Here is a 43,459-nt window from a genome sequence, read left to right as displayed (position 1 = left end):
GGACGCATCGTCTCCCTCGAACACTTCGGAGCCTCCGCCGACGGCAAGACCCTCTTCCACACCTACGGCTTCACCACCGAGAACATCGCCGCCAAGGCCCGGGAATCCATCGCGGAGGTCACGGGAACCGGCTGCTGAACTCGCCTGGTGCGGCGGTCGGCGGCGGGGATGCCGGTTTCACGGGGGCAATTGCCGCGATCCTCATGAGGCCGATTAACTGCGTCTTAAAGGCGGCTTAAGCGCGCCCCGTTCCTGCCGCAGCCCCCAAGTCGCCGCAGGTCAGGGGGGTTTGAGGGCCAATGGCGGCGGTTGGCGGGTGCCGTGGTGCTGCGTAGCATCGGGGTCCGGCCGCACTCAAGAGAGCGCTCTCGCCCGCCCGTCGGCGGCGCTCCGAGCCGCCACGTACCAGGAGGACCCCCCACATGACTGCTCGTCACCAGCGCCGCCTCACCCGCCGTAGGCTCCTGTTCGCCCTCGGCGGCACGGCGGTGGCTGCCCCCGCCGTCGCCGCCCTCGGCCCCCACGCCCTCGCGGGGACGGACGCCACCGCCACAACCGGCACTGCGAAGGCCGCGGGCGCGCTGCCGCTGACCGTCGCCAACGACAGCGGAGACTTCGACAACGCCTCCGTGCACGTCTACGTCGTCGGCAACCAGGACGGGAAGCAGGTGCGGGTCACGCCCGACGGCACCCTCGCCCCCGTCTCCCTGTCGGACAACGGCGCCGACGGCTTCACCGACTACGCGATCCCGCTCGCCGCGAGCGGCGACACCCGGCTCTCCCTGCCGTACATGTCGGGCCGGATCTATGTGTCGCTCGGCGAGAAGCTGAGGTTCAAGGCGGTCACGGACGGCAACGGCGCGCCGGCGCTGCAGTACCCGGCGGGCTGGGTGACATCCGACCCCAACTACCCGGTGCTGCACGATTGCTGCGAGTTCACGTACAACGCGGCCGGAATGTTCTGCAACACGACCATGGTCGACATGTTCAGCGTGCCGATGGCCATCCGGCTGACCGGGGCGCAGGACCGGACGACGGGCACGCTGGCCGACGGCGGCCGGGCCGCGGTGTTCGCCGCGGTCCGCGACACCGAGGGGTTCGCGCGGCTCGCGGTGGACGACACCCGCGTCATCGCGCCCGGTCACGGCCTGGACGCCGGACTGTTCGCCCCGGACTACTTCGACCCGTACATCGACGAGGTGTGGAGCACGTACACCGGCAAGGACCTCACGGTCGGCACGAACGCCGGCACCTTCACCGGCCGGGTGCGCGGCGGGAAACTGACCTTCGACGGGCCCGCACCGGTCGCCTTCGACCGGCCGTCCACCCGGGACGTGCTGTTCTGCGACGGCGCACTCGCCGCGCCCAACGACGGCACGACCGGTCCCGTGGCCGCCGTCCTCGGCGCCGGGTTCAACCGGTCGACGCTCGTCACGGCGGCGGCACAACCGACCACCGACGCGTCGGCGTTCTACCGGGCCGGCGTCACCAACCACTACGCGAAGGCGCTGCACGCGGCGACCCGGGACGGCAGGGCGTACGGCTTCGCCTTCGACGACGTGGCCGGCTTCGCCTCGTACATCGAGGACCCCGCGCCGACGGGAATCCGGGTGACCCTCACCCCGTTCTAGGACGCCCGGCAAAGCCCTGGCCGTGCGCGGCCCCCGCCCCGGCCCCGGCTCCCGGCGGACGCCTGTGACCTGGGCGTCCGCCGGGCGTGCCGACCGTCCACGGCTGCCGGCGTGCTCAGTCACGGCGAGCGCCCGGCCTGGGCGGTATGGCACGGGGCTGTGCCGGCGCCCCAAAGGGCAAGGCCGTGAAGTTATGGGCTGATGGGTCCTGTCAACAGGATGTCGATGCTGATGGTGGCTTTGTAGGTGCGTCGGTCCACGCGCAGGCTCCGGTAGGCGTATCGGGACAGTGGTCGTTTGACGGCGCGGGGGCTGATGCGTAGTCGGCGTGTTGTCATCGGCTGGTTCAGGACGGCTCGTCCGATGGTTCCGACGAGGTCGACGATGGTGTCGGCGATCACGTCTGCGGCTTGGACGACCTGGTCGCGGGCGGTCTGGAGGGCGATGCTGAAGCCGGCTCGGTCGGGGTCTGCGTCGGGAAGGGTCGCGGTGGCGTCGGCGATGGCGATCCTGATCAGCTGGTAGGCGGTCAGCAGCGCGTAGACCTCCTGGGCGATACCGGACATGGTCCGGGCGCGCAGGACCCGGCGGCCGAGCATGGACTTCTTGATCGCGAAGAAGGCGGACTCCACTTCCCACCGCTCGTGATACTGCTTGACCAGCTCGAATGCCGGGTAGCGGCGGTGGTCGAGCAGGGTGGTGGCCAGCCGGTAGACGCCGGTGGTGCGCCCGGCGGTGGTGGTGATGGTGATCTCGCACTCGATGACACGGACCTCCAGCCGGCCGATCCTGGACAGGAACGAGCCGTCCTCGTAGCGGTGCAGGATGGGTGGTCTGCGGGTGGCGGACAGCCGGACGAGGAACGCGGCGCCGGTGTCCGCGACCGTGGCCAGGAAGGCGTTGGAGGACAGGCCGCGGTCCAGCAGGACGATCATGCCCTCGTGCAGGGAGCGGGCCAGGCGCTTGCCGTGGGTGCTCTCGCCGCTGGTGCGCGGGCCGAAGACCGCGTCGATCACGGCCCGGGTACCGCAGGCGACCAGGGTGACCAGGCAGATCTGCGGATAGCCCGAAGTGGCGTACTGGTTGGAGCCTTTGCCCAGGTGAGCCCGGGTGGCGGGAGTGTCGGGGACATCGAGGTAGGTGCCGTCGACGGCGACGACCGGCAGACCCGCCCAGCGGGCCCCGGTGGTGCGGATCGCGCTCGCCGGGCCGCGCAGCAGGTCGAACAGGGCCCGCACGGGGCGCACCCCGAGCCGGGCGCGGGCGTGCCACAGTGCCGTGGCGGTGACCTTCGGGACCGGCAGGCAGTGCAGTGCGGAGGTCAGCCTGGCCCACACGGCCGGATAGCCGCACTCCTCGAACAGAGCGGCAGCCAGGAGGAGGTAGACGACCACCCGGGCCGGGAGTTTCCGCAACCGCTGCTGGACGGCCCCGCACTCGGCCAGGGCGGCGTCGACCATCTCGAACGGGACGATCTGCGTCAGCCCGCCCAGATGCCCCGGAGCGAAAAGACCATCGGCTACCGCGATCTTGCGGCTGATGACACACTGACCCGACAGCGGAGCCTCCGGTGCTGTGAACGGCTTGTCTTGGCGGACCAGCCAGTTCTACCGGGGCTCCGCTCCTCACGTCCGGCATTCCCCAGATCAGACACCACTTGCAGCCACAGACCCGATCCCTAACTTCATGGCCTTGCCCCAAAGGGCGCGGGGAACTGCGCGCTGAGCCACGACGCCGCGGCACCCGGCTGCCTGCGTGCCGTGCCACGGCGAGTCGCCGAGCCCGGCAAGAGCGCAATGCGCAGAGCGGGTCGGGGACCGCCGGTGGCGGACGGGTACCGCGGAGCGCATCATGCCGTTATGACCGGTGGACCCGAGCCGATCGGCGCCGAAGCCCGTCGGGCGCTGGAGCGGGAGCTGGCCGACCTGCGCTCCGAGCGGGCGGCGGTCGCGTCGTCGCTGCACAGCGACGGTGGGACGGGGGACACCGCCGACCAGGCCGACGAGTTGCAGCGGGCCACCGATCTCGCCCGGCTCGACGACCGGATCTCCCGGATCGGCGAGCGGTTGCGCACCGCGGCCGTCGCGGGCCCGCCCCCGCCCGGTGTGGTGGGCGTGGGCAGCACCGTCACGGTGCGGTTCACGGACGGCACGGCGCAGACCCTGCGGATCGGCGAGGTGGCCGCGCCCTCCGACCAGCGGCTGGTCACCGCCGACAGCCCGCTCGGCCGGGCCCTGCTGGGGCACCACGCCGGGGACACCGTCGACTACAGCACTCCGGACGGACGGCACAGCGCCGTCGTGCTGTCCCTGGAGGCGCCCCCGGCCGACGACACGGCCGCAGGAGCGGACGAGCCGCCCGGAGCGTAGGGAGGGCGCACGGCGCCGGCCGGAGCCGGTCCCGACGACCGGGGTTGTGCGCGGCGGCCAGGATGCCCGAGCCGTGCGCGGTGGGCGGCCCTGCGGGAGGGTGTCGCCCGCCGGCCTGGGTCAGGTCGCCGCCGCTGCGGACCCGTCGTCATCGGTCAGCAGGTCCACGAGCGTGGTGCGGGCCCGGGCCACCTGCGAGCGGACCGTGCCCACGGGACAGTCGCTCACCTCGGCCGCCTCCGCGTACGCCAGCCCGTACACCTGGGTGAGGACGAACGCCTCCCGGCGCTCGTCGGGCAGCGCCGCCAGCAGATCCAGCAGGACGACACCGTCGTCGAAACCGGGCAGATGCCGGGGCTGCGCCCGCTCCACGGCCAGCGGCCAGTCCGGTACGTCGGCGAGGCGGGGCCGGGCGGCGGCGTACCGGTGGCTGTCGATCACCGCGCGCCGGGCGATGGCCAGCAGCCAGGTCCGGGCCGACGAGCGCCCCTCGAACCGGTGCAGGCTGCCGAGCGCACGCAGGAACGTGTCCTGCGCCAGGTCGTCGACGGCCTGCGGATCGGCGCACAGGTGGGCGACAAAGCGCCGTACGTCCCGGTGCAGGGCGTGCACGAAGTCCTCGACGGCCCACGGATCGCCGCCGCGGGCGGCCAGCGCCCGGGCGGTGATCGACTCGTCACCGGGCGGTGGGGCGGCGCTCGCGTCGCGCGAGGCGGGCAGGGCAGGAACAATCACCTGGTGTCCTTCTCGGATCGTCCGGATCCGGTCACGGACGCGCGGGAGCACGGGCCGGACCGGCATGTTCCGGTGAGCGGGGAGACGGCCGCGTCCCGGGGCGCCACGGCGCGTGCGGGCGTACGGCCGGGACCCGGGGCGCGCGGGGGCGGCCCCGGGGAACCGGCTGTCGTCAGGCGACAGCGGTTCCCGTGGGCGGCCCCCGTGTGGTGATCGCATGGACGAGAAGCAGGAGCCGCGGCGCCCGGTCGCAGCGGAGGCGGCGCACGCGGACGCGCGGGCCGTCCGGGGTGCCGGGCGGGGCGAGCAGCAGGCGCAGCGGAGCGGCGAGCCTGGCGGCCACCGCCCGCAGGACGCGGAAGGCGGCCCGCTCGCCATGGGCCAGCCACAGGCCGCACAGCACGGCGGCCAGCAGATGCGCGACGAGCATGCCGAACGAGGAGGTGCCGGCCGTTGGATGGCCCAGATGATCCATGGGGCCCAGGCCCATATGGCCGGCGCCCATGTGCCCACCGCCCATGTGTCCGACACTCATGTGGGCCACGCCCGTATCCATGGAGCCCATGTCCACGGACTCCCTGCCCATGGAGCCCGAACCCATGGGGTCGATGGCCATGGGGTCGATGGCCATGGAGTTCACGCCCACGGGGTTCACGCCCATGGCCCCCGTGTCCCCGGATGCCCGCTGGGCGAGGGAGAACGCCGAGTGGAGCGCCGTCTGGGCGGCGACCACCGCCGTCACGATCAGCGGCAGCCCCCGCTCACGGCCCGCCAGGCACCAGCCCGCCGCACCGGCCGCGACGACCCCGGCGGCCACCGCCCACGCGGGCACGTGGCGGCCGGACATCAGAACGTGGCCCAGGGCGGCGAGCAGCACGGAGACGGCCGCGAACAGCGCGGCCCGTACCGTGCGAGAACACCACCCTGCGGTCATGGCGCCTCATCCTCGGGTCAGGGCATCGGTCGTCACTCCTGGGTACGGATCCTGTCCCCGTCACACACTCAATTCACCCCATGTGATCCAGAGCACACCGCCATCGGTGCCGGATCCGGTCAGGCGGGCCCGTCCGCACCGCGGGTCGTCCGGCGCAGGAAGCGGATCACCGGGTGGCCGGGGTGCTGGGTGACCTCGGCCCGGACGCCGTAGACCCGCTCGATGAGGGCGGGCGTGAGGACCGTGGACGGGGTGCCTTCCGCGACCGCCCGGCCGTCTTGCAGGACGAGCAGCCGGTCGCAGTACATCGCGGCCAGGTTCAGGTCGTGCAGCGCGATCACGGTGGTGACCGGCAGGCCGGCGACGAGGTCCAGCAGGTCCAACTGGTGCTGGATGTCGAGGTGGTTGGTGGGTTCGTCCAGCAGCAGTTCGCGGGGTTGCTGGGCGAGGGCACGGGCGATCTGCGCGCGCTGGCGCTCGCCGCCGGACAGGGTGTGCCAGAACTGGCCGGCCCGCTCGGTCAGCCCGGTGCGGGCCAGTGCGTCGGCGACCGCGCGCGCGTCGTCGGCACCGGCCGCTGCCCAGGCCCGCCGGTGCGGGATGCGGCCCAGGGCGACGACGTCCCGGACGGTCAGCTCGGTCTGGGTGTGCGCATGCTGTTCGACGGTGGCGATGCGTCGCGCGGTGGCCCGCCGGCCGACCCGGGCCAGCGGGCGGCCGTCCAGGGTGACGACTCCCGCGGTGGGCGCGAACACTCCGGCGAGCAGTCTCAACAGGGTCGACTTGCCGCTGCCGTTGGGGCCGAGCAGGCCGATCGTCTGCCCAAGGCGGGGGGCGAGGGTGACGCCGTCGACGATGATCCGGCCGTCGATGCGGCGCGCGACGCGCTCCGCGCGCAGACCGGGTGGGGTGTTCCGGTCGGCCGTGGGGTCCGGGCCGGTCATGTCCGCCTCCGTCCGCGGTACAGGACCGCCACGAACGCCGGTACGCCGATCAGCGACGTCACCACGCCCACCGGCACCTCCTGGGGATCGATGACGGTACGGGCGACCGTGTCCGCCCACACCAGGAAGACGGCTCCGGCCAGTGCCGTGACCGGCAGCAGCCGGGCGTGGCCGGAACCGGTGAGCGCGCGGGCCGCGTGCGGCAGCACCAGGCCGACGAAGCCGATCGCCCCGGTGCAACTGACGAGTGTCGCGGTCAGCAGCGCGGTCGCGCACAGCAGGACCAGCCGGGTGCGGGCGACGCGTACACCGAGCGCCGCCGCGGCGTCCTCACCGAACGCGAACGCGTCCAGGGTGCGGGCGTGCCCGAGGCAGACCACGAGAACGGCGGTGAGCACGACCGCGCACAGCAGCACCTCGCCCCAGCCGGCGCCGGTCAGCGAGCCGAGCAGCCAGAACAGCACGCCTCGGGTGGTCTCCGCGTCCGCCGACGTCAGGACGGTGAACGAGGTGAGCGCGGAGAACAGTTGCATGGCCGCCACACCGGAGAGCACCACCCGGTCGGGGGCGCCGCCCAGGGTGTGGCCGAGCACGAGGACGAGCCCGAAGGCCAGCAGGGCGCCGGCGAACGCACCCGCCGACAGGGACACCGCTCCCCCGCCGATCCCGAGCACGACCACGGCGACCGCGCCGGTGGACGCCCCGGAGGACACCCCGAGCACGAACGGGTCGGCGAGCGGATTGCGCAGCAGGGACTGCATGACCGCTCCGCACACCGCGAGGCCCGCGCCGCAGAGGGCGGCCAACAGGGTGCGGGGCATGCGCAGGTTCCATACGATGCCGTCCCGCAGCGGCGCCAATGTGCTGTCGCCGAAGCCGAGATGGGCGGCGACGCAGGCCCAGACGTCGCCCGTGGAGATGTCGGCGGGGCCGATGGTCACGGCGAACGCCACCGAAGCGGTCACCGCGAGCAGCCCGCCGGCGGTCAACAGCGAGGCGCGGAGGTTCACTTGGCGAGCCCGAGGTCGCGCAGTCCGGCGGCGACCCGTTCGATCCCCTCGACCGTGCGGATGGACGGGTTCATGGCCTGCCCGCTGAGCAGGATGTACCGCTTCTTCCTGACGGCGGTGAGATTGCGGGTGGCGGGGTCGGTCTCCAGGAAGCGGATCTTGGCCTTGGCGGTCTCGGCCGTCTGGGACCTGCGGGTCAGGTCGCCGAGGACGATGACGTCCGGATCGCGGTCGGCGACGGTCTCCCAGTTGATCTGGGGCCACTCGTCGTGGGTGTCGGAGAACACGTTGTCGGCGCCGACGGCCCGGGTGATGGCGCCGGGGGCGCCGCAGCAGCCGGCCAGGTAGGGCGACTGGGAGTTGGCGAACCAGTACATGAGCGAGACACCGGAGGCGTCGAGGCCGGCGGTGGCCGCCCGCACCCGTTCCTTCAGGCCTGCGACGAGCCGGTCTCCGCGTTCGTCGACGCCGAACGCGCGGGCCAGGTCGCGTATCTCGCCGTACACGGTGTCGAGGGTGAGCGGGGCGCTGCGGGAGCCGTCGCCGCCGGCGGCGTTGTCCTTGCCGGCGGCGCAGTCGGACGGGGAGACGTACGTGGGCACGCCCAGCTTCTCGAACTGCTCGCGGGTGGCGACGCCGCCCTGGCCGAGGGTCGAGACGAACGACGCGGTGACGAAGTCGGGTTCGGCGTCGAGCACCTTCTCGAAGGAGGGGTTGTTCTCGGCGAGCCGGGGCACGGACGCGTTGGCCTTCTCCAGGCCCTTCATCACCGGGTCGGTCCAGGTGGCGGTGCCGGCGAGACGGTCCCCGAGGCCGAGGGAGAGCAGGATCTCGGTGCTGCCCTGGTTGAGGGAGACGGCTTGTTCGGGGGCCGACGTCAGGGTGACCGGGTGGCCGCAGTTGTCGATCGTGCGGGGGTAACCGGCGGCGGAGCGGCGGGAGTCCGGGGCGGATCCGGCGGAGCCGCCGCACGCGGTCAGCAGCAGCGCCGGAGTGAGCAACAGCAGGGCGGGACGGAACGCGGAACGCAGCATGGGCATGCCTCGGGTGTCGGGGCTCGTACGCGGAGCCTGGCCTACGGACGTCCTCCGCGCACGGGGCGCGGAGGTGCCAGCAGGTCTTCGGACTCGGGTTCGTCCGGACGGGGCGCCTTCCCGGTACGGCCCCGCGCCGGCCTCGCGGCCGGCCCGAACCCCTCCCAGTGGCTTGGTGTGCCCTGCCCGTCCCCCTCACCGCTGCGCGTCAGTTCCGGATTCACACCGGATTCCCTGGCCTCGGATGTGGCACGACTGGCCCGGCCAGGCTACCAAGATCGCCCGCCGGCCCGGACCTGGCCCCCCGTCCCCCGGACCGGGCCCCGTCCCCCGGACCGGGGCCGTCCTCCGGGCCGGGGCCGTCCTCGCCGACCACGCCGACCACGCCGACATCGGGGTGCCGGGCCGCCTCCTGACGCCGGCACTCCGGCCCGAGTGGGACGTCGTGCCTCACCCCGGTCCGTCGACGGGATCCGCGGGCGGGGTCCCGGCGCAGATCCACTCGTGCACGACGGCCGGGGACAGGCCGCCGTCGGCGGCTATGACGTGTTCGGGCACGCCGGTGAGCCAGGCAGCGAGCACGGCCCGGCGCAGGTCGGCGGCGCGGGTGGCGAGGCCGGTCCGGTACGCGTCCGCGGAGCCGACGACGAGTTTGGGTGCGTCCTCCGCCAGGCGTCGGGCGGCGCGGCGGACGGAGCGTCGTGCGCTCTGGGTGTCGAGGTCGTTCATGCCGCCGTCGCCTCCCGTTCCGTGCCGAACGAGCCATGGTCCGGGTGCCGGTACAGGTCGAGCACGCCGGGCTCCGGGAGGAGCCGGGCGACGAGCCGTTCCAGGAGGCGGGCGGGCTCACCGCTGCGGCAGACGCGGGCGCGCACGGCGCCGGTGTCCTCGCCGTCGCGCGGCACCGGCAGCCCGCGGGGGGCCGGTCCCCCGCCGGTGCACGGCCCCGGCCGACCGGCGGCAGCCGAACACCGCCGTGTGGCGCCCGAGTTGAGGCGACGGGCTCCCCCCGCGTCGGGAAAGCCGGTGCCGGACACCGCGCAGGAGGCGACGCCGACGGCGAGGCGGAGGGCGCGGCCGAAGGTGGTCGGGTTCGCCATGGATACCTTCCCTTCCCCGTCGCGGCGGGGCGGGTCGAGGGCATGGCAGCCGCCGTACGAGGCGGGGGGCTACCGGGTGCCCGAGGAGCGGGGGGACATGGGGGTGCGGGGCCTTGCGCGGCCCGGACTACTGCTGCTGCGATCCATGTCGCTCACCTCCTCCTCGGTCGACGGGCACCCGGTCCTCCGGGCTTCCGGCACCCCTCCATACTTGCACAGCGACGCAAATTCTGCCCGCCCGCGGGGAGAAGGCCGCCGTCGATTGCCGGCCCCGCGGCGGCCCCTCACTAAACTGGCACGCACGCGACGGCATCCGGCTCCGTCCAGGCCCGCCGGTGCCGCGTGCCCGTCCTGGAGGACGGCCGCCCCCGCCCGGCCGGTTCCTCGCCCATCGACCCGGCCGGGGTCCTCGTCGACTGATCGGGATGCGGGTGCACGACGTGCCGCCAGAGCCGACCGGTCCCGCCGCACCGTCCGGGACCGTGTCCATGACCGGACAGACCGCGTGCGGCGCGGGTCCGCGCAGCCCCCTGCGCGCCTTCCTGCGGACCGAGACCGGCAGTGCCGCCGTGCTGCTCGGCGCGGTGATCGCGGCCCTCGTCTGGGCCAACGTCTCCCCCGGCGGCTACGCGGCGTGGTGGCGGACGCACATGTCGCTGACGATCGGTTCGGCCGGTGTCTCGCTTGAGCTGCGCGAGTGGGTGAACAGCGGTCTGATGACGCTGTTCTTCTTCGTCGTGGGACTGGAGGCCCGCCGCGAGGTCGACGTCGGGGAACTGCGCGAGCGGCGCCGCCTCGTGCTCTCGGTGGTCGCCGGGGTCAGCGGCATGCTCGTCCCGGTCGTGATCTACCTCGGCTTCAACGCCGGACTGGACTCGGCGCACGGCTGGGGCGCCGCCATGTCCACCGACACGGCCTTCGCCCTCGGCATGCTCGCCGTGCTCGGTCCCCGGCTGCCGGGCGGCCTGCGCGTCTTCCTGCTCACCGTCGCGGTCACCGACGACCTCGTGGCGCTGGTCGTCATCGCCCTCGCCTACAGCGGCACGGTCCGGCTCCCCGCGCTGGGTATCGCGCTCGGCATCCTCGCCCTGCTTCTCGCGCTGCGCCTGGCCGGTGTCCGGATCACCGGGGTGGACGCGGTCCTGGGGGTGGCCCTGTGGGGCGCGCTGCTGCGGTCGGGGGTGGACCCGGTGGTGAGCGGCCTGGTCCTGGGGCTGCTGACGTACGCCCATCCGGCCGAGCGGCACGCCCTGGAGCGGGTCACCCGGCTGTTCCGGGGCTTTCGGGAGCAGCCGACGCCGGAGCTGGAACGCACCCTGCGCCGCGGTCTGGCCTTTGCCCTCTCGCCCAACGAGCGGCTGCAGCGGATGGTCCACCCGTGGACGAGCCATGTCATCGTGCCGCTGTTCGCGCTGGCCAACGCGGGTCTGACGATCAGCGCCGACCGGATCGCGGCGGCGTTCGCCTCGCCCGTCACGCTGGGCATCGTGTGCGGCTACGTCCTGGGCAAGCCGGCGGGCATCCTGGGCGCCACGTGGGTGGCGGCCCGGGTGAGCCGGGGCCGGCTGCGGCCGGCGGTGGGCTGGGGCGCGGTCGCCGTGGGCGGCAGCCTCGCCGGGGTGGGCTTCACGGTGGCGCTGCTGATCGCCACGCTCGCCTTCCACGGTCAGCGGCTGGAACAGGCGAAGGCCGGCATTCTGGCGGCCGTCGTGCTGTCCTGCCTGATCTCCTGGGTCCTGACGCGGAGCATCGCCCTGCTGCCCGCGCGCCGGCGGACCCGGGCCCTGCTGGGCGAGGCGCAGCCGCTCGTCGATCTGAGCGATCCCGTCGACACGGCGCGCGACCATGTGCGCGGTCCGCTCGACGCTCCGGTGACCCTGGTCGAGTACGGCGACTACGAATGCCCGTACTGCGGACGGGCGGAGCCGGTGGTGCGCGCGTTGCTGGCCGAGTTCGGCGACGACCTGCGCTACGTCTGGCGGCATCTGCCCCTGACGGACGTCCACCCCGACGCGCAGCTCGCCGCGGAGGCCGTGGAGGCGGCCGCGTTGCAGGGCCGCTACTGGGAGCTGCACGACGTCCTGATCAGTCACCAGGGGAGCCTGCGGGTGAAGGATCTCCTTGAGCACGCCGAGCGGACCGGGCTCGACATGGCGGCGTTCCGCCGCGACCTGCGGGCGCGGGCCGGCGCGGAACGGGTGGCCGAGGACGTGGAGTCGGCCGATCTGAGCGGGGTCTCCGGCACGCCGACGTTCTTCGTCAACGGCCGGCGGCACCACGGCGCGTACGACGTCGCCTCGCTGTCACGGGCGGTACGCACGGCCCGGGACCGTGCATCCCTGTCAGACCCGCCCCCCTAGCCCCGCCCGCCTAGCCCCGACGCCCGGCACCGGCGCCGTCCGCCCCGGATCACCCACCCAGAAAGCTCAGCCGGACCTGACGGTTCGGGTTGTCGCGGTTGGTGTCCACCAGGCACACGGACTGCCACGTTCCGAGTTCCAGTCGGCCGCGCAGCACCGGCAGGGTCGTGTGCGGGGGGACGATCGCGGGGAGGACGTGGTCGCGGCCGTGGCCGGGGCTGCCGTGCCGGTGCTGCCAGCGGTCGTCCGCGGGCAGCAGGGTGTGCAGGGCGGCCAGCAGGTCGTCGTCGCTGCCTGCGCCGGTCTCGATGACGGCGATCCCCGCGGTGGCATGCGGTACGAAGATGTTGAGGAGGCCGTCGCGGCCGGCCGCCGTCTCCTGCAGGAAGGCCTCGCAGTCGCCGGTGAGGTCGACGATCCGCTCCCGGGAGCCGGTGGCGACGTTCAGCACGCGCGTGGTGAAGGCATCTGACATGCCACCATCCTCGCGCATGCGGCCGGGTTCAGGCCGTCGCCCGACCGCCAAACTGACCTCCGCGCGCCCGCCTGCTGGAGCGGCCCGGCGTCAGTACCGCCACCGAAGCCGACTGACTTCCGCTCGGCAGCCCGGACCCGCCCCGAAGCCGGCTGCACCCCCGCCGCTCCGGCCCGGATCCCCCCTGCGGCCGCCGCGCTCCCCCGGACCCGAACGGGCCCCATGCGACGTCGCCCCGTCCCCGCCGCGCAGCTCCTGCCCATCGCCCCGTCCCTCGCCCTGGTCCGGCCTGTCGTTGCCGAAGGCCGTCAACGCCGAGGTCGTCGACACCGGTGGCGTCGGCAACAGCCCGCCCGTGTTCGCCGCGGGCGCGGGTACCAGCGGGGGCGTCGATCCCGGTGGCGGGCGGCGGCTGACCGGCGCGCGGGAAGATCCCCGGCCACGGTGCCGTTGGCAGGAACGTGAACAACGAGCGCGAGGTCGAGGTTGTCGTCACGGGCGCTGGGCAGGCCGGCCTGTCCAGCGCCTATCACCTGCGGCGCACCGGCTTCGAGCCGGACCGCGACTTCGTGGTCCTCGACCACTCCCCCGCGCCGGGCGGCGCCTGGCAGTTCCGCTGGCCGTCGCTGACGTACGGCAAGGTGCACGGGATGCACTCGCTGCCGGGCATGGAGCTGACCGACGCCGATCCGGCACGGCCGTCGGCCGAGATCATCGGCGGCTACTTCGACGCCTACGAGCGGGCCTTCGACCTGCGGGTGCGGCGGCCGGTGGACGTCCGCGCGGTGCGAGAGGGTCCGGACGGGCGACTGCTCGTGGAGACCTCGGACGGCACCTGGTCCACGCGGGCCCTGATCAACGCCACCGGCACCTGGGACCGGCCGTTCTGGCCGCGCTACCCGGGACAGGACACTTTCCGCGGACGGCAGTTGCACACCGCGCAGTACGCGGGGCCCGAGGAGTTCGCCGGGCAGCGGGTGGTCGTGGTGGGCGGCGGCGCGTCCGGCACTCAGCACCTCCTGGAGATCGCGCCGTACGCGGCGGCCACCACCTGGGTCACCCGGCGTCCGCCGGTCTTCCGGGAAGGTCCGTTCGACGAGGGTGCGGGCCGGGCCGCGGTGGCCCTGGTCGAGGAGCGGGTGCGGCAGGGACTGCCGCCCCGGAGCGTGGTCTCGGTCACCGGCCTGCCCCTCAACGACGCCATCCGGCAGGGGCTGCGGGACGGCGTCCTGGACCGGCAGCCGATGTTCGACCGGATCACCCCGGACGGGGTCCAGTGGCTGGGGTCCCCCGGGCTCGGCGGAGGGCGGCACGTCGAGGCCGACGTGATCCTGTGGGCGACCGGGTTCCGGGCCGCCCTCGACCATCTGACGCCGCTGCGGCTGCGCGCGCCGGGCGGCGGGATCCGGGTCGAGGGGACCCGTGTGGTCGCCGATCCGCGGATCCACCTGGTCGGCTACGGCCCGTCGGCGAGCACCATCGGCGCCAACCGGGCGGGGCGCGCCGCCGTGCGGGACATCAGACGGCTGCTTGACGCGCAGCCCCTCGCCGCGTGACGTCGCGTCGGCTCGCCCCGGGGACTACGTGGCCCCGGACCGCGATGCCGTCGCGCTCGGACTGTGCGGCGTCTCGCTCCTCTTCTGGTGGAGCGCGTTGAACTCCGCAACGTTGCGCTGGTGCTCCGCGTAGTCGTCGGTGAAGCGGGTGTCACCCGGCTTGACCGTGACGAAGTACAGCCAGTCACCCGGTGTCGGGTTGAGCGTGGCGCGCATCGCGTCCTCGCCCGGGTTGTCGATCGGCGTCGGCGGCAGGCCCATGCGCTGGTAGGAGTTGTAGGGGCTGTCGACCCGGGTGTCGTCCAGGCTGGTGCGGACGGAGTGCCGGCGCAGCGCGTAGTTGAGGGTGGAGTCCATCTGCAACGGCATGCCGCGCTGCAGCCGGTTGAGGACGACCCGGGCGACCTTCCCCATGTCGGTCCTGGAGGCGGCCTCGGCCTGCACGATGCTCGCGATGGTGATCGCCTGGTAGACGTTCATCGCGTTGCGCTGGGCGCCGGCCGCCACGGGGGCGACGTCGAACTTGTCGTTCGCGGTGTCGATCATTCGTTGCAGCAGCGTCTGGGGCGTGCTGTCCTTGTCGACGCGGTACGTCGCCGGGAAGAGATAGCCCTCCGGGTTGCCGTCGGCGTCATGGGGCAGTTTGAGACCGGCCTTGTCGATGGACTTCGCGGTGCTGCCCGCGGGCAGGGCGAGCGCCTTGTCGACGGCTTCGTAGACCTGGCTCGCGCGCCAGCCCTCCGGGATGACCAGGCTGCCGGCCCGCGGCTCCTCGCCCAGGGTCAGCAGCGGCACCGCCACGGCGGTGCCGGCCACGACGACGCCGGTCACAAGGAGGACGAGCTTGCCCCGGCGCGTGAGTCGCATCGTGCTCCGTGGCGGAGTGTTCATCTGCATGCGGGCACGTTAACCCGCACACCTCCGCAAACCTGGCATATCTTCAGCTTGTCGGTTCCAGTTGCGCGTCCCGGCGGACCAGGGCCGCGTACCGCCCGCCCAGCCCCAACAGCTGCTCGTGCGTGCCCCGTTCGGCCACCCGTCCGGTATCGAGGACCACGATCTGGTCGGCCCCGCGGACGGTGGAGAGGCGGTGCGCGATGGTGAGCGTCGTCCGGTTGGCGGACAGGGCGTCGATGGCCTCCTGAACGGCGTGCTCGGTGCGGGTGTCCAGGGCGCTGGTCGCCTCGTCGAGGATCAGGACCGGTGGATCGCGCAGGATGGTCCGGGCGATGGCCAGCCGCTGCTTCTCCCCGCCGGAGAAGCGGTGGCCGCGCTCGCCGACGATCGTGTCGTAGCCGTCGGGCAGCGCCGCGATGTGGTCGTGGATCTGGGCCGCCTTCGCCGCGGCGTGCAGTTCCTCGTCGGTGGCGTCCGGCTTGGCGAAGCGGAGGTTGTCGGCGACCGAGGCGTGGAAGAGGTACGTCTCCTGCGAGACGACGCCGACCGTCCGGGCGAGGGTGTCGAAGTCGAGGTCGCGCACGTCGATGCCGTCCAGGGTGACCCGGCCCCCGGTGACGTCGTACAACCGCGGCACCAGGTAGCCGAGCGTGGACTTGCCCGCGCCGGTCGGGCCGACGATCGCCAGGCTGCCGCCCGCGGGGACGGTGATGTCGATGCCGGCCAGCACGGGGGCGCCCTCGGCGTCGTACCGGAACTCGACGTCCTCGAACCGGACCTCGCCCTTGACCCGGTCCAGATGGACGGGCTCGTCGCGCTCGGTGATGTCGATCGGCAGGTCGAGGTACTCGAAGATGCGCTGGAAGAGGGCGAGCGAGGTCTGGATCTGCACACCGGTCGCCAGCAGGCTCACGGCCGGGCGGAACAGGCCCTGCTGGAGCGAGACGAAGGCGACGATGGTGCCGATGGACGCCTGGGGGCCGCCCAGTTGGAGCGTCATCCCCGCGGCCCAGTAGATGACGGCCGGCATCGCGGCCATGACGATGGTGATCACGGCCATGCGCCAGCGGCCGGCCATGTTGGACCGGACCTCCAGGTCGACCAGTTGCTCGGACTCATCGGCGAAGGACCGCGTGAGCGAGTCGGCGCGGCCCATCGTGCGGCCCAGCAGGATGCCACTCACGGACAGGGACTCGGTGACGGTGGCGGCCATGGCGGCCATCTGCTTCTGACGCTGGGTGGTGATCCGCTTGCGTTCGTTGCCGACACGGCGGCCGATCCACACGAACACCGGCAACAGGACCAGGGAGACGACGGTCAGCCGCCAGTCGAGGGCGATCATCGCGACGATCGTGGCGACCACGCCGGTCAGGTTGGAGACCAGGGAGGTCGCGGTCGAGGTGACGGTGGCCTGCATGCCGCCGATGTCGTTGGCGATGCGGGACTGCACCTCGCCGGTGCGGGTGCGGGTGAAGAAGGCGAGCGACATGCGCTGGAGGCGGCCGTAGACGGCGGTGCGCAGGTCGTGCATGACGCGCTGGCCGACGGTCGTCGAGATCAGGGTCTGCAGCACGCCGAAGACGCTGTTGAGGACGGCGCTGAAGATCATGCCGAGCGCAAGCAGGCTCAGCAGACCGGTGCGGCCCTGCGGGATGGCGACGTCCAGGGTCTCCTTGAGCAGGAACGGCGTGGCGACGGACACCAGCGACGAGGCGCCGACCAGCACGCCGACGATCGCGAGCCGCCCGCGGTAGGGGCGGAAGAGGGCCAGGATGCGGCGCACCTGCCGGGGCTGTGCCTGCGCACCGGCGGTCGGCGTCCAGGTGGGGTTGTGTTCGGGATGCATGGGCTCCTACGGAGGTGAAACGGGCGTCGGCACGCAGACCGGCCGACGACGACTGGAGGATCATAGCTCATTGTTACCTTCACTCACAATGAATGCCGTCCTGATATTGTTCCCGCCATGACCACCCCCGACCCCGAGGGCCTGCTCGCCGAGCAGCTGCTGCGCCTCACCCGCCGGGTCCACCGCATCCAGAAGCGTCATCTGGAGCGCCGGGACCTGGGTGTCACCCCCGCTCAGTCCCGGCTGCTGCGCACCCTGGCGCACTACGGCTCGCCGCCACGCATGGCCGACCTCGCCGCCCGCCTGGAGGTGGTGCCGCGCGCGGTGACCACCCTGGTCGACGGGCTGGAGGGGAGCGGAAAGGTGCGCCGGATGCCGGATCCGACGAACCGCCGGGTGACCCGGATCGAGCTGACCGACGACGGGCGCGCGACGCTCGCCGAGCTGCGCGACGCGCGCCGGGCGGCGGCTGCGGAGATCCTCGCCCCGCTCTCCGCCGAGCAGCGCGAACTGCTCGGTGGACTGCTGGACACCCTGATCGACGGGGCGGTCGACGAACGCTGCTGAGCGCCCCGGGACCTGAGCGGACCCCGGACACGGAACACCGGAGCGGGCGCCCCGGCACTGCGGCCGGCGTGAGGTGCCGCAGCACTGCGGCCGGCGTGGGGTGCCGCAGCACGGGGGCGCAGGGCCCGCTCAGCAGCGGTCGACGTCCTCGGCGAGCACTCCCTGGACACTCGCCAGTGAACGGTCGTAGCAGCCGTGCGAGCCGTACAACCGGTAGCGCTCGCCCGTCGCTGAGCAGCCCGGCGAAGGGGGTCAGGTCGTACTCGACCGGCTTCACGTCGAAGGCCCGCGGCCCCGCCGAGTACGCAGCCGGTCAGCCACGGTCAGGTACCAGTACTCCTCGCAGCCGCCGCCGGATCCGGTGGCGTACCTCGCTCCAGCGGTCACCGCATCCGCGGGGCGGCGCGGCGGTCACCGGGTCGTGCCAGTCGGAGCCGAACTCGGCCGGGACGTCGGCCCGGACCGGGGCGTGCGGGCGGACGCGGCCGGAGAGCGTGCGGGCACCGCCCTGGAAAACCCATTGATTTTCACCACCTTCCGACGCGAACCTTGCACGGTTTGCTACCGCCTCCTCGCCGTCACCCCTGTCCGCTTCCTCTCCGTTTCCTCCCTGACACGAGCCACTGGGACGTCATGCAGATTCAAGACCTTCCGTATCCCGACCCGGGCGTGCCGGACGCCCGTTCAGGTCCTCGATTCCTGTGGTGGCTGGGGCGCAACCAACTGGGCGGCCAACTCAAGTCGCTGGGCTGGGGCCTGCTGCATTTCGTGTCCGTCTCCTCGCTGCCGTTCTGTGTCGGGCTCGCCGCCCAGGCCGTCGTGGACCGCTCGGGCAGCCGACTCGCCCTGACCGGCGTACTGATGCTGATCTGCGGCATCGGCATCGCGGTCGGCGACACCTTCCTGCACCGCGCGGCCGTCACCAACTGGATCACCGCCGCCGCCCGCGTCCAGCAACTGCTGGCCCGCAAGGCCGCGCAGCTCGGTTCGGGGCTGACCCGGCGGGTCGCGGCCGGTGAGGTGGTGGCCGTCTCGACCGGCGACGTCGAGAAGATCGGCTGGTTCGTCGAGGCCGTCTCCCGCTTCACCGCCGCCGCCCTGACCGTCGTCGTGGTCTGCGTGGGCCTGCTCGTCTACCAGCCGGCTCTCGGCGTCGTCGTGGCGGTCGGCCTGCCCGTGCTGGCCCTCGCGGTGCTGCCGCTGCTGCCCCGGGCGACCCGGCGCGCCGACGTCCAGCGCACCAAGGCGGGCCGGGCCACGGAGCTGGCCTCCGACACCGTCGCCGGACTGCGCGTGCTGCGCGGCATCGGCGGCGAGGGGCTGTTCCTCGACCGCTACCGCCGCGCCTCCCAGGAGGTGCGGCACGCCGCCGTGCGCAGCGCCCGGATGTGGGCCCTGATCTCGGCGATCCAGGTGCTGCTGCCCGGCCTGCTGCTGATCGCGGTCGTCTGGCACGGCATCCATCTCGCCCGGCAGGGACGGATCGAGGTCGGCGAACTGGTCACCGTCTACAGCGCGGTGATGGTCCTCACCTATCCGCTGCGGCACTTCGAGGAGATCGCCATGGCGTACTCCTTCTCGCGCCCCTCGGCCCAGCGCGCGGCCCGCGTACTGTCCCTGGAGCGGACCACGGACGCCGGCGGCTCACGCGCGGCCGACGTACCGAGCGGTGATCTGTACGACCCGGCCACCGGTCTGCGCGCACCCGCGGGCCGGCTCACCGCCGTGGTGTGCGGGGACCCGGACGCGGCGGGGCGGCTCGCCGAACGGCTGGGCGGCCATCCGGCCGAGCCGGGCCCGTCGGTGCTGCTCGGCGGCGTACCGCTCGACGAACTCCCCCTCGACACCGCCCGCACCGCCGTCCTCGTCCAGGACAAGGACCCGGTCCTGCTGTCCGGCACGCTCCGCGGCCTTCTCGACGTGCCGGCCTCCGCCGGTGTCCGCGCCGAGGCGGCGCTCGCGGCGGCGCAGTGCGGGGACGTGCTGGAAGCCCTCGTCAAGGGGTCCCTGGACGCCGCGGATCCCATGGACGCCCGGATCACGGAACGCGGACGGTCGCTGTCGGGCGGCCAGCGCCAGCGGCTCGCCCTGGCCCGTTCGCTGATCACCGACCCCGAGGTGCTCGTGCTGGACGAGCCGACCTCCGCCGTCGACTCGCACACCGAGGCGCGGATCGCACAGGGCGTGCGTGAGCTGCGGACGGGGCGCACGACGGTGGTGTTCACCTCGTCACCGCTCCTCCTCGACCGAGCGGACCGGGTCGCGCTGGTGCACACCGACGAGGTGGTGGCGGTCGGCGTGCACCGCGAACTGGTGCGCACCGAGCCCCGGTACCGGGCCGTCGTGACCCGCGAGCCCGAGGACGGGACGGCCGTACACGGCCCCCGGCACGAGCGGGCCGCCCTGCGCCGCCCGCTGGACGACGAGGCCGGTCCGCACGACCCGCTGGAACAGATCGAGGAGAGCGCATGATCGGCGTTGCGCCACCGGCGTACGACCCGGCGGCCCCGACGACGGCCACCACCCTGCCCATCGGTGCCACCACGACCGTGCGCGCCTACGTGGCCGAGTTGTTCCGGCGGCACCGCCGTGCCTTCCTCGTCCTCATGGCCGTCAACACGATGGCCGTGGTCTCCTCCATGGCGGGCCCCTACCTCCTCGGCGGACTTGTGGAACGGCTCTCCGACGAGGCCCGGGAGCTGCATCTGGGCCTGACCGCCGGGCTGTTCGTGCTCGCGCTCGCCGTACAGGCCGTGTTCGTGCGCGAGGTGCGGCTGCGCGGCGCGATTCTCGGCGAGCGGATGCTGGCCGACCTGCGCGAGGACTTCCTCGTCCGGTCGGTCGGGCTGCCGCCGGGCGTCCTGGAACGCGCCGGCACGGGCGACCTGCTGTCCCGAATCACCACGGACATCGACCGGCTGTCCAACGCCATGCGCGAGGCCGTGCCACAGCTGACGATCGGTGTCGTGTGGGTGGTGCTGCTGCTCGGCGGCCTGATCGTCACGGCGCCGCCGCTGGCCGCGGCCGTGCTGCTCGCCGTGCCGCTGCTGGTGATCGGCTGCCGCTGGTACTTCAAGCGTGCCCCGTCCGGCTACCGTTCGGAGGCCGCCGGTTATGCCGCCGTGGCCGCCGCGCTCGCCGAGACCGTGGACGCCGGCCGCACCGTCGAGGCCCATCGCCTCGGCGACCGGCGCATCGCCCTGTCGGAACGCCGGATCAAGGAGTGGACGGCCTGGGAGCGCTACACCCTGTGGCTGCGCTCGGTGCTCTTCCCGGTCGTCAGCCTCACCCATGTGGTGGTCCTCGGCTCGGTCCTGATGGCGGGCGGTGTCTTCGTCCTGAAGGGCTGGATCGGCGTGGGCCAGCTGACGACGGGCGCGCTCATCGCGCAGATGCTCGTCGACCCGGTCAATCTGATCCTGCGCTGGTACGACGAGGTGCAGGTCGCCCAGGTGTCCCTGGCGCGGCTGGTCGGGGTGCGGGACATCGAGCCGGACGCCGGGGACGCCGCGCTCGCCCCCGACGGGCGGAACGTGCACGCGGACCGCGTGCACTTCGGCTACCGCGAGGGCGTCGACGTCCTGCGCAAGGTGTCCCTCTCGGTCGCGCCGGGCACCCGGCTGGCCTTGGTCGGCCCGTCGGGCGCGGGCAAGTCCACGCTGGGCAGGTTGCTCGCCGGCATCTACGCGCCCCGCGACGGCCGGATCACCCTGGGTGGTGCCGAGCTGTCCCGGATGACCGCCGAGCAGGTCCGCTCGCACGTCGCCCTCGTCAACCAGGAGCACCACGTCTTCGTGGGCACGCTGCGCGACAACCTGCTGCTCGCCCGCGCCGACGCCGAGGACGCGCAGCTGTGGGCGGCGCTGGGCGCGGTCGACGCGGACGGCTGGGCCCAGGCCCTGGACGACGGGCTGGACGCCGAGGTCGGCTCGGGCGGGCTGGCGCTCACCCCGGCCCAGGCCCAGCAGATCGCCCTGGCCCGGCTGGTGCTGGCCGATCCGCACACCCTGGTCCTGGACGAGGCGACCTCGCTCCTCGACCCACGTGCGGCCCGCCACCTCGAACGTTCCCTGGCCCGCGTCCTGGACGGCCGCACGGTGGTCGCCATCGCCCACCGACTGCACACCGCCCATGACGCCGACGTCATCGCCGTCGTGGAGAACGGCCGCATCAGCGAGATGGGCAGCCACGACGAACTGGTCGCCGCCGACGGGGCGTACGCGGCGCTGTGGCGGTCCTGGCACGGGTGACACGTACGGCAGGACTGGCAGTGGGTGACATGTACGCGGCGTGAGTGACACCGGTGACACCGGTGACACCGACGGCTCGGATGCGCGGGGCACCGCGACCGACGGCCCGGCCGAGCCGAGCACCGTGACCACTGGCCTGGCTGAGCGGTGCTTGTGCTCGGGCGGTGGGGCGAGCGGTACCGGGGCGCGGCCGTCGGGTTCGGCGGCCGGCCGCGGCGTCCCGGCGCCGAGCCGGATGGCGGGGGGCCGGTCGCCGCACAGGTCCGCGGGGCTGGGGCCGTGGCGTTGCGCGGTCCCGAAGCGGAGTGGAAGTCTGGAGAACGGCACCGGTTCGGGGGATGCCCGGGAACCATCGGGTTCGAGCCGGGTGAGACCTGTGCCCCGCGGGCCGGCGGACCGCCGCCGACCGCGGTGGGACGGGGCCACGCCCACCACCTGGAGGTACCCGTGAACAGCTCCGACGGATGGGGGGACGACGTCTACCAGCCGGACGGATCCGAGATCCAGGAGGACTCGGGGCTGCTCGACGCGGAAGACACGCTGGTCAACGACGGTGTCGAAGATCCTCTCGACCGGGGCTGGTCGCCCCCGGAGCGGCCCTGGGCGGTGGAGCACACCGGTGTGACGGCGGCCGAGGGCCACCGGGGCGAGTCGCTGGACCAGCGCCTCGCCGAGGAACTGCCCGATCTCGACGTGCCCGACGGCGATGGCATCGGCGACTGCCAGGGCTCCGACGGCGAACCGCTCGACAACGAGGTCGGCGATCTTCGCTCCGGTCGTCTCGTCGCGCCCGACGAGGGAACCCACGAGGACGAGGAGAGCGCCCTCGTCGCCACCGACGTGGGTATCGACGGCGCGGGCGCCTCGGCCGAGGAGGCCGCGGTGCACGTCGTGGACGAGGACTCCCTGCCCACCTGAATCCGACCTCCCCCACCCGCCGACCGCCCCGTGCGAGGAGCCGCCATGCAGCAGGACAAGCAGCCCGACTACCACCCCGTGGTCTTCCGCGACCGCTCCGCCGGCTACGCCTTCCTGACCCGGTCCACCGCCACCAGCGACCAGACCATCGACTGGGACGACGGGCAGACCTACCCGGTGGTGGACGTGGAGATCTCCTCGGAGAGTCACCCCTTCTACACGGGCAAGGCGCGCACGGTCGACTCGGAGGGCCGGGTGGCCCGCTTCGAGCGCCGGTACGGCGGAGCCGGCCGGGACACCACCGGCGGCCCGGCGACCTGATCCCCGGCCGCGGGACCGGCCGGCCCACGGCCCCGGCGGACGCGCCGGCCACTGTGTCAGGGCACGGGGAGGCCCGCCGGGACCATGACCCGGCCCACGGTCCTCGCTCAGATCGCGGCCGTCGCTCAGGTCAGGGCCGTCGCTCAGATCACGTTGAGCGCCGCCGCGCAGCCCGCCCCGCCGAGCAGCATGAACACCGGCATGAGCACCTTCAGCTCCACCCAGCTGCCCGCCCGGAACCGCAGGGGCTTCGGCGGCCCCAGGGGGTACCAGCGCTTGCGGCCCACCGGGATCGGCCACAGTATCGGGCATCCGGAGACGGTCAGCGCGTCCCCGATGTCGTGCACCAGCGCCCCCAGCACGATGGGCAGCCCCAGCCACAGGTACTCCTGGCCGGGCTCGGTGAACAGCCAGTCGGCGCCGTTGCCCGGTTCGTTCAGGACGCCCGCGAGGATCCACGCAGTGGTCGCGGCCAGCAGCCACACGAGGACGTCGCTGCTGGACCCGCGGGCCGCCCGCCACAGCAGTCCCTCGATCGCCAGCACCATGTGCACGAACAGGATCGCCAGCACCGCCCAACGGCCGCCGGTGATCGCCAGGAACGAGGTACCCGCGCCGATCAGCACGGCCCACAGCCAGGTGTGCGTCAGCGTCCGGTGTCCGCCGGAGCGGCGCGGGTCGCCCTTCATCCTGGTGGCCTTGTAGACGGCGTAGGAGAGCCTGTCCACGATCTCGCACAGCCAGCGCGACAGCGGTCCGAAGGCGCGTGAGATGGTGGCCGCCTTGTGATCGAGGTCCGGAGCGAGCGCGGCACCGGCACAGATCAGGGCGCCCACGAGGAGGACCGGCCAGGGCATCGTGTGCCCGGCCGCGGCGGCGGCCGCCCCGACGCCGAGCCAGGCCGCGGCCCCCGACAGTGAGTGTGCTGGTCCCATCATGGCCGTTGCCCGCCCCATTCCTCTTGCGCCGCTGTCCAGTTGACCGGGTGCGTTGACGCTCCGTCGGCGACTCAGCGTAGCGGTAGCGATCTTCGTGCTCGCAGCCGATTCCCGCATCGGCCGGGAGGCCAGGCAAGATGGGTGCGTGACCCTCATCGATCAGCTGCCGCCGACCGCCGACCCCGACGCCCTCTACGAAGCCTTCGAGTCGTGGGCGCAGGATCGCGGTCTCACGCTCTACCCCCATCAGGAGGAGGCGCTGATCGAGGTGGTCTCCGGCGCCAACGTGATCGTGTCGACGCCCACCGGATCCGGAAAGAGCATGATCGCCGCGGGCGCGCACTTCGCCGCGCTCGCCCGGGACGAGGTCACCTTCTACACGGCCCCGATCAAGGCCCTCGTGTCGGAGAAGTTCTTCGAGCTGTGCAAGCTCTTCGGCACCGAGAACGTCGGGATGCTGACCGGCGATGCCTCCGTCAACGCCGATGCCCCCGTGATCTGCTGTACCGCCGAGGTGCTGGCGTCCATCGCGCTGCGTGACGGCAGGAACGCGGACGTCGGCCAGGTCGTCATGGACGAGTTCCACTTCTACGCGGAGGGCGATCGCGGCTGGGCCTGGCAGATCCCGCTGCTCGAACTGCCCCAGGCGCAGTTCGTCCTGATGTCGGCCACGCTCGGCGACGTGTCCTTCTTCGAGAAGGACCTGACCCGCCGCACCGGCCGACCCACCTCCGTGGTCCGCTCGGCGACCCGTCCCGTCCCCCTGTCCTACGAATACCGGCTGACCCCGCTCACGGAGACCCTCACCGAACTTCTGGAGACACGGCAGGCGCCGGTCTACATCGTCCACTTCACGCAGGCGCAGGCCGTGGAGCGGGCGCAGGCGCTGATGAGCATCAACATGTGCTCGCGCGAGGAGAAGGACCGGATCGCGGAGCTGATCGGCAACTTCCGCTTCACCACCAAGTTCGGCCGTAACCTCTCCCGTTACGTCCGCCACGGCATCGGCGTGCACCACGCCGGCATGCTGCCCAAGTACCGGCGGCTGGTGGAAAAGCTCGCCCAGGCCGGTCTGCTGAAGGTCATCTGCGGCACGGACACCCTCGGCGTGGGCGTCAATGTGCCCATCCGGACGGTGCTGTTCACGGCGCTGACGAAGTACGACGGCAGTCGGGTCCGCACCCTGCGTGCCCGTGAGTTCCACCAGATCGCGGGCCGGGCCGGGCGGGCCGGCTTTGACACCGCCGGTCTGGTCGTGGCTCAGGCGCCGGAGCACGTCATCGAGAACGAGAAGGCCCTCGCCAAGGCGGGCGACGATCCGAAGAAGCGCCGCAAGGTGGTCCGCAAGAAGGCGCCGGAGGGTTTCGTCGGCTGGACGGACAACACCTTCGAGAAGCTCATCGCCTCCGAGCCGGAACCGCTGACCTCCCGCTTCCGGGTGACGCACACGATGCTGCTGTCGGTGATCGCCCGGCCCGGCAACGCGTTCGAGGCGATGCGTCATCTGCTGGAGGACAACCACGAGCCACGCAAGCAGCAGTTGCGGCACATCAGGCGGGCGATCGCCATCTACCGCTCGCTGCTGGACGGCGGCATCGTCGAGAAACTCGACAAACCGGACGCCGAGGGCCGCATCGTCCGGCTCACCGTCGATCTCCAGCAGGACTTCGCGCTCAACCAGCCGCTGTCCACGTTCGCCCTCGCCGCGTTCGAGCTGCTGGACCCCGAGTCGCCGTCGTACGCGCTGGACATGGTGTCCGTCGTGGAGTCCACACTGGACGATCCGCGGCAGATCCTGGTCGCGCAGCAGAACAAGGCGCGCGGCGAGGCGGTCGCAGCGATGAAGGCGGACGGCGTCGAGTACGAGGAGCGCATGGAGCGCCTCCAGGACGTCACGTACCCCAAGCCCCTGGAAGAGCTGCTCTTCCACGCGTACAACACCTACCGCAAGAGCCATCCGTGGGTCGGCGACCATCCCCTGTCGCCGAAGTCGGTCGTCCGTGACATGTACGAACGGGCGATGTCCTTCACGGAGTTGGTGTCCTTCTACGAACTGGCGCGCACCGAGGGCATCGTGCTGCGCTACCTGGCGGGCGCCTACAAGGCCCTGGACCACACCGTCCCGGACGATCTGAAGTCGGAGGACCTGGAGGATCTGATCGCCTGGCTCGGCGAGATGGTCCGCCAGGTCGACTCCAGCCTGCTGGACGAGTGGGAGCAGCTGGCCAACCCGGCGGAGATGACCGCCGAGGAGGCCCAGGAGAAGGCCGACGAGGTCAAGCCGGTCACCAACAACGCGCGCGCCTTCCGGGTCCTGGTCCGCAACGCGATGTTCCGCCGCGTGGAACTCGCCGCCCTCGACCAGGTGGACGAGCTGGGCGAGATGGACGCGGAGGCCGGCTGGGACGCCGAGGCCTGGGGCGAGGCGATGGACAAGTACTGGGACGAGTACGAGGACCTGGGCACCGGCCCCGACGCGCGTGGCCCCAAGCTGCTCGTCATCCAGGAGGAGCCGAACAACGGTCTGTGGCGCGTCCGTCAGATCTTCGACGACCCGAACGGCGATCACGACTGGGGCATCAGCGCGGAAGTCGATCTCGCCGCCTCCGACGCCGAGGGCCGCGCGGTCGTCCGTGTCACCGCCGTCGGCCAGCTGTGAACTCTGGAGAGTCCCGCCCATGACGAACCCGGCCGAAAGGCTCGTCGACCTGCTCGACCTGCAGCAGATCGAGGTCAACATATTCCGTGGCCGCAGCCCGCAGGAGTCCTTGCAGCGGGTCTTCGGCGGCCAGGTCGCCGGCCAGGCACTGGTCGCCGCCGGGCGTACCACGGACGGTGACCGACCGGTGCACTCGCTGCACGCGTACTTCCTTCGCCCCGGCAGGCCGGGCGTGCCGATCGTGTACCAGGTGGAGCGCGTCCGGGACGGCCGGTCGTTCACCACCCGGCGGGTCACCGCGGTGCAAGAGGGGCGCACCATCTTCAATCTGACCGCTTCCTTTCACAAGCCTGAGGAAGGACCGTTCGAGCATCAGCTGCCGCCGGCCCGTGAGGTGCCGGATCCGAAGGAGCTGCCGACGGTCGCCGAGGAGATCCGCGAGCATCTCGGTGCCCTGCCGGATCGGTTGGAGCGGATGGCCCGCCGTCAGCCCTTCGACATCCGTTATGTGGAGCGGCTGCGCTGGAACGCCGAGGAGATCAAGGACGCGGAGCCGCGCAGCGCGGTGTGGATGCGCGCGGTGGGCCCGCTGGGCGACGATCCGCTGGTGCACACCTGCGCGCTCACCTACGCCAGCGACATGACCCTGCTCGACGCGGTCCGCATTCCCGTCGAACCGCTGTGGGGTCCGCGCGCCTTCGACCTGGCCTCCCTCGACCACGCCATGTGGTTCCACCGTCCCTTCCGCGCGGACGAGTGGTTCCTGTACGACCAGGAGTCGCCGATCGCGACCGGCGGCCGAGGGCTCGCCCGCGGCCGCATCTACGACCTGGAGGGGCGACTGCTCGTGTCGGTCGTCCAGGAGGGTCTGTTCAGGGCCCTGTAGGCGCGGCGGGCGACGCCCTCACGCCCGCGCGGGCCGGGGTCCTCTGCCGCGCAGCCGGCCCAGCAGTCCGCGGGGCCGCTCGGCCGCCCCGGCCACGGGTGGGTCGCAGCGGGGAGTGACGGCCCTGCTGCGGGCCGTCGGCGAGATGGGACGCGGCGGGTGCCGGACGGGCGGGGCCGCGGGTCGGGGTGCGGGCCGGTGGGCGCGTGCCTCGTCCACCGCGCGCGCCAGGTCGTTCCTCAGCCAACCGATCTCGTCGGGGTGTTCCGCCGTCATGATCTTCTCCGCGAGGTGTGCGGCGGGCGATTCCGGCGTGCCGTGGGCGGGCGGCCCCGGGCGGAAGCGGTGCAGATGGGAGCGCTCGTAGGGGTCCGGGACGAGGTCCACGAGGTGGGCGGGGTCGAGGAAGGCGGCCACGGCCCCGGCGCGCTCCCATGGATCGTCGGCCTGCCGCAGCAGGAACCCCAGATGGCGTCCGCGCCAGTTGCGGGCACGCAGATCCAGGCCCGCCGCGAGCTGGTCGCGCAGCCCCTCGGGCATCCGGCCGGTCAGCAGCGCGGCGCTCTTGCCGTCGGCCGCGAACTCCCGTAGTTCGTCGGCCAGATAGTGCCAGACCACCGCACGATAGCGGTTGACATAGAAGGTCACGGGCGTCATCAGGCCCAGGCGTGCGAGACGGGTGAACCGACCGGCCGGCACATCGACGAGGGCCGCGCCCGCCGTGGTACCCACGGTCGCGACGCTCTGGCGAAGCGCCTCGGGGAAGCCCTCGGTCGCGCGCAGCCGGTCGATCTCCGCTCGTGGGACGCGTCGGCCTGCGCCGCCCGGGTCCGGCACGGTCCGGATGCGTCCGAGATGCGCGGCGAGCTGGAACTCGCCGCGTTTGAGGCCCAGTTCGCGTGCGGCGCGGCTCGGGGCAAGGGTGAGGTGGTGAGTTGGTGCGACAGTGCCGACCGGCATGGTGGTACTCCCCCGTGGAGTCAGTGCTCACGCTGGGTGCGTGCGCCGTGACCCACGACGTTAGCCGTTCGGACGGATGCCGTGGCGAGCCTGTGGATAACTCCACGGTGCACAACAAACGTGCAGGTCAGTGCTCTGAGGTCGGATCGCGCTCGGGCTGTCGGGCGTCCACGCCGAGGTGTTCGCCGACCCGGTTGACGAGCAGGGTCATCTCGTAGGCGATCTGGCCGATGTCCACCTCGGCGCCGCTGAGCACGCACAGGCAGCTGCCGGAGCCCGCGGCGGTGACGAAGAGCACCGCGTCGTCGTATTCGATCATGGTCTGGCGCACGTTGCCCGCGCCGAAGTGGCGTCCCGACCCCTTGGCGAGGCTGTGCAGCCCGGAGGCTATCGCCGCGAGGTGTTCCGCGTCCTCGCGGCGCAGCCCCGTGCTCGCCCCCGTCACCAGCCCGTCGTTCGACAGGACCAGTGCATGTCGTACGTGCTCCACGCGCTCGGTCAGGTCGTCGAGCAACCAGCCGAGTCCCTGGTTCTGCGCCATGCTCGGTCTCCCCGTGTGATGTCTCCCCCTGGCCGGAGGATCCCTCAGCCAGCCTTCCCCACGGCCGTCGTCCCGGCAAGGAGGATGGGGGCATGGCAGAGAAGATGACCGATGAGGAATGGCGGGCGTTCGTCTCGTACGGGACCCGCACCGGCAAGCTGTCGACCGTACGCGCCGACGGGAGCCCGCACGTGGCCCCGGTCTGGTTCGTGCTGGACGGGGACGAGGTGGTCTTCAACACCGGGAAGGAGACGGTGAAGGGGCGCAACCTGGCCCGTGACGGGCGGGTCGCCCTGTGCGTGGACGACGACCGGCCGCCGTTCCACTTCGTCGTGCTGAGCGGACGGGCCCGGCTGTCGGAGGATCTGGGCGAGGTCCGGCAGTGGGCGACCAGGATCGGGGCCAGGTACATGGGTGAGGACCGGGCGGAGGAGTTCGGTGCCCGCAACGGGGTTCCCGGCGAACTGCTGGTCCGCATGGCCGTGGACAAGGTGGTGGCGGTCCGGGACTTGGCGGCCTGACGGCCCTTCAACCCGGTGGCTTTCCGCCCGGCGGCTCTTCAGCCCGTGGAGTCGAGGAGCCGGGCGGTGTGCATCCGCCCGGCGTACTCGACCAGGCGGATCAGCACCTCCTTGCCGGAGTCCCGGTCTCGGGCGTCACACAGGACCACGGGCGTGCCCGAGTCGAGGTCGAGGGCGCGGGACACGTCCTCGGCGGCGTGACCGCGGGCCCCGGTGAAGCAGTTGACGGCCACGACGAACGGAATGCGCCGGTGCTCGAAGTAGTCGACAGCGGGGAAGCAGTCGGCCAGCCGCCGGGTGTCCGCGAGGACCACGGCACCGAGGGCGCCCTGCGCCAGTTCGTCCCACAGGAACCAGAAGCGGTCCTGGCCCGGTGTGCCGAAGAGGTAGAGGGAGAGGCCGGAACGGATGGTGATGCGTCCGAAGTCCATGGCGACGGTCGTGGTGACCTTGCGATCCACGCCGTCGGTGTCGTCCACCCACTGACCGGCTTCGCTCAGCAGTTCCTCGGTGCGCAGCGGCCGGATCTCGCTGACCGCGCCGACCAGCGTCGTCTTGCCGACGCCGAATCCGCCGGCGACGAGTATCTTCAGCGCCAGCGCGGCCTCGTCGTCGACCGTGGTGGAGTGCTCGGAGACCATGATCACTTCCTTCCGGAGCGCCGACCGCGATCGACGTCCGTGTGCCTGGTGCGCATCATGACGACCACAACTCCGTTCCGGGGGCTTTGACATGATGGCGAGCGTCGTGGTCGGCTCACGCCCGGTTCGTTCCGCGTCTTCATCCGCGCTGCTCGCCGTCCCGCTTCATCTACAGTGCTCGCAATCCGGCGATGACCTCGCGCAGAATCCGTTCGTCGGGCAGTTGGGCCGGCGGCACCGGGCGGCTGACCGAGACCCGGCCCAGCTCCAGAAGGTCGCCGAGCAGCACCCGCACCACCGCCACGGGAAGGTCGGTGCCCGCGGCGAGTTCGGCGACCGACTGCGTCTCCGTGCGGCACAGGTCGATGAGTGCCCGGTGTTCGGGGCCGAGTGTGTCGTCGTCCGCCGCGGACGCGCCGGGGTCGAGTGTGACGAGGGCGATCAGGTCGAACCGCACTCCGGTCGGGCCGGGCTTGGTGCGGCCGCCGGTCATGGCGTACGGGCGGACCAGGGGACCGGCCTCGCCGTCGTACCACTGACTGCCCGGCTCGGGCGCGGCGCCCGTCGTGTCGTCACTCATCTGTGCCGTTCGCCTTTCCGGCTCGTCTTTCCCGCTCATCCGGCGGCCGGCGGCCGGGCGGTGGCGCGCGGCGGCGTGTAGAGGTGCTCGCCGACCCGCCTGACGAGCCGTGCCATCTCGTAGGCGATCAGTCCGATGTCCGCGGTCACGGCGGTGAGGACGGCGAGGCACGAGCCGTCTCCGGCCGCGGCGACGAACAGGAACGCGTCGTCCATCTCCACCATGGTCTGGCGCACCCCGCCCGCACCGAAGTGCCGGCCCGCGCCCTTGGCGAGGCTGTTGAAGCCCGACGCCACGGCGGCCAGGTGCTCGGCGTCCTCCCGGGCCAGGCCGGTCGAGGCGCCGATGGCGAGGCCGTCGTTCGAGAGCACCACGGCGTGCCGTACCTCGCCCACGCGTGCCACCAGGTCGTCCAGCAGCCAGTCGAGTTCGCCGGAGCGACGGACGGCCCCGGTGTTGGGGTCCTGGATCATGCTGGGTCTCCTTCGCTGCTGTCTCGGACCGCTCCTCGGCCCGGCCCGGCGCCGCGGCCGGGTGGCCGGCCGCCGCCACGCGCCCATCCGGCGCGGTAGGCGGCCATGCGGTCCCGTACGAGTTCGGGGGTGCGCCGGTCGTCGTCGGCGGACCCGGACGTCCCGGCCGGTTCCTCGGGCCGCTGCCCGCGCAGTTGCGGGACGAGGCTCGCCTGCCGCACCCGGCGCGGGAGGTCTTCGGCGGGCCCGGAGGCTTCCGTCGTGCGGTGCAGTCGCAGGGCCGTGACTCCGGGGCGCGTGAGGTCGGTGGCCGGACCGGCTCCGGGAGGCGCGTTTTCGCGTGCCGGACCGGCCCCGGAGGGCGCGTCTTCGGGCGCCGGTCTGACTCCGAAAGGCGAGTTTCCGGGCGCCGGTGCGGGCTCCGCCCGGTCGGTGGCGACGAGAGCGGGCCGGTCCACCGCGGCGGCGACGGATGCCTGAGGCGGCGCGGCACCGGGCACGCGCGCGTACGCGTGTTCCGCCGGTTGCCACGGCTGTGCGGTGAAGCCGGCGGCACCGTCTGCCGGGCCGCTGTGCAGGAGGCCGGTCGGGAGCAGGACCACCGCGGTGGTGCCGCCGTAGGGAGAAGGACGCAGATGGACTTTGACGCCCTGGCGCGCCGCGAGCCTGCTGACGACGAAGAGGCCGAGCCGGTCGCTGTCGAACAGGTCGAGCGCCTCGGACTGCTCGATGCGCCGGTTCGCCTCGTCGAGGGTGTCCTTGCCCATGCCCAGGCCGCGGTCCTCGATCTCGACGGCGTAGCCGTTGCCGACGGGCTCGCCGGTGATGCGCACGCGCGTGTGCGGCGGGGAGAACTGTGCGGCGTTCTCGACCAGTTCGGCGAGCAGATGGGTCAGGTCGGCGACGGCCGCGCCGACGACCGAGGTCTCGGGGAGCCTGCGCACTTCCACGCGCGCGTAGTCCTCGATCTCGGAGACGGCCGCCCGCACCACGTTCGTGAGGGACACCGGCATCCGCCAGGCGCGTCCGGGCGCGGCTCCGGAGAGGATGATCAGGCTCTCCGCGTGGCGTCGCATACGGGTGGTGAGGTGGTCGAGCTGGAAGAGGTCGCTCAGTTCGTTCGGGTCCTCTGACCGGCGCTCCATGCTGTCCAGCAGGCTCAACTGGCGGTGCACCAGGATCTGGCTGCGGCGGGCGAGGTTGACGAACACGCCGGAGATGCCGCTGGCGAGTTCGGCGCGCTCCACGGCGGCGCTCAGGGCGGCCCGGTGCACGGTGGCCAGGGCCTCGGCGACCTGTCCGGTCTCGTCCTGCGCGGGCGGACCGGGTGGCGCCTCGGCCTGGATGTCGATCTCTTCCCCGGCGCGCAGCCTGCGCATGGCCTCGGGGAGTTTGCGGCGGGCGATCTCCAGGGCGTCATTGCGCAGGCTCACCAGTTCCACGACGATTCCCCGTCCGATGCGTACGGAGATCACGAGCGAGGCGGCGACCGCCAGCAGGCCGAAGAGGACGGCCGCACCGGCCGGGGTGAGCACACCGCGCGCGAACGGGTCGGCGCGGCCCGCGACGGCCCGGCCCGTCTCCGCCTCGATCGACCGCATGCCGTCCCGCACGCGCGCGTGCGCGGCTTCCCAGGTGTCGGGGGCCACGTCTGCCGTCCGGGCGCCCGGGCGGCTCGCCAGGGCCCTGTCCTCGACGGCTGTGACGGCCCGGTAGGCACCGCTGTCGGCGAGGCCGAGCCAGGCGGTGTGCTGGGCGCCCGGCAGGTCCGCGACGGCCGTCTCGGCGAATGCGCGGCGGGTGCCGACCGCCGCGGCGAACAGCCGCAGCCGCTCGCCGTCGAGCCGTCCGGCCTGACGCGCGCCGGTGAGCAGCGCGTCCTCCTGCGCCAGGCCCTCGCCCGCGCGGGCGAATTCGAGCAGCACGCGCGCGTCGGCGCCGACGTCGTCGCTCTGAATGCCGGCGAGGGCTCCGCCCACACCGAAGGCCGTGGCGATGGTCGTGGTGTACCGCCCGTACGCCTCGTCCCAGTCGACGCGGCCGTCGAGCACCGCCGTCCGCAGCGTGCGCAGGCGCTCGGCTCCGGTGACGAAGTCCGCGAGGCGCCGTGCGACGTCGGCGGGCAGTTCTCCGCTGTCGGCGACGGTGTGGTCGTCGCCGAGCCGGAGTGCGGCCACGGCCCGGTCCGTTCGCGCGCCGAGTGCCTTGAGGCCGCCGCCCTGCCCGGCCGGCGGGTCGGTGGCGTAGCGGACCGCCGCCGCGCGCTCGGTCTGCAGGGCGGCCACGGCTGCCGCGACCGGGGCCCGCAACTCGGCGTCGACGTGCTGCGACTTGCGCAGCCGGGAGACGTCCTGCGCGGTGCTGACGGTGGCGTAGGCCCACAGCGCGAGCAGGGAGACGACGGGGACCATGAGGAGGCAGACGACCTTGGCCCGCACGGTTCGCGGCCGTGTCCGCCAACGTCCGGCGCGCCTGGGCGCGGGCTCCGGCACGGTACCCACCGGCTCGTTGGCGCCTTCGTCGGCGGGTGGTCCGGCATGCGCGCGGCGACCGCGGACGGGCGGTGGGGCCGGCGCCGTGGTGCCACCCTCTGGGGTTCTCCGGGGTGTGCGCATGGGCTCCTCGTTCGGTGGTGGTTCGGGGCGCGCTCGTGGAAGGTCCGGTTAGCGGACGACGGCGCCCTCGACGGGCCGCTGGGCCGAGGCGGACGCCTCGCGCTCCCCTGCCGTGGGCGAGAGCGCGACGAAGGCCGAGGTGAGGAACAGATAGGACCCGAGGCCGACGGCGAGGGGGAAGATGAACTGCATCGCCGTGGCCCCGGGCAGGACCGCGTCGGACGGGGTGACGTGGACGCTCACCGCGAACATGCCCGTGTAGTGCATGCTGCTGACGGCCGCCCCCATGACGAGCGAGGCGACGGTGACCGCGACGGGCGACTTGATGTTCAGCCCCGCCCACAGGGCCACGGTGGCCGCGATCACGGCGATCAGCACCGAGAGCGCGACGAGGACCGGGTCGTAGTCGACGCCGCCGTGCAGGCGCATCGCCGCCATGCCCAGGTAGTGCATGCTGGCGACGCCGACTCCGGTGGTGAGACCGCCGAGGGCGAGGGCCCGGGCGCGGTCGCGGCCGTAGCCGACGGCGAACACCCCGGCGCAGACCACGAGCATGGCGACGAGGAGGCTGAGGACGGTCAGCGGCACGTCGTAGCGGATGTCGGTGCCGCTGACGCGGAAGCCGAGCATGGCCACGAAGTGCATGGTCCAGATGCCGGTGCCGATCGCGGTGGCCGCGGTGATCAGCCAGTTGCGGCGCGAGGGGCCGGTGGCGGCGAGCGCGCGGACGGTGCAGCGCAGCCCGAGCGCGGATCCGATGCAGGCCATCGTGTACGACAGCACGGGGGTCAGCCAGCCGAAGGCGGCGTGGTCAAGGTGTCCCATGGCCCCGGGACGCTAGCCGGGGCAGGGGCGCACAATGGGGGCGCGTTTCGAAAGCTGATGGAATATGACACAGAGATGGAATGGAACGATCGCGTCAGGCTCGAACATGCGCACTGAGACATCCTTCGCGCCCTGCGGGATCATGCCGGGCATGAGCGAAGACCACGCACGTGTGCAGGAGTTCTTCACCGCCCGCGCGGCCGGCTGGGACAAGAAGTTCCCGGACGACGGCCCCGCCTACGCGGACGCCGTCGCCGATCTCGGGCTGCGGCCCGGCGACCGAGTGCTCGACGCGGGCTGCGGCACCGGCCGCGCCCTGCCGCCGCTGCGCGCCGCCGTGGGCCCCTCGGGACTGGTCGTGGGCGTCGACCTGACCCCGGCGATGCTCGCCGAGGCGGTACGCGCGGGCCGGAATGCGGACGGGCGGCTGCTGCTCGCCGACGTGACCGCGCTGCCGCTGCGGTCGGGGGTCTTCGATGCCGCGTTCGCGGCGGGTCTGATCGCGCATCTCCCCGACCCCGCCGAGGGGCTGCGGGAGCTGGCACGGGTGGTGCGGCCGGGCGGCACACTGGCCCTGTTCCATCCGATCGGCCGCGCGGCGCTGGCGGCCCGCCAGGGGCGCCGGATCACCCCGGACGACCTGCGCGCCGAAGCCAACCTCCGGCCGCTGCTGGCCGGTTCGGGGTGGCGCATGACGTCGTACGTCGACGAGGACGCCCGCTTCCTCGCCCTGGCCGTCCGGGAGGGCTGAGCGCGGCGCCACGCACGCCCCGAGCTGGCCCGGACCGCGGAGGCGTGCTCCTCCGCCACCGGGCCGCCCCCTTCTGCCACCGCGCTCGCGACCCTACGTTGACGGGAACAGCTGAACGGCCCCCGATGAGACGGCACAAGGGAAGGTGGTCCGCATGCTCGACAGGATCCGCACGTACGTCGCCGGATTCCGCGGTTCCTCAAGCGCGCGGAGCGCCGGACCTCGTGAACGCCGCTCTCACAACTTGTTCGAAGCCGCGGCCGCGTATGTGTCGGCCCGCGCGGAGGACGACCAGGACGGGATCGACGAGGCGGCGGCCTGGGTGTCCCCGGAGGCGCTGTCGTTCGGCGTGAGCGAACTCGCCTGCCGGGCCGTCGTCGCGCTGGCCCAGGAGCGGGGCGCGTCGCCGCGCGCGGTGGCCCGTGACCTCCTGGGGCTGCCGGCAGCCTGAGCGCCCGGTGGGGGGCGCACGGCCGTTTCGCCCGCGTACAGGCGGAAAGCTGCAGCTCTGGGTGGGAAGGAGGGTCGTGACAACCGGCTTCCGCCGGCACTAGGGTGCGCGCCGTTGGACGAACCACTGGGGAGGCTGGAATGGCCGGGACGGACGAGGAGGTCGTCGCCGCCGCGGACGATGCGCTGTACGTGCTCACGGCAGTACTGCTGACACCGGCGCAGTTTCCGAGCGTGCTGGGCGACGACTACCCGGAGGCCTGTGCGGCGCTCGGACTCGCGCCGCTGGCCGACGGGTACGGCCTGGTGCTCGGCCAGGACGGCGAGGGCGCCCGCTGGACGGTCGCCATCGACGACGTCTCGCTGGTCGCCGTCGCGATCGCGTCCTGGGACTGCGGCATGGAGTACGACCTGTCGCCGGACGAGCGCACGGTGGTCGCGGCCCTGCCGGGCTGGCCGCTCGCGGTCGCCGTCGCCGCACCGGGCGTGCCGGCGCCGCACGATCCCGCACCCGACGTGGCGGACGGCCCGCCGCTGGCCCCGCCGGACACCGGCATCTGGGGCCCGGCCCAGCGGCGGCTGGGCGCCGACGAGATCGCGCTGCAGTGGGCGGTGTGGCGGGAACAGATCGACGACGCCGACTTCTCCAGGCCCACCGCGGGGCCGGACAAGGCCGCGGAGGCGGCCCTGGAGGGCACGGGTCGGCCGGCCGAGGGCCACCGCGGCATCCGGCGGGTCCTGGCCGAGGCCCACGCCTACGTGGACACGCCGCCACCGCTCGGCCGGGTCCGCTCGTCGTTCGCCCCTGGCGACGCCCGGACCCTGCGCGCCGACGGGCCCGGCTGGTCGATGGTGGCCCGCACCGACGACATCGCGTTCGTGCTGCTGGACGAAGAGCCCGGCGAAGTGCTGCCGGTGGGCCGCGGCCCGGAACTGCCCGGACTCCTGGAGGCACTCGACAAGCTGGCCGTGCGCCCCAGTTGAGCCGGCGGCAGCAGCCGTGCGGCGCCGGCGGGACGGCGGCCGGGCCGCGGCGGCCGGGAAGCAACACGCTGGGCCCGCGACGGAGCCGAACCGGTGGCCCGGGGCCGGCACCCGGCCGTGCCGGGCGAGGCCGGCGCCGCCCCGGACCGTGCCGTCGGCCGGTCCTCGGACGGCGACGCGGCCTGCTTGCGCGCGAAGCCCGACGCGCCGCGGAGGCGGCGCCTCAGCGGCCGAGTTCCTTGCGGGTCACCCGGCGCAGCCTGCGCCGCTGCGAGGGGTCCAGCGCGAGATACGCGGCGGCGGGAACGCCCACCACGATCAGAAACGCCACCCACCAGGGCAGCCATATCAGCAGGATGAGCCCGACCGCCACACCCCCTGCGGCGATCTTCGCGTTCTTCGACATGTGCGTCGCCTCCTTCGCGGCCACTGCCGCTCTCTGCTGTGAAAACGGGCCCGTGCTTCCCACGGTTCCGGACCGCGACCCTGAGACGTCCCTGATACGCGACCCTGAAGCACCCCGGGGCCGGACATCCCTGCCGCACATCGAACACCAGGTGAAGTGACTCAGCTCACAGCCTAGCCGTTCGGAGTCGAACACGGACGTGGGGTAACCTCGGCGGCCTTGCCCTCGGTAGTCAAATTTGAGGAGTCGGGCAGAGCTGTGCACAGCATCACCGCGGCGCCACCCTCCGAGCCGTCCGAACTGGCCCGCTGCCCCGCCGTGTTCGTCCCGGCCGACCCCGCGCGTGCCGGCCGCTTCGCCTTCTGGCAGCCCGACGGCACCCTTCCCGCCCTTCCGGGCACAGGAACCGTCGCCGACCTGGTCGTGGCGGTGCCCGGCGAGCACGGGGTGGAACGGGTGCGCCTGCCCGCGGTGCTGCTTCCGGTGCGCGCCGCCCTCCCGGTGCTCACACGCGCGCGTGTCGACCCGCTCGCCCACCGGGCCACCGCGTTCTGGGGCTCGGCGGGTGTGCTGGCCCTGCACTTCCTGGCCCGGGGCCTGCTGCTGCCCGGGCTCTCCCCGAGCGATCACGACGCCTGGCGGGTCGGCCCCCTGACCGCCCGGGAGACGGAACTCGTCCGCGAACTGGCCGCCTCCATGCCGCCGGAGGCCCACGCCGTCCCGGTGGGCGGCGCCGAGCCGCCTCGGCTGCCCGCCCCGGAGCGGCTGCTGCGCGACTTCCTGGACGCGGTCGCCGACACGCTCCCCCGCTCCCCCGCCGCGCCGCTGGTCACGGGCGGCCCGGCGTACGCGGCGGCGCAGCCGCGACATCTGCCCGGGCAGCGGGCCTGGGCCGACGACGTCGCCGCGGGGCACGACGCCGGCGTACGGCTCTCGCTGCGGATCGAGGTGCCGGGCCTCGACGACGTGTTGCACGACGACGCCCTGCCGCGGTTCGGTGCCGTCCTCCAGGTGCACACCGTCGCCGGCCCGGCGACCGTCGCCGACGCAGCCGAGGTGTGGTCCGGCTCCGGTCCTTCGGGGCCGGCCTTCGGCCCCCGCGCGCGGCTGGACACCCTGCTGGCCCTGCGCCGCGCGGCCCGTGCCTGGCCGCCGCTCGCGGCCCTGCTCTCGGCGGCCGTGCCGGACCGCGTCGAACTCGCCGACGACGAGATCACCGAACTCCTCGGAGCGGGCGCCCGTGCCCTGTCCGCGGCGGGCGTCGAGGTGCACTGGCCCAAGGACCTGTCGCGCGAGCTGTCCGCCCGGGTGGACATCGGCCCGCCGGCCGACGGGAGCACACCGGGCTCGACGGGGGCACAGCTGCCGTCGTTCCTGTCGGCCGACGCCCGGCTCGCGTTCACCTGGTCGTTCGCGTTGGACGGCCGGGAACTGTCCCGTGCGGAACTGGACCGGCTGGCCGAGGCCGGGCGTCCTCTGGTGCGGCTGCGCGACCAGTGGGTGCTGATCGATCCGCAACAGGCCCGTCGCGTCCGTGCGCGGCAGGACCGCGAGGTCACCCCCGTCGAGGCGCTGGGCGCCGTGCTGACCGGCTCGACGGAGGTCGACGGACGCCGCGTCGACGTGCGGCCCACGGGGTGGCCGGCACAGCTGCGGGAGCGGCTCGCGGACCCGGAGGGGCAGGAGCCGGTCGGTCCGCCCCCGGCACTCGCCGCCACGCTGCGGGACTACCAACTGCGGGGTTTCACCTGGCTGGCCCGGATGACGTCCCTCGGACTCGGCTGCTGCCTGGCGGACGACATGGGCCTCGGCAAGACCGTCACACTGATCGCCCTGCATCTGCACCGCCAGACCGACCCCGCCGCGGCCGGCCCCACACTCGTGGTCTGTCCGGCGTCCCTGCTGGGCAACTGGCAGCGGGAGATCGAGAGATTCGCGCCCGGCACACCGGTGCGCCGCTTCCACGGCCCGCGGCGGAGTCTGGAGGCGCCCGCCGACGGCGAGTTCGTCCTCACGACGTACGGCACGCTCCGCCCGCACGCAAAACGGCTCGGCGAGGTCCCCTGGGGCATGGTCGTCGCCGACGAGGCACAGCACGTGAAGAACCCGTACTCGGCGACGGCGCGGGCGCTGCGCTCCGTCGGGGCACGCGCACGCGTGGCGCTCACCGGCACCCCGGTGGAGAACAACCTGTCGGAGCTGTGGGCGATCCTCGACTGGACGACACCCGGGCTGCTGGGGCGCCACAGCACTTTCCGCGCCCGGTACGCACAGGCCGTCGAGGGCGGCCGGGACCCCGCCGCCGCGCAGCGCCTCGCCCGGCTGGTGCGACCGTTCCTGCTGCGGCGCCGCAAGTCGGATCCGGGCATCGCACCCGAGCTGCCGCCGAAGACCGAGACCGATCACCCGGTACCGCTGACCGGGGAACAGGCGGGCCTGTACGAAGCCCTGGTCAGGGAGACGCTGGAGGCGATCTCCGCGGCCGACGGGATGGCGCGCCGGGGGCTGGTCGTGAAGCTGCTGACGGGGCTGAAGCAGATCTGCAATCACCCGGCGCAGTTCCTCAAGGAGGACACCGCCCGGATCGCCGGACGGTCGGGGAAGCTGGAGTCGCTGGACGAACTCCTCGACACGATCCTCTCCGAGGGGGCGGGCGTGCTCGTCTTCACCCAGTACGTGCGGATGGCGCGCCTCCTGGAACGGCATCTGGCGGCCCGTGGTGTGCCGGCGCAGTTGCTGCACGGCGGCACGCCCGTGCCCGAGCGCGAGGCGCTGGTGCAGCGCTTCCAGGACGGCGAAGTGCCCGTTTTCCTGCTCTCGTTGAAGGCGGCAGGCACGGGCCTGAACCTGACCAGGGCCGAGCATGTCGTGCACTACGACCGCTGGTGGAACCCCGCGGTGGAGGCACAGGCCACCGACCGCGCGTACCGCATCGGCCAGAGTCGGCCCGTGCAGGTGCACCGGCTGATCGCCGAGGGAACCGTCGAGGACCGCATCGCGGAGCTGCTGAACCGCAAACGGGACCTCGCCGACGCCGTGCTCGGCTCCGGCGAGGCGGCACTCACGGAACTGACGGACACGGAACTGGCCGACCTGGTGGAGCTGCGCGGGGAGGCGCGATGACCCGGTACGACGAGGATGTGGAGCGCACGTTCCCCGCTCTGCCGCCCGCGCACGGGCGGGGCTTCGCACAGACGTGGTGGGGCCGGGCGTGGCTGCGGGCCCTGGAGGACACCGCGCTGGACGGGGCTCAGGTGAAGGCGGGGCGCAGGCTCGCGCGCTCGGGAGCGGTGGGTGCGGTCTCGGTGCGGCCCGGCCGGGTCACGGCCGTCGTCCGGGACCCCGGACGCGCCGCGCACCGGGCCGACGTGCTGCTGCCGAAGCTGTCGGACGAACAGTGGGACCGGCTGCTCGACCTGGTCGTCGAGCGGGCCGGGCACGTGGCGGCGCTGCTCGACCGCGAGATGCCGCCCCATCTGGTGGAGGACGCGGCGGTCGCGGGGATCGAACTGCTGCCGGGCCTCGGCGACCTGGAGCCGGAGTGCGACTGCGGCGCCTGGGACCACTGCGGGCACACGGCGGCACTGTGCCACCAGGTGGCGCGGCTGCTGGACGAGGATCCCTTCGTGCTGCTGCTGTTGCGGGGACGGGGCAGGCGCGCCCTGCTGGACGCCCTGCAGGCACGTACCGCGGTGCCCGAGGGTCCGGCCGCCGAACCGGACGGCGTGGACGCCGCGGAGGCTTGGGCGGCCGGCGACATCCTGCCGCCCCTGCCCGCCCCGCCCCGGCTTCCGGACGAGCCGGGCCGGCCGCCGTCCCTCGACGCCGAGGCGGCACCCGCGCCCGGGATCGACCCGCAGGCCCTCGCCCACCTGGCCGCGCGCACCGCCGAGGAGGCGTATCGGCTGCTCACCGGGGCGCTCCATGGCGAGCCGGGACAGGCGGGACCCGAAGCGGAGCTGACGGTGGGCCAGGACGCCGTGCGGCTCGCCGGGGGCGCCCCCGCTGGCGCCCTCGCGCACCGGCTGGCAAACGGATCGGGCCGCGACACGCAAGGGCTGGCGACGGCGGTGCGGGCCTGGCGCCACGGCGGTGCCGAGGCGCTGGCCGTGCTCGACGAGGAGTGGCAGGTGGAGGGCGGCACCCTGGCACGCGCGCGTGCCGCGCTGGACGCCGCCTGGGACAAGGACGACCGGCCGGCGCTGACGCGGGCCGGCAACCGGTGGACCGCCCAAGGTGCGGGCGTGCAGGTGCGGCTGGGGCGGGACGGCCGCTGGTGGCCCTACCTGCTGCGCGGCCACTGGATCCCCGCGGGACACGCCGCGCGGGATCCGGCGACGGCCCTCGCGGCAGCGCGGCTCGCCCTTGAGGAAGAGCGGTCCGTGGCCCCCGACGGTCCCAAGCCCGTGCGGGACTGAAGGTCTGACGGCGCATCGGCCGCACCCCGGGCCCCGCTGACGGGAGCGCCCCGGACCATGGTCCCCCTTACGGGAGCGCCCCGGACCGGGGTCCCGCTGACGGCACGTCGGCCCGACCCGATGTCCCGCCGACTGGACGAGTGGGCGACGCCCGGCGTTCACCCGGCGGTAGCACCGATTTCCTTCCGGGACCCAAATCTGGCCATTGCCGAAGAACTTGACTCCTGGAGGCCCGATGTCCTCGCACACCACCGGTCGGCGCCGAGCCCACCGTTCCGTCGTCACGGGCCTTCCGCTGGCCCTGGCAGCCGCACTCGTGGCGGCCGGCACGGCCGCGGCGACGCCGTCCGGGGCCGCGAAGGCCCATGTCGTGCGCACGGCGACACTCGCGGACATCCCGCTGGGCACGTTCAGCAACGCCCTGCTGCCCCGAAGCGTCGCCGACGACCGGGGTGTGGACCTCGGCGGCATCGGCAGCGACATCTACCCCACCGGCCGCAAGAACGAGTTCTGGACGGTGACCGACCGCGGACCGAACGGCCAGATCAAGGTGGACGGCCAAAAGCGCCGCACGTTCCCCGTACCGGGCTTCGACCCGGCGATCGTGAAGATCCGGGTGTCCGCAAACAGCGTCAAGGTGATCGACGCGATCCCCCTGACCACGTCCTCCGGAAAGGCCGTCACCGGGCTGTCCAACCAGAAGTCGCGCGACGAGGCTCCGTACGGTTACGACGCCACGACGCCACTGGCGTACAACCCGAACGGCCTGGACACCGAGGGCATCGTGCGGGCCGCGGACGGGACGTTCTGGCTGGTCGACGAGTACGGGCCGTCGCTGGTCCACGTGTCGGCGCGCGGCAGGGTGCTCACCCGGTACGTGCCCGAGGGGCTGAACCTGGCCGGTGCCGACTACCCGGTGGTGGAGGCGCTGCCGTCCGTGCTGCTGCACCGCAAGGTGAACCGCGGTTTCGAGGGGCTGGCCCTGCTGCCCGGCGGCGACCTCGTGATGGCCGTGCAGAGCCCGCTCTCGCTGCCGGACACGGACGCCGGGAACGCCTCGCGCACGACCCGGCTGCTGCGCTTCTCGCCGAAGAAGCACGCGGTCACCGCCGAGTACGCCTACCGGTTCGACCCGGTCGCCATGGTCGACCCGAGCGAGGAGGACACGTCCGAGTTGAAGATCTCCTCGGTGGTGGCGCTCGGCGGTGACCGGCTGCTGGTCGAGGAGCGCACCGACAAGGCGGCCCGCCTCCAGGTGGTGAAGCTGAGCCGCAAGGCCGACATCCTCGGTGGCGCCTGGGACGACGACACGACGTCGCCCTCGCTTGAGCAGCTGGACGACCCGGCCGCCGCGGGCGTGCCGGTGCTCCGCAAGCGGCTCGTGGTCGACCTCGGCGCGGTGAGCGGGGTGCCGGGCAAGATCGAGGGCATCGCGCGCGTGGACCACGACACGCTCGCCCTCATCAACGACAACGACTTCGGGATGACGGACGGCTCGGGCGCCTTCGACGCGCAGGGCCGGCTCGTCGACAGCGGCATCGAGACGACCGTGACCTACGTCCGGCTGCCCCACGGCATCTGAGGTCCCGCACGGGGGGAAGCCGGCGGTAGCGGCCGGTCATCGGCACGCGCGCGTGGGGCGGCAGGGGATGCGCCGCCCCACGCGCGTGTGCGTTCAGCCCCGGACGCCGAGGAGGTGGTCCATGGCGAGTTGGTCGAGGTGTTCGAAGGCCATGCCGCGGGCGGCGGCGGTCTCGGTGTCGAAGTCTTCGTAGGCGGTGCGGTCTTCGAGGAGGGCGTTCAGGCCGTCGGCGGCGGTGGGCAGGGCGAGCTGGTCGAGGCGGGCGGCCTTGAGGGCGTCCTG

Annotated in this window: 38 protein-coding genes, 1 pseudogene and 1 riboswitch; of the genes and pseudogenes, 18 read left to right on the top strand and 21 right to left on the bottom strand. The window is 73.1% G+C overall.

Annotated features, from left to right (window positions below; all coding sequences use genetic code 11):
• Positions 1–422: 422 nt before the first annotated feature.
• On the top strand, positions 423–1,631 hold the full coding sequence (locus tag ACFYTE_RS39680; RefSeq protein WP_388721696.1) for a beta-1,3-glucanase family protein: 1,209 nt from the start codon (positions 423–425) through the stop codon (positions 1,629–1,631).
• 191 nt (positions 1,632–1,822) lie between these two features.
• On the opposite strand, the gene ACFYTE_RS39675 is transcribed toward ACFYTE_RS39680, so the two are convergent.
• On the bottom strand, positions 1,823–3,124 hold the full coding sequence (locus ACFYTE_RS39675; RefSeq protein WP_388721700.1) for an IS4 family transposase: 1,302 nt from the start codon (positions 3,122–3,124) through the stop codon (positions 1,823–1,825).
• 366 nt (positions 3,125–3,490) lie between these two features.
• On the opposite strand from ACFYTE_RS39675, the gene ACFYTE_RS39670 reads away from it, so the two are divergent.
• On the top strand, positions 3,491–4,000 hold the full coding sequence (locus ACFYTE_RS39670) for a GreA/GreB family elongation factor (RefSeq protein ID WP_388721694.1): 510 nt from the start codon (positions 3,491–3,493) through the stop codon (positions 3,998–4,000).
• Positions 4,001–4,120: 120 nt separating this feature from the next.
• On the opposite strand, the gene ACFYTE_RS39665 is transcribed toward ACFYTE_RS39670, so the two are convergent.
• The 7 genes from ACFYTE_RS39665 to ACFYTE_RS39635 all read right to left on the bottom strand — a co-directional run bounded on the left by ACFYTE_RS39665 (position 4,121) and on the right by ACFYTE_RS39635 (position 9,757).
• A complete protein-coding gene (locus ACFYTE_RS39665) occupies positions 4,121–4,735 on the bottom strand; it encodes a sigma-70 family RNA polymerase sigma factor (RefSeq protein WP_388721692.1) in 615 nt (204 codons plus the stop codon).
• Between the two features lie 172 nt (positions 4,736–4,907).
• Positions 4,908–5,669, bottom strand: coding sequence for a hypothetical protein (locus tag ACFYTE_RS39660; protein ID WP_388721690.1), 762 nt, complete (start codon positions 5,667–5,669; stop codon positions 4,908–4,910).
• Positions 5,670–5,788: 119 nt separating this feature from the next.
• Positions 5,789–6,613 (bottom strand): ABC transporter ATP-binding protein, encoded by an 825-nt coding sequence (locus ACFYTE_RS39655; protein ID WP_388721688.1) that lies wholly within the window; start codon positions 6,611–6,613, stop codon positions 5,789–5,791.
• Positions 6,610–7,623 carry a FecCD family ABC transporter permease gene (locus tag ACFYTE_RS39650; protein ID WP_388721686.1) on the bottom strand — a complete coding sequence of 338 codons (1,014 nt, stop codon included), beginning with the start codon at positions 7,621–7,623 and terminating at the stop codon, positions 6,610–6,612. Before ACFYTE_RS39650 ends, ACFYTE_RS39655 begins: the two co-directional genes overlap by 4 nt.
• Positions 7,620–8,657, bottom strand: a complete 1,038-nt coding sequence (locus ACFYTE_RS39645; protein ID WP_388721698.1) for an ABC transporter substrate-binding protein — start codon at positions 8,655–8,657, stop codon at positions 7,620–7,622. The genes ACFYTE_RS39650 and ACFYTE_RS39645 overlap by 4 nt, the downstream gene beginning before the upstream one ends.
• Positions 8,658–8,717: 60 nt before the next feature.
• A riboswitch (cobalamin riboswitch) is annotated at positions 8,718–8,932 on the bottom strand.
• 175 nt (positions 8,933–9,107) lie between these two features.
• Positions 9,108–9,386 carry a hypothetical protein gene (locus tag ACFYTE_RS39640; protein WP_388721684.1) on the bottom strand — a complete coding sequence of 93 codons (279 nt, stop codon included), beginning with the start codon at positions 9,384–9,386 and terminating at the stop codon, positions 9,108–9,110.
• Positions 9,383–9,757: a hypothetical protein gene (locus tag ACFYTE_RS39635; RefSeq protein ID WP_388721682.1), complete on the bottom strand. Its 375-nt coding sequence runs from the start codon at positions 9,755–9,757 to the stop codon at positions 9,383–9,385. The genes ACFYTE_RS39640 and ACFYTE_RS39635 overlap by 4 nt, the downstream gene beginning before the upstream one ends.
• Before the next feature lie 488 nt (positions 9,758–10,245).
• Between ACFYTE_RS39635 and nhaA the strand changes: the two genes are divergently transcribed.
• Complete coding sequence (gene nhaA, locus ACFYTE_RS39630) at positions 10,246–12,117, top strand: Na+/H+ antiporter NhaA (protein ID WP_388721680.1); 1,872 nt, start codon at positions 10,246–10,248, stop codon at positions 12,115–12,117.
• 49 nt (positions 12,118–12,166) lie between these two features.
• On the opposite strand, the gene ACFYTE_RS39625 is transcribed toward nhaA, so the two are convergent.
• On the bottom strand, positions 12,167–12,592 hold the full coding sequence (locus ACFYTE_RS39625) for a secondary thiamine-phosphate synthase enzyme YjbQ (protein WP_388721679.1): 426 nt from the start codon (positions 12,590–12,592) through the stop codon (positions 12,167–12,169).
• Positions 12,593–13,053: 461 nt separating this feature from the next.
• Between ACFYTE_RS39625 and ACFYTE_RS39620 the strand changes: the two genes are divergently transcribed.
• A complete protein-coding gene (locus ACFYTE_RS39620) occupies positions 13,054–14,148 on the top strand; it encodes an NAD(P)-binding domain-containing protein (protein WP_388721677.1) in 1,095 nt (364 codons plus the stop codon).
• 24 nt (positions 14,149–14,172) lie between these two features.
• Here the strand turns inward: ACFYTE_RS39620 and mltG are convergent, their stop codons facing one another.
• Together mltG and ACFYTE_RS39610 are read right to left on the bottom strand one after the other, a co-directional pair.
• On the bottom strand, positions 14,173–15,045 hold the full coding sequence (gene mltG, locus ACFYTE_RS39615; RefSeq protein ID WP_388721675.1) for an endolytic transglycosylase MltG: 873 nt from the start codon (positions 15,043–15,045) through the stop codon (positions 14,173–14,175).
• A 43-nt stretch (positions 15,046–15,088) separates the two neighbouring features.
• Positions 15,089–16,891, bottom strand: coding sequence for an ABC transporter ATP-binding protein (locus tag ACFYTE_RS39610; protein ID WP_388721673.1), 1,803 nt, complete (start codon positions 16,889–16,891; stop codon positions 15,089–15,091).
• 117 nt (positions 16,892–17,008) lie between these two features.
• On the opposite strand from ACFYTE_RS39610, the gene ACFYTE_RS39605 reads away from it, so the two are divergent.
• From ACFYTE_RS39605 to ACFYTE_RS39585, 5 genes are all read left to right on the top strand, one after another.
• Positions 17,009–17,458, top strand: a complete 450-nt coding sequence (locus ACFYTE_RS39605) for a MarR family winged helix-turn-helix transcriptional regulator (RefSeq protein ID WP_388721671.1) — start codon at positions 17,009–17,011, stop codon at positions 17,456–17,458.
• A gap of 633 nt (positions 17,459–18,091) precedes the next feature.
• On the top strand, positions 18,092–19,930 hold the full coding sequence (locus ACFYTE_RS39600) for an ABC transporter transmembrane domain-containing protein (RefSeq protein ID WP_388721669.1): 1,839 nt from the start codon (positions 18,092–18,094) through the stop codon (positions 19,928–19,930).
• Positions 19,927–21,708 (top strand): ABC transporter ATP-binding protein, encoded by a 1,782-nt coding sequence (locus ACFYTE_RS39595; RefSeq protein WP_388721667.1) that lies wholly within the window; start codon positions 19,927–19,929, stop codon positions 21,706–21,708. The genes ACFYTE_RS39600 and ACFYTE_RS39595 overlap by 4 nt, the downstream gene beginning before the upstream one ends.
• Before the next feature lie 447 nt (positions 21,709–22,155).
• On the top strand, positions 22,156–22,626 hold the full coding sequence (locus tag ACFYTE_RS39590; protein WP_388721665.1) for a DUF5709 domain-containing protein: 471 nt from the start codon (positions 22,156–22,158) through the stop codon (positions 22,624–22,626).
• 45 nt (positions 22,627–22,671) lie between these two features.
• Positions 22,672–22,947, top strand: coding sequence for a type B 50S ribosomal protein L31 (locus ACFYTE_RS39585; protein WP_388721663.1), 276 nt, complete (start codon positions 22,672–22,674; stop codon positions 22,945–22,947).
• Positions 22,948–23,090: 143 nt separating this feature from the next.
• Here the strand turns inward: ACFYTE_RS39585 and ACFYTE_RS39580 are convergent, their stop codons facing one another.
• Positions 23,091–23,885: a metal-dependent hydrolase gene (locus ACFYTE_RS39580; RefSeq protein WP_388721661.1), complete on the bottom strand. Its 795-nt coding sequence runs from the start codon at positions 23,883–23,885 to the stop codon at positions 23,091–23,093.
• A gap of 145 nt (positions 23,886–24,030) precedes the next feature.
• On the opposite strand from ACFYTE_RS39580, the gene ACFYTE_RS39575 reads away from it, so the two are divergent.
• Entirely contained in the window at positions 24,031–26,544 is a 2,514-nt protein-coding gene (locus ACFYTE_RS39575) for a DUF3516 domain-containing protein (protein ID WP_388721659.1), read from the top strand.
• 19 nt (positions 26,545–26,563) lie between these two features.
• The gene (locus ACFYTE_RS39570) at positions 26,564–27,430 is read left to right on the top strand and encodes an acyl-CoA thioesterase (protein WP_388721657.1); all 867 of its coding nucleotides are present in this window, start codon (positions 26,564–26,566) and stop codon (positions 27,428–27,430) included.
• An 18-nt stretch (positions 27,431–27,448) separates the two neighbouring features.
• Here the strand turns inward: ACFYTE_RS39570 and ACFYTE_RS39565 are convergent, their stop codons facing one another.
• Both ACFYTE_RS39565 and ACFYTE_RS39560 read right to left on the bottom strand, forming a co-directional pair.
• Positions 27,449–28,390 carry a DUF6397 family protein gene (locus ACFYTE_RS39565; protein ID WP_388721655.1) on the bottom strand — a complete coding sequence of 314 codons (942 nt, stop codon included), beginning with the start codon at positions 28,388–28,390 and terminating at the stop codon, positions 27,449–27,451.
• A gap of 127 nt (positions 28,391–28,517) precedes the next feature.
• Positions 28,518–28,931, bottom strand: coding sequence for a roadblock/LC7 domain-containing protein (locus ACFYTE_RS39560; RefSeq protein ID WP_388721653.1), 414 nt, complete (start codon positions 28,929–28,931; stop codon positions 28,518–28,520).
• Between the two features lie 92 nt (positions 28,932–29,023).
• Between ACFYTE_RS39560 and ACFYTE_RS39555 the strand changes: the two genes are divergently transcribed.
• Positions 29,024–29,452, top strand: a complete 429-nt coding sequence (locus tag ACFYTE_RS39555; RefSeq protein ID WP_388721651.1) for a PPOX class F420-dependent oxidoreductase — start codon at positions 29,024–29,026, stop codon at positions 29,450–29,452.
• Positions 29,453–29,490: 38 nt separating this feature from the next.
• On the opposite strand, the gene ACFYTE_RS39550 is transcribed toward ACFYTE_RS39555, so the two are convergent.
• The 5 genes from ACFYTE_RS39550 to ACFYTE_RS39530 form a co-directional block, all read right to left on the bottom strand.
• On the bottom strand, positions 29,491–30,093 hold the full coding sequence (locus ACFYTE_RS39550; RefSeq protein ID WP_388721649.1) for an ATP/GTP-binding protein: 603 nt from the start codon (positions 30,091–30,093) through the stop codon (positions 29,491–29,493).
• Positions 30,094–30,262: 169 nt separating this feature from the next.
• Positions 30,263–30,673 (bottom strand): DUF742 domain-containing protein, encoded by a 411-nt coding sequence (locus ACFYTE_RS39545; RefSeq protein WP_388721647.1) that lies wholly within the window; start codon positions 30,671–30,673, stop codon positions 30,263–30,265.
• A gap of 35 nt (positions 30,674–30,708) precedes the next feature.
• Positions 30,709–31,146: a roadblock/LC7 domain-containing protein gene (locus tag ACFYTE_RS39540; RefSeq protein ID WP_388721645.1), complete on the bottom strand. Its 438-nt coding sequence runs from the start codon at positions 31,144–31,146 to the stop codon at positions 30,709–30,711.
• Positions 31,143–33,761, bottom strand: a complete 2,619-nt coding sequence (locus tag ACFYTE_RS39535; RefSeq protein WP_388721644.1) for a nitrate- and nitrite sensing domain-containing protein — start codon at positions 33,759–33,761, stop codon at positions 31,143–31,145. The genes ACFYTE_RS39540 and ACFYTE_RS39535 overlap by 4 nt, the downstream gene beginning before the upstream one ends.
• Before the next feature lie 48 nt (positions 33,762–33,809).
• A complete protein-coding gene (locus ACFYTE_RS39530) occupies positions 33,810–34,586 on the bottom strand; it encodes an MHYT domain-containing protein (protein WP_388721642.1) in 777 nt (258 codons plus the stop codon).
• A 151-nt stretch (positions 34,587–34,737) separates the two neighbouring features.
• On the opposite strand from ACFYTE_RS39530, the gene ACFYTE_RS39525 reads away from it, so the two are divergent.
• The 3 genes from ACFYTE_RS39525 (at position 34,738) to ACFYTE_RS39515 (ending at position 36,771) form a co-directional block, all read left to right on the top strand.
• Positions 34,738–35,337: a class I SAM-dependent methyltransferase gene (locus ACFYTE_RS39525; protein WP_388721640.1), complete on the top strand. Its 600-nt coding sequence runs from the start codon at positions 34,738–34,740 to the stop codon at positions 35,335–35,337.
• Positions 35,338–35,491: 154 nt separating this feature from the next.
• The gene (locus ACFYTE_RS39520) at positions 35,492–35,788 is read left to right on the top strand and encodes a hypothetical protein (protein ID WP_388721638.1); all 297 of its coding nucleotides are present in this window, start codon (positions 35,492–35,494) and stop codon (positions 35,786–35,788) included.
• A 140-nt stretch (positions 35,789–35,928) separates the two neighbouring features.
• Positions 35,929–36,771 carry a hypothetical protein gene (locus ACFYTE_RS39515; RefSeq protein ID WP_388721636.1) on the top strand — a complete coding sequence of 281 codons (843 nt, stop codon included), beginning with the start codon at positions 35,929–35,931 and terminating at the stop codon, positions 36,769–36,771.
• A 223-nt stretch (positions 36,772–36,994) separates the two neighbouring features.
• On the opposite strand, the gene ACFYTE_RS39510 is transcribed toward ACFYTE_RS39515, so the two are convergent.
• Positions 36,995–37,177 (bottom strand): hypothetical protein, encoded by a 183-nt coding sequence (locus ACFYTE_RS39510; RefSeq protein WP_067052638.1) that lies wholly within the window; start codon positions 37,175–37,177, stop codon positions 36,995–36,997.
• Positions 37,178–37,435: 258 nt separating this feature from the next.
• Here ACFYTE_RS39510 and ACFYTE_RS39505 point away from each other — a divergent pair, with 258 nt between their 5' ends.
• The 3 genes from ACFYTE_RS39505 to ACFYTE_RS39495 all read left to right on the top strand — a co-directional run bounded on the left by ACFYTE_RS39505 (position 37,436) and on the right by ACFYTE_RS39495 (position 43,177).
• Complete coding sequence (locus ACFYTE_RS39505) at positions 37,436–40,300, top strand: DEAD/DEAH box helicase (protein ID WP_388721634.1); 2,865 nt, start codon at positions 37,436–37,438, stop codon at positions 40,298–40,300.
• The gene (locus ACFYTE_RS39500) at positions 40,297–41,595 is read left to right on the top strand and encodes an SWF or SNF family helicase (RefSeq protein ID WP_388721632.1); all 1,299 of its coding nucleotides are present in this window, start codon (positions 40,297–40,299) and stop codon (positions 41,593–41,595) included. Before ACFYTE_RS39505 ends, ACFYTE_RS39500 begins: the two co-directional genes overlap by 4 nt.
• 235 nt (positions 41,596–41,830) lie before the next feature.
• Positions 41,831–43,177 carry an esterase-like activity of phytase family protein gene (locus tag ACFYTE_RS39495; RefSeq protein ID WP_388721630.1) on the top strand — a complete coding sequence of 449 codons (1,347 nt, stop codon included), beginning with the start codon at positions 41,831–41,833 and terminating at the stop codon, positions 43,175–43,177.
• Between the two features lie 93 nt (positions 43,178–43,270).
• On the opposite strand, the pseudogene ACFYTE_RS39490 reads toward ACFYTE_RS39495, so the two are convergent.
• Positions 43,271–43,459: pseudogene (locus ACFYTE_RS39490) on the bottom strand (xylose isomerase); the annotation flags it as partial.

This window comes from Streptomyces sp. NPDC004629, from assembly GCF_042873595.1.
In the GTDB taxonomy this organism is placed as follows: domain Bacteria; phylum Actinomycetota; class Actinomycetes; order Streptomycetales; family Streptomycetaceae; genus Streptomyces.
Note: the sequence above shows the minus strand (reverse complement) of the source record. Positions and strands in the feature narration are given on the sequence as shown.

Bases quoted from the DNA above. Each gene is read 5' to 3' on its own strand.
- ACFYTE_RS39680 (WP_388721696.1), top strand. From the start codon at position 423: ATGACTGCTCGTCACCAGCGCCGCCTCACCCGCCGTAGGCTCCTGTTC.
- ACFYTE_RS39670 (WP_388721694.1), top strand. From the start codon at position 3,491: ATGACCGGTGGACCCGAGCCGATCGGCGCCGAAGCCCGTCGGGCGCTG.
- ACFYTE_RS39660 (WP_388721690.1), bottom strand. From the start codon at position 5,669: ATGACCGCAGGGTGGTGTTCTCGCACGGTACGGGCCGCGCTGTTCGCG.
- ACFYTE_RS39655 (WP_388721688.1), bottom strand. From the start codon at position 6,613: ATGACCGGCCCGGACCCCACGGCCGACCGGAACACCCCACCCGGTCTG.
- ACFYTE_RS39645 (WP_388721698.1), bottom strand. From the start codon at position 8,657: ATGCTGCGTTCCGCGTTCCGTCCCGCCCTGCTGTTGCTCACTCCGGCG.
- ACFYTE_RS39640 (WP_388721684.1), bottom strand. From the start codon at position 9,386: ATGAACGACCTCGACACCCAGAGCGCACGACGCTCCGTCCGCCGCGCC.
- ACFYTE_RS39635 (WP_388721682.1), bottom strand. From the start codon at position 9,757: ATGGCGAACCCGACCACCTTCGGCCGCGCCCTCCGCCTCGCCGTCGGC.
- nhaA (WP_388721680.1), top strand. From the start codon at position 10,246: ATGACCGGACAGACCGCGTGCGGCGCGGGTCCGCGCAGCCCCCTGCGC.
- ACFYTE_RS39625 (WP_388721679.1), bottom strand. From the start codon at position 12,592: ATGTCAGATGCCTTCACCACGCGCGTGCTGAACGTCGCCACCGGCTCC.
- mltG (WP_388721675.1), bottom strand. From the start codon at position 15,045: ATGCAGATGAACACTCCGCCACGGAGCACGATGCGACTCACGCGCCGG.
- ACFYTE_RS39610 (WP_388721673.1), bottom strand. From the start codon at position 16,891: ATGCATCCCGAACACAACCCCACCTGGACGCCGACCGCCGGTGCGCAG.
- ACFYTE_RS39605 (WP_388721671.1), top strand. From the start codon at position 17,009: ATGACCACCCCCGACCCCGAGGGCCTGCTCGCCGAGCAGCTGCTGCGC.
- ACFYTE_RS39600 (WP_388721669.1), top strand. From the start codon at position 18,092: ATGCAGATTCAAGACCTTCCGTATCCCGACCCGGGCGTGCCGGACGCC.
- ACFYTE_RS39595 (WP_388721667.1), top strand. From the start codon at position 19,927: ATGATCGGCGTTGCGCCACCGGCGTACGACCCGGCGGCCCCGACGACG.
- ACFYTE_RS39585 (WP_388721663.1), top strand. From the start codon at position 22,672: ATGCAGCAGGACAAGCAGCCCGACTACCACCCCGTGGTCTTCCGCGAC.
- ACFYTE_RS39580 (WP_388721661.1), bottom strand. From the start codon at position 23,885: ATGATGGGACCAGCACACTCACTGTCGGGGGCCGCGGCCTGGCTCGGC.
- ACFYTE_RS39570 (WP_388721657.1), top strand. From the start codon at position 26,564: ATGACGAACCCGGCCGAAAGGCTCGTCGACCTGCTCGACCTGCAGCAG.
- ACFYTE_RS39565 (WP_388721655.1), bottom strand. From the start codon at position 28,390: ATGCCGGTCGGCACTGTCGCACCAACTCACCACCTCACCCTTGCCCCG.
- ACFYTE_RS39560 (WP_388721653.1), bottom strand. From the start codon at position 28,931: ATGGCGCAGAACCAGGGACTCGGCTGGTTGCTCGACGACCTGACCGAG.
- ACFYTE_RS39555 (WP_388721651.1), top strand. From the start codon at position 29,024: ATGGCAGAGAAGATGACCGATGAGGAATGGCGGGCGTTCGTCTCGTAC.
- ACFYTE_RS39550 (WP_388721649.1), bottom strand. From the start codon at position 30,093: ATGGTCTCCGAGCACTCCACCACGGTCGACGACGAGGCCGCGCTGGCG.
- ACFYTE_RS39545 (WP_388721647.1), bottom strand. From the start codon at position 30,673: ATGAGTGACGACACGACGGGCGCCGCGCCCGAGCCGGGCAGTCAGTGG.
- ACFYTE_RS39540 (WP_388721645.1), bottom strand. From the start codon at position 31,146: ATGATCCAGGACCCCAACACCGGGGCCGTCCGTCGCTCCGGCGAACTC.
- ACFYTE_RS39535 (WP_388721644.1), bottom strand. From the start codon at position 33,761: ATGCGCACACCCCGGAGAACCCCAGAGGGTGGCACCACGGCGCCGGCC.
- ACFYTE_RS39530 (WP_388721642.1), bottom strand. From the start codon at position 34,586: ATGGGACACCTTGACCACGCCGCCTTCGGCTGGCTGACCCCCGTGCTG.
- ACFYTE_RS39525 (WP_388721640.1), top strand. From the start codon at position 34,738: ATGAGCGAAGACCACGCACGTGTGCAGGAGTTCTTCACCGCCCGCGCG.
- ACFYTE_RS39520 (WP_388721638.1), top strand. From the start codon at position 35,492: ATGCTCGACAGGATCCGCACGTACGTCGCCGGATTCCGCGGTTCCTCA.
- ACFYTE_RS39515 (WP_388721636.1), top strand. From the start codon at position 35,929: ATGGCCGGGACGGACGAGGAGGTCGTCGCCGCCGCGGACGATGCGCTG.
- ACFYTE_RS39510 (WP_067052638.1), bottom strand. From the start codon at position 37,177: ATGTCGAAGAACGCGAAGATCGCCGCAGGGGGTGTGGCGGTCGGGCTC.
- ACFYTE_RS39500 (WP_388721632.1), top strand. From the start codon at position 40,297: ATGACCCGGTACGACGAGGATGTGGAGCGCACGTTCCCCGCTCTGCCG.
- ACFYTE_RS39495 (WP_388721630.1), top strand. From the start codon at position 41,831: ATGTCCTCGCACACCACCGGTCGGCGCCGAGCCCACCGTTCCGTCGTC.